This is a genomic window from Vibrio sp. 1S139, assembly GCF_041439475.1.
Taxonomy (GTDB): Bacteria; Pseudomonadota; Gammaproteobacteria; order Enterobacterales; family Vibrionaceae; genus Vibrio; species Vibrio crassostreae_C.
In genome coordinates this window covers 57,672-114,446 of record NZ_JBGOOD010000006.1, presented here as the reverse complement: position 1 = coordinate 114,446, position 56,775 = coordinate 57,672, and the positions used below count along the sequence as shown (strand labels likewise).

At 44.0% G+C, this 56,775-nt stretch carries 60 protein-coding genes (2 of these 60 running past the window's edge); 47 read left to right on the top strand and 13 right to left on the bottom strand.

What is annotated here, in order from left to right; genetic code table 11:
• The 3 genes from nirD to cobA form a co-directional block, all read left to right on the top strand.
• Positions 1 to 167, top strand: partial view of a nitrite reductase small subunit NirD gene (gene nirD, locus ACED46_RS04005; RefSeq protein ID WP_371720939.1) — the 3' portion only. It extends 157 nt beyond the left edge of the window; the window shows 167 of its 324 coding nt (coding positions 158-324); the start codon falls outside the window, past its left edge; the stop codon is at positions 165 to 167.
• A 123-nt stretch (positions 168 to 290) separates the two neighbouring features.
• A complete protein-coding gene (locus ACED46_RS04000) occupies positions 291 to 1,106 on the top strand; it encodes a formate/nitrite transporter family protein (RefSeq protein ID WP_371720938.1) in 816 nt (271 codons plus the stop codon).
• Between the two features lie 328 nt (positions 1,107 to 1,434).
• Complete coding sequence (gene cobA, locus ACED46_RS03995) at positions 1,435 to 2,211, top strand: uroporphyrinogen-III C-methyltransferase (RefSeq protein WP_017066845.1); 777 nt, start codon at positions 1,435 to 1,437, stop codon at positions 2,209 to 2,211.
• A gap of 51 nt (positions 2,212 to 2,262) precedes the next feature.
• On the opposite strand, the gene ACED46_RS03990 is transcribed toward cobA, so the two are convergent.
• Complete coding sequence (locus ACED46_RS03990; protein ID WP_050546503.1) at positions 2,263 to 2,760, bottom strand: DUF4174 domain-containing protein; 498 nt, start codon at positions 2,758 to 2,760, stop codon at positions 2,263 to 2,265.
• A 323-nt stretch (positions 2,761 to 3,083) separates the two neighbouring features.
• Here ACED46_RS03990 and ACED46_RS03985 point away from each other — a divergent pair, with 323 nt between their 5' ends.
• The 3 genes from ACED46_RS03985 to ACED46_RS03975 all read left to right on the top strand — a co-directional run bounded on the left by ACED46_RS03985 (position 3,084) and on the right by ACED46_RS03975 (position 5,685).
• Positions 3,084 to 3,557, top strand: coding sequence for an NYN domain-containing protein (locus ACED46_RS03985; protein WP_010429860.1), 474 nt, complete (start codon positions 3,084 to 3,086; stop codon positions 3,555 to 3,557).
• A gap of 80 nt (positions 3,558 to 3,637) precedes the next feature.
• Positions 3,638 to 4,303 (top strand): response regulator transcription factor, encoded by a 666-nt coding sequence (locus ACED46_RS03980; RefSeq protein WP_019822797.1) that lies wholly within the window; start codon positions 3,638 to 3,640, stop codon positions 4,301 to 4,303.
• The gene (locus tag ACED46_RS03975; protein ID WP_371720937.1) at positions 4,300 to 5,685 is read left to right on the top strand and encodes a histidine kinase sensor domain-containing protein; all 1,386 of its coding nucleotides are present in this window, start codon (positions 4,300 to 4,302) and stop codon (positions 5,683 to 5,685) included. The genes ACED46_RS03980 and ACED46_RS03975 overlap by 4 nt, the downstream gene beginning before the upstream one ends.
• A gap of 184 nt (positions 5,686 to 5,869) precedes the next feature.
• Here the strand turns inward: ACED46_RS03975 and ACED46_RS03970 are convergent, their stop codons facing one another.
• Positions 5,870 to 7,174, bottom strand: a complete 1,305-nt coding sequence (locus tag ACED46_RS03970; RefSeq protein WP_017062553.1) for a dicarboxylate/amino acid:cation symporter — start codon at positions 7,172 to 7,174, stop codon at positions 5,870 to 5,872.
• Between the two features lie 559 nt (positions 7,175 to 7,733).
• Between ACED46_RS03970 and ACED46_RS03965 the strand changes: the two genes are divergently transcribed.
• From ACED46_RS03965 to ACED46_RS03935, 7 genes are all read left to right on the top strand, one after another.
• On the top strand, positions 7,734 to 9,830 hold the full coding sequence (locus ACED46_RS03965) for a TonB-dependent siderophore receptor (protein ID WP_017064548.1): 2,097 nt from the start codon (positions 7,734 to 7,736) through the stop codon (positions 9,828 to 9,830).
• Positions 9,831 to 10,023: 193 nt separating this feature from the next.
• Entirely contained in the window at positions 10,024 to 10,791 is a 768-nt protein-coding gene (locus ACED46_RS03960) for a DUF3450 domain-containing protein (protein ID WP_371720936.1), read from the top strand.
• Positions 10,791 to 12,167: a MotA/TolQ/ExbB proton channel family protein gene (locus ACED46_RS03955; protein ID WP_371720935.1), complete on the top strand. Its 1,377-nt coding sequence runs from the start codon at positions 10,791 to 10,793 to the stop codon at positions 12,165 to 12,167. Before ACED46_RS03960 ends, ACED46_RS03955 begins: the two co-directional genes overlap by 1 nt.
• A complete protein-coding gene (locus ACED46_RS03950) occupies positions 12,167 to 12,727 on the top strand; it encodes a MotA/TolQ/ExbB proton channel family protein (protein ID WP_010429842.1) in 561 nt (186 codons plus the stop codon). The genes ACED46_RS03955 and ACED46_RS03950 overlap by 1 nt, the downstream gene beginning before the upstream one ends.
• Positions 12,724 to 13,128, top strand: coding sequence for an ExbD/TolR family protein (locus ACED46_RS03945; RefSeq protein ID WP_371720934.1), 405 nt, complete (start codon positions 12,724 to 12,726; stop codon positions 13,126 to 13,128). The genes ACED46_RS03950 and ACED46_RS03945 overlap by 4 nt, the downstream gene beginning before the upstream one ends.
• A gap of 19 nt (positions 13,129 to 13,147) precedes the next feature.
• Positions 13,148 to 13,768 carry an energy transducer TonB gene (locus ACED46_RS03940; RefSeq protein ID WP_371720933.1) on the top strand — a complete coding sequence of 207 codons (621 nt, stop codon included), beginning with the start codon at positions 13,148 to 13,150 and terminating at the stop codon, positions 13,766 to 13,768.
• Positions 13,765 to 14,943, top strand: coding sequence for a tetratricopeptide repeat protein (locus ACED46_RS03935; protein WP_371720932.1), 1,179 nt, complete (start codon positions 13,765 to 13,767; stop codon positions 14,941 to 14,943). Before ACED46_RS03940 ends, ACED46_RS03935 begins: the two co-directional genes overlap by 4 nt.
• A 129-nt stretch (positions 14,944 to 15,072) precedes the next feature.
• Here ACED46_RS03935 and ACED46_RS03930 read toward each other — a convergent pair whose 3' ends face one another.
• A complete protein-coding gene (locus ACED46_RS03930) occupies positions 15,073 to 15,393 on the bottom strand; it encodes a hypothetical protein (protein WP_371720931.1) in 321 nt (106 codons plus the stop codon).
• 343 nt (positions 15,394 to 15,736) lie between these two features.
• Here ACED46_RS03930 and ACED46_RS03925 point away from each other — a divergent pair, with 343 nt between their 5' ends.
• The 9 genes from ACED46_RS03925 to ACED46_RS03885 all read left to right on the top strand — a co-directional run bounded on the left by ACED46_RS03925 (position 15,737) and on the right by ACED46_RS03885 (position 22,456).
• Positions 15,737 to 16,366, top strand: a complete 630-nt coding sequence (locus tag ACED46_RS03925) for a PepSY-associated TM helix domain-containing protein (RefSeq protein ID WP_017062546.1) — start codon at positions 15,737 to 15,739, stop codon at positions 16,364 to 16,366.
• 62 nt (positions 16,367 to 16,428) lie between these two features.
• Positions 16,429 to 16,947 (top strand): DUF2271 domain-containing protein, encoded by a 519-nt coding sequence (locus ACED46_RS03920; protein WP_371720930.1) that lies wholly within the window; start codon positions 16,429 to 16,431, stop codon positions 16,945 to 16,947.
• A 158-nt stretch (positions 16,948 to 17,105) separates the two neighbouring features.
• Entirely contained in the window at positions 17,106 to 17,942 is an 837-nt protein-coding gene (locus tag ACED46_RS03915; protein WP_017062544.1) for a DUF4198 domain-containing protein, read from the top strand.
• Positions 17,943 to 18,058: 116 nt separating this feature from the next.
• Positions 18,059 to 18,394, top strand: coding sequence for a hypothetical protein (locus tag ACED46_RS03910; RefSeq protein ID WP_017062543.1), 336 nt, complete (start codon positions 18,059 to 18,061; stop codon positions 18,392 to 18,394).
• On the top strand, positions 18,391 to 18,969 hold the full coding sequence (locus ACED46_RS03905; RefSeq protein ID WP_029235381.1) for a DUF6162 family protein: 579 nt from the start codon (positions 18,391 to 18,393) through the stop codon (positions 18,967 to 18,969). Before ACED46_RS03910 ends, ACED46_RS03905 begins: the two co-directional genes overlap by 4 nt.
• 16 nt (positions 18,970 to 18,985) lie before the next feature.
• Positions 18,986 to 19,921, top strand: coding sequence for a metal ABC transporter solute-binding protein, Zn/Mn family (locus ACED46_RS03900; protein WP_104216034.1), 936 nt, complete (start codon positions 18,986 to 18,988; stop codon positions 19,919 to 19,921).
• On the top strand, positions 19,921 to 20,655 hold the full coding sequence (locus tag ACED46_RS03895; protein ID WP_371720929.1) for a metal ABC transporter ATP-binding protein: 735 nt from the start codon (positions 19,921 to 19,923) through the stop codon (positions 20,653 to 20,655). Before ACED46_RS03900 ends, ACED46_RS03895 begins: the two co-directional genes overlap by 1 nt.
• Positions 20,655 to 21,530, top strand: a complete 876-nt coding sequence (locus tag ACED46_RS03890; RefSeq protein ID WP_371720928.1) for a metal ABC transporter permease — start codon at positions 20,655 to 20,657, stop codon at positions 21,528 to 21,530. Before ACED46_RS03895 ends, ACED46_RS03890 begins: the two co-directional genes overlap by 1 nt.
• A 2-nt stretch (positions 21,531 to 21,532) precedes the next feature.
• On the top strand, positions 21,533 to 22,456 hold the full coding sequence (locus tag ACED46_RS03885; RefSeq protein WP_371720927.1) for an ABC transporter substrate-binding protein: 924 nt from the start codon (positions 21,533 to 21,535) through the stop codon (positions 22,454 to 22,456).
• Between the two features lie 139 nt (positions 22,457 to 22,595).
• Here the strand turns inward: ACED46_RS03885 and ACED46_RS03880 are convergent, their stop codons facing one another.
• Positions 22,596 to 22,805 (bottom strand): DUF2986 domain-containing protein, encoded by a 210-nt coding sequence (locus ACED46_RS03880; RefSeq protein WP_017060973.1) that lies wholly within the window; start codon positions 22,803 to 22,805, stop codon positions 22,596 to 22,598.
• Positions 22,806 to 22,902: 97 nt separating this feature from the next.
• Between ACED46_RS03880 and ACED46_RS03875 the strand changes: the two genes are divergently transcribed.
• Together ACED46_RS03875 and ACED46_RS03870 are read left to right on the top strand one after the other, a co-directional pair.
• Complete coding sequence (locus ACED46_RS03875; protein WP_017067858.1) at positions 22,903 to 23,418, top strand: GNAT family N-acetyltransferase; 516 nt, start codon at positions 22,903 to 22,905, stop codon at positions 23,416 to 23,418.
• Positions 23,419 to 23,421: 3 nt separating this feature from the next.
• Complete coding sequence (locus ACED46_RS03870) at positions 23,422 to 23,817, top strand: nitrous oxide-stimulated promoter family protein (protein WP_017064560.1); 396 nt, start codon at positions 23,422 to 23,424, stop codon at positions 23,815 to 23,817.
• Between the two features lie 103 nt (positions 23,818 to 23,920).
• On the opposite strand, the gene ACED46_RS03865 is transcribed toward ACED46_RS03870, so the two are convergent.
• Positions 23,921 to 25,318 carry an MATE family efflux transporter gene (locus tag ACED46_RS03865; RefSeq protein WP_017070971.1) on the bottom strand — a complete coding sequence of 466 codons (1,398 nt, stop codon included), beginning with the start codon at positions 25,316 to 25,318 and terminating at the stop codon, positions 23,921 to 23,923.
• 50 nt (positions 25,319 to 25,368) lie between these two features.
• Here ACED46_RS03865 and ACED46_RS03860 point away from each other — a divergent pair, with 50 nt between their 5' ends.
• A complete protein-coding gene (locus ACED46_RS03860; protein ID WP_017060977.1) occupies positions 25,369 to 26,262 on the top strand; it encodes an AraC family transcriptional regulator in 894 nt (297 codons plus the stop codon).
• A 134-nt stretch (positions 26,263 to 26,396) separates the two neighbouring features.
• Here the strand turns inward: ACED46_RS03860 and ACED46_RS03855 are convergent, their stop codons facing one another.
• Positions 26,397 to 27,548, bottom strand: coding sequence for an MFS transporter (locus tag ACED46_RS03855; RefSeq protein ID WP_029235229.1), 1,152 nt, complete (start codon positions 27,546 to 27,548; stop codon positions 26,397 to 26,399).
• Between ACED46_RS03855 and ACED46_RS03850 the strand changes: the two genes are divergently transcribed.
• Complete coding sequence (locus tag ACED46_RS03850; RefSeq protein ID WP_017060129.1) at positions 27,520 to 27,759, top strand: hypothetical protein; 240 nt, start codon at positions 27,520 to 27,522, stop codon at positions 27,757 to 27,759. The genes ACED46_RS03855 and ACED46_RS03850 overlap by 29 nt on opposite strands.
• Before the next feature lie 57 nt (positions 27,760 to 27,816).
• Here the strand turns inward: ACED46_RS03850 and ACED46_RS03845 are convergent, their stop codons facing one another.
• On the bottom strand, positions 27,817 to 28,842 hold the full coding sequence (locus ACED46_RS03845; protein ID WP_017069105.1) for an AraC family transcriptional regulator: 1,026 nt from the start codon (positions 28,840 to 28,842) through the stop codon (positions 27,817 to 27,819).
• A 369-nt stretch (positions 28,843 to 29,211) separates the two neighbouring features.
• Between ACED46_RS03845 and ACED46_RS03840 the strand changes: the two genes are divergently transcribed.
• Positions 29,212 to 30,816 (top strand): long-chain fatty acid--CoA ligase, encoded by a 1,605-nt coding sequence (locus ACED46_RS03840; RefSeq protein ID WP_017060127.1) that lies wholly within the window; start codon positions 29,212 to 29,214, stop codon positions 30,814 to 30,816.
• Complete coding sequence (locus tag ACED46_RS03835; protein WP_371720926.1) at positions 30,809 to 32,488, top strand: GMC family oxidoreductase; 1,680 nt, start codon at positions 30,809 to 30,811, stop codon at positions 32,486 to 32,488. The genes ACED46_RS03840 and ACED46_RS03835 overlap by 8 nt, the downstream gene beginning before the upstream one ends.
• A 102-nt stretch (positions 32,489 to 32,590) precedes the next feature.
• Here ACED46_RS03835 and trxC read toward each other — a convergent pair whose 3' ends face one another.
• The gene (gene trxC / locus ACED46_RS03830; protein WP_371720925.1) at positions 32,591 to 33,025 is read right to left on the bottom strand and encodes a thioredoxin TrxC; all 435 of its coding nucleotides are present in this window, start codon (positions 33,023 to 33,025) and stop codon (positions 32,591 to 32,593) included.
• Positions 33,026 to 33,147: 122 nt separating this feature from the next.
• Here trxC and ACED46_RS03825 point away from each other — a divergent pair, with 122 nt between their 5' ends.
• The 5 genes from ACED46_RS03825 (at position 33,148) to ACED46_RS03805 (ending at position 37,164) form a co-directional block, all read left to right on the top strand.
• Complete coding sequence (locus ACED46_RS03825) at positions 33,148 to 34,245, top strand: ketoacyl-ACP synthase III (RefSeq protein WP_102333615.1); 1,098 nt, start codon at positions 33,148 to 33,150, stop codon at positions 34,243 to 34,245.
• 22 nt (positions 34,246 to 34,267) lie between these two features.
• Entirely contained in the window at positions 34,268 to 34,732 is a 465-nt protein-coding gene (locus tag ACED46_RS03820; protein ID WP_371720940.1) for a GNAT family N-acetyltransferase, read from the top strand.
• A gap of 97 nt (positions 34,733 to 34,829) precedes the next feature.
• The gene (locus tag ACED46_RS03815; protein ID WP_371720924.1) at positions 34,830 to 36,062 is read left to right on the top strand and encodes a glycosyltransferase; all 1,233 of its coding nucleotides are present in this window, start codon (positions 34,830 to 34,832) and stop codon (positions 36,060 to 36,062) included.
• Between the two features lie 209 nt (positions 36,063 to 36,271).
• Positions 36,272 to 36,733 (top strand): YeeE/YedE family protein, encoded by a 462-nt coding sequence (locus tag ACED46_RS03810; RefSeq protein ID WP_010429747.1) that lies wholly within the window; start codon positions 36,272 to 36,274, stop codon positions 36,731 to 36,733.
• Entirely contained in the window at positions 36,733 to 37,164 is a 432-nt protein-coding gene (locus tag ACED46_RS03805) for a YeeE/YedE family protein (RefSeq protein WP_016787649.1), read from the top strand. Before ACED46_RS03810 ends, ACED46_RS03805 begins: the two co-directional genes overlap by 1 nt.
• A gap of 163 nt (positions 37,165 to 37,327) precedes the next feature.
• Here the strand turns inward: ACED46_RS03805 and ACED46_RS03800 are convergent, their stop codons facing one another.
• The gene (locus ACED46_RS03800; protein ID WP_017064569.1) at positions 37,328 to 38,203 is read right to left on the bottom strand and encodes an endonuclease/exonuclease/phosphatase family protein; all 876 of its coding nucleotides are present in this window, start codon (positions 38,201 to 38,203) and stop codon (positions 37,328 to 37,330) included.
• A 303-nt stretch (positions 38,204 to 38,506) separates the two neighbouring features.
• Here ACED46_RS03800 and nrdD point away from each other — a divergent pair, with 303 nt between their 5' ends.
• The 5 genes from nrdD to ACED46_RS03775 all read left to right on the top strand — a co-directional run bounded on the left by nrdD (position 38,507) and on the right by ACED46_RS03775 (position 45,329).
• Positions 38,507 to 40,627 (top strand): anaerobic ribonucleoside-triphosphate reductase, encoded by a 2,121-nt coding sequence (nrdD, locus tag ACED46_RS03795; RefSeq protein WP_102394372.1) that lies wholly within the window; start codon positions 38,507 to 38,509, stop codon positions 40,625 to 40,627.
• Positions 40,628 to 40,782: 155 nt separating this feature from the next.
• Complete coding sequence (nrdG, locus tag ACED46_RS03790; protein WP_102445858.1) at positions 40,783 to 41,250, top strand: anaerobic ribonucleoside-triphosphate reductase-activating protein; 468 nt, start codon at positions 40,783 to 40,785, stop codon at positions 41,248 to 41,250.
• A 265-nt stretch (positions 41,251 to 41,515) separates the two neighbouring features.
• Positions 41,516 to 42,700, top strand: coding sequence for an amino acid aminotransferase (locus tag ACED46_RS03785; RefSeq protein ID WP_371720923.1), 1,185 nt, complete (start codon positions 41,516 to 41,518; stop codon positions 42,698 to 42,700).
• 11 nt (positions 42,701 to 42,711) lie between these two features.
• Positions 42,712 to 43,398, top strand: a complete 687-nt coding sequence (locus ACED46_RS03780) for a RimK/LysX family protein (RefSeq protein ID WP_371720922.1) — start codon at positions 42,712 to 42,714, stop codon at positions 43,396 to 43,398.
• 323 nt (positions 43,399 to 43,721) lie between these two features.
• Entirely contained in the window at positions 43,722 to 45,329 is a 1,608-nt protein-coding gene (locus tag ACED46_RS03775; protein WP_080582218.1) for an ABC-F family ATPase, read from the top strand.
• 137 nt (positions 45,330 to 45,466) lie between these two features.
• On the opposite strand, the gene ACED46_RS03770 is transcribed toward ACED46_RS03775, so the two are convergent.
• Both ACED46_RS03770 and ACED46_RS03765 read right to left on the bottom strand, forming a co-directional pair.
• On the bottom strand, positions 45,467 to 45,991 hold the full coding sequence (locus ACED46_RS03770; RefSeq protein ID WP_017060115.1) for a hypothetical protein: 525 nt from the start codon (positions 45,989 to 45,991) through the stop codon (positions 45,467 to 45,469).
• Between the two features lie 98 nt (positions 45,992 to 46,089).
• Entirely contained in the window at positions 46,090 to 46,467 is a 378-nt protein-coding gene (locus ACED46_RS03765; RefSeq protein ID WP_371720921.1) for a YgiW/YdeI family stress tolerance OB fold protein, read from the bottom strand.
• Positions 46,468 to 46,753: 286 nt separating this feature from the next.
• Between ACED46_RS03765 and ACED46_RS03760 the strand changes: the two genes are divergently transcribed.
• The 4 genes from ACED46_RS03760 to modC are packed head-to-tail and all read left to right on the top strand — an operon-like array spanning position 46,754 to position 50,837.
• Entirely contained in the window at positions 46,754 to 48,220 is a 1,467-nt protein-coding gene (locus tag ACED46_RS03760; RefSeq protein ID WP_371720920.1) for a cobyric acid synthase, read from the top strand.
• Between the two features lie 56 nt (positions 48,221 to 48,276).
• Positions 48,277 to 49,035 (top strand): molybdate ABC transporter substrate-binding protein, encoded by a 759-nt coding sequence (gene modA / locus ACED46_RS03755; RefSeq protein ID WP_017060111.1) that lies wholly within the window; start codon positions 48,277 to 48,279, stop codon positions 49,033 to 49,035.
• Positions 49,036 to 49,734 carry a molybdate ABC transporter permease subunit gene (gene modB / locus ACED46_RS03750; RefSeq protein ID WP_017060110.1) on the top strand — a complete coding sequence of 233 codons (699 nt, stop codon included), beginning with the start codon at positions 49,036 to 49,038 and terminating at the stop codon, positions 49,732 to 49,734.
• The gene (modC, locus tag ACED46_RS03745) at positions 49,731 to 50,837 is read left to right on the top strand and encodes a molybdenum ABC transporter ATP-binding protein ModC (protein ID WP_017060109.1); all 1,107 of its coding nucleotides are present in this window, start codon (positions 49,731 to 49,733) and stop codon (positions 50,835 to 50,837) included. The genes modB and modC overlap by 4 nt, the downstream gene beginning before the upstream one ends.
• A 311-nt stretch (positions 50,838 to 51,148) precedes the next feature.
• Here the strand turns inward: modC and ACED46_RS03740 are convergent, their stop codons facing one another.
• A complete protein-coding gene (locus ACED46_RS03740; protein ID WP_017060108.1) occupies positions 51,149 to 51,586 on the bottom strand; it encodes a DUF3069 domain-containing protein in 438 nt (145 codons plus the stop codon).
• Positions 51,587 to 51,717: 131 nt separating this feature from the next.
• Here ACED46_RS03740 and ACED46_RS03735 point away from each other — a divergent pair, with 131 nt between their 5' ends.
• Positions 51,718 to 52,689, top strand: a complete 972-nt coding sequence (locus ACED46_RS03735) for a diguanylate cyclase (RefSeq protein WP_371720919.1) — start codon at positions 51,718 to 51,720, stop codon at positions 52,687 to 52,689.
• A gap of 78 nt (positions 52,690 to 52,767) precedes the next feature.
• Positions 52,768 to 53,778 carry a Solitary outer membrane autotransporter beta-barrel domain gene (locus tag ACED46_RS03730; protein WP_029235232.1) on the top strand — a complete coding sequence of 337 codons (1,011 nt, stop codon included), beginning with the start codon at positions 52,768 to 52,770 and terminating at the stop codon, positions 53,776 to 53,778.
• A 144-nt stretch (positions 53,779 to 53,922) separates the two neighbouring features.
• Here ACED46_RS03730 and ACED46_RS03725 read toward each other — a convergent pair whose 3' ends face one another.
• Positions 53,923 to 55,164: a GGDEF domain-containing protein gene (locus ACED46_RS03725; protein ID WP_371720918.1), complete on the bottom strand. Its 1,242-nt coding sequence runs from the start codon at positions 55,162 to 55,164 to the stop codon at positions 53,923 to 53,925.
• Between the two features lie 476 nt (positions 55,165 to 55,640).
• Here ACED46_RS03725 and ACED46_RS03720 point away from each other — a divergent pair, with 476 nt between their 5' ends.
• From ACED46_RS03720 to pntA, 3 genes are all read left to right on the top strand, one after another.
• Positions 55,641 to 56,009 carry a late competence development ComFB family protein gene (locus ACED46_RS03720; RefSeq protein ID WP_017060104.1) on the top strand — a complete coding sequence of 123 codons (369 nt, stop codon included), beginning with the start codon at positions 55,641 to 55,643 and terminating at the stop codon, positions 56,007 to 56,009.
• Between the two features lie 39 nt (positions 56,010 to 56,048).
• Complete coding sequence (locus ACED46_RS03715; protein WP_004731023.1) at positions 56,049 to 56,330, top strand: HlyU family transcriptional regulator; 282 nt, start codon at positions 56,049 to 56,051, stop codon at positions 56,328 to 56,330.
• Positions 56,331 to 56,630: 300 nt separating this feature from the next.
• On the top strand, positions 56,631 to 56,775 hold the start of the coding sequence (pntA, locus tag ACED46_RS03710; protein ID WP_371720917.1) for a Re/Si-specific NAD(P)(+) transhydrogenase subunit alpha. 1,403 nt of this gene lie beyond the right edge of the window; 145 of the gene's 1,548 nt are visible here — the first part of the coding sequence; its start codon is at positions 56,631 to 56,633; its stop codon lies beyond the right edge, outside the window.

Sequence of the window (56,775 nt, the reverse complement as noted above, 5' to 3'; positions counted from 1 at the left end):
TATCACGTGGCTTGATTGTTGAGCACAAAGAAGAGCTTTGGGTAGCAAGCCCACTTAAGAAGCAACGCTTTAACCTAGCAACAGGTGTGTGCATGGAAGACGAGAACTTCAACGTGAAAGCGTACAAAGCTCGTGTTGCCAAAGGCGCTGTAGAAATCTCTGCTTAATCTTCGGATGAGTAAGATTTGATAGTTCAAGGGTTCTAGTTCTCGATATTGCCTTAACTCGGCAACTAGAGCCTTTTCCTATCCAATTTTAACTTTTAATTTAAACTTTTTAAGGACAACCTTATGTCTCCTGATTACAAACCAGCTGAATTCGTTCAAACGATGATTGATGTGGGTGAAGCGAAAACGAAAACAAGTACTCGCGATCTTCTGATTCGAAGCACTATGGCTGGTATCATCCTTTCTCTAGCGGTTGTTGTTGCTATTACAGCAATGGTTCAAACCGGTATTGGCCTTGTTGGCGCACTTGTGTTCCCAGTTGGCTTCGTCATTCTAAGTGTAATGGGTTATGACCTAGTAACTGGCGTATTCGGCCTTGCACCTTTAGCGAAATTCGACAACCGCCCAGGTATTACTTGGGGTCGTATCCTACGTTGTTGGGGTATTGTTGGTCTTGGTAACCTTATCGGTTCTTTGATTGTTGCTTTCCTTGTTGCAGTATCACTAACGGGTAACTTCTCTTTAGAACCAAACGCTGTTGCTCAAAAGTTCATTGCTGTTTCTACAGGTCGTAGCCTAGGTTTTGAAAACATGGGTATGGACGGATGGATCACGTGTTTCGTACGCGGTATCTTCTGTAACCTTATGGTATGTCTAGGTGTGATTGGCAACATGACTGCACGCACAGTATCTGGCCGTGTAGCAATGATGTGGTTCCCAATCTTCATCTTCTTCGCACTCGTATTTGAGCACACAGTAGTAAACATGTTCCTATTCCCACTGGGTATGATTCTTGGCGCTGACTTCGGTATTGCGACATGGTTGAACTTCAACCTTATCCCAACAATCCTAGGTAACATCGTTGGTGGTCTATTAATGACGAGTGTTCCTCTATACCTAACTCATGCTAAAACAGCTCCTTCTCTAGGCGCTAAGTAATTAGATAGTTCTAGGTTAATGAGCAACTAATAATGTGTGTTAAGCCCCAAGCTGTTGATTTGGGGCTTTTTTGATCTTAACACTCTCTACTTTGATAACCGTGCACCTAAGGCGAGCAATGTGTGCTTGATGATGGTGCAAATGTCAGGGTTTTCCAACGTAATAGATTGTTTTGTTATATAAACTTCTATCTTGATTAGAATTAATCGTAAAGTTTTATGGCAACAACTGATAGTCTAAGAAGTAGGGATATTGGTGATTCATACAACGATGAATCGTCATACAGAATTAAGCTTGAAATATAACAAGCTAACTTTCGGAGCAAAGCATGTCAGAAGTATCGCCATCGAATGTTAAAACAGGAAACACAGGATTTGTTTCATTAGTAGGTGCAGGTCCGGGCGACCCAGACTTACTTACGTTAAAAGCGGCACGAGTGATTCAACAAGCAGACGTGTTGGTTTATGACCGTTTGGTATCAAAAGATATTTTGGCGATGGCTAATCCAGAAGCGGAAATGTTGTATGTGGGCAAAAAGCTCGATCATCACTGCGTACCGCAAGATCAGATCAACCAACTATTAGTGACCAAAGCTCAAGAGAACAAACACGTAGTGCGTCTAAAAGGTGGTGACTCGTTTATCTTTGGTCGTGGTGGTGAAGAGTGTGAAACGTTAGCTGAGAATGACGTGAGATTTGAAGTGATTCCGGGCATCACAGCTGCTGCCGGAGCAACGGCTTATGCGGGCATTCCGTTGACGCACCGTGATCATGCACAAAGCGTGCAGTTTATTACAGGTCACTTGAAGAAAGATGGCGAAGATATTGACTGGCAATCTCTTGCTCAGCACAACCATACCATCGTGTTTTACATGGGCTTGAAAGAGAGTCCGAACATTCAGAAGAATCTACTCGATAATGGTATGCGAGCTGACATGCCAGTTGCGATCATCGAAAACGGTACACGCCAAGAACAAAAGGTGTTTAGAGGTGGGTTACGTGATTTAGCTGACCTTGCGAGCGTCGCAAAGAGCCCAGCGCTGATTGTTGTAGGCAGCGTGGCTCAGCTCCATGAAAAACTTGCTTGGTTTAACAAACAAGCTTGATCGTTTGACCTTCTAATTGGATCTCTAAGCCACTACTGAGTCCATCAAGAATCAAATACTGCAGCGGCTGCCTTGTCGCTGCATTTCTTGTTGGCGCATCGGCATTTCGTCAATGATATTGGTGATCTGTTTCCAATCTGTTTTGCCACTCCATCGGTGCTTCTCTTTCCCGTCTTTACCAATCAAAACAGCGGTATGTGATCCTTTCGGGATCTCGTAAATACTGGTGACTGCTTCTAAGTTAAACTCTTCTTCTAACCAAGTTGGGACTGTGTAACCACTCTCAGCAATAACCATAATGACGACATCTCGTTCGTCCAATTGACAGTTATTGAGCAACACTTCATTCAGAAACTCTTTAACGATTGAATCTTCCTTTGGAGCGAAATAAATCACACTGCGGTGTGGCAAAGGCTTTGAGTGAGAATAAGCGGGGTAGGCGAGTACTGAATTGATGGTTAAGCTCATGATTATTACCGTGCTGATGGTCAGTAGTTTAAGCAAACTAAACCAGCTACCAGAGTTTGATGGTTGATTTAAAGTTTGCATCGCTTTGGTTGTGTCGATGCTTACGATCGAATTGTGTGTTTGTCGGTGCAGCATTGCCAACCTCCCTTTAAAAACTCTAAGCCTGAGTACGATTTGAACGCTACGTAAAGAAGAAGGTGAAGATCAGAACCACCTAAGAAACGCTCAAAACAAATCCACTTACAATAAGCATAGTTAGGATTACGTAAAGACACTTAGCTTTACGCTAAAGATATTAGATTTACGTTAACGATAGCTGGCAGGTTCATTTTTATTGAGTAAAGCGACTCGCATTTTACAATTGAATAGAATAGGGTATACGGAAAATCTAAAGGTATGAATTTATGGAAAACATAGCAATTTTGGTCGACGTTCAGAACGTTTACTACACGACGCGCGACAAATACCGTTCTAACTTCGACTATAACCAGTTTTGGTATGTTGCCACGGAAGGGCGTAACGTTATTGCAGCTAATGCTTACGCAATCTCAAGCCAAGATCCAAAGCAGCGTCAATTTCATCATATCCTTCGTGGTGTGGGTTTTAATGTGAAGTTAAAGCCGTTTATTCAGCGTCGAGATGGCAGTGCAAAAGGCGACTGGGATGTGGGTATTGCGCTAGACGCGATAGAACTTGCTGAGACGGTTGATACGATTGTTTTGGTATCAGGGGACGGTGATTTCGAAATCCTTGTAGAGCGAATCAAAGAGCGCTTTGGCAAACCTGTTGAAGTGTATGGTGTTCCGGGGTTAACTGCTCAAAATCTTATCGATTCTGCCTCAAAATTTGTACCGATTGAAAAAGATTTTCTTCTATAGAGGAAATCGGGCACTTTATAATTGAAATCAATAATAACGATAATTAGAATGCAAACAGTTCTTATTTATCGGTATGTGTAATGTCTCGCGTTTTAGTTGTTGATGATGATATTCAGTTGTGTGAATTACTGGGTGAAGTGTTAGAAAATGAGGGGTATCACGTTGATACTGTTCATTGCGGTGAATCCGCGCTTGAGTTTATTCAAACTCATCCTGTCGATTTGGTTCTACTCGATGTAATGCTTCCGAACCTAAGCGGCATTCAAGTAGCAAGACGTATTTGTCAGCGTTTTGCTACTCCTATTCTTATGCTAACCGCACTTAACGACGATGCCTCAATGCTCGATGGCTACCAAGCAGGCGCCGACCAGTACATCGCTAAACCTTTTAATGTTCCTGAACTCTTAACCCGTATTAAGGTGATCTTGCGCCGAGTGGGTTTTGAACGCCAAAGACAATCTTTAGCTTCGTCTAATCACGGCTTGTGTGAACAACTCTCTCGTTTGCCATTAACTGGCACTGAAAAAGACTTGCTTGATTATTTGGTCAAAAATGACGGTATTGTCGTCTCAAAATCTGATCTGCAAATCCATGTACTCAAGAAAGAACTGTGTCCTTTCGATCGTAATTTAGATATGCATATCAGCAATATACGTAGAAAGCTCGTTCAGGCCGGTTTGTCTAAACAACATATAAAAACCGTTCGTGGTAAAGGTTACAGTTACCTAGAGTCGGTCGGAGCATGAGTAAAAAACTGCTGCGATGCCCTTATTTTATTACTAAACGTAAAGACGGACTCACTTTCCAATTGTTCAGTTACCTGACCGTCATTTTGGTGAGTATTTTGATCCTGCAAGGTGTTGCTGAAAGAGCCTTGATGAAAGCGCTGCTTAAAGTGCCAGAATCGGTAAAAGCGGAAATGCTCGACCTTGCTTACCAAGCGAATGTGTTGATTGAAGAAGGGGACATGGATGAACTTGCGGACTGGGGTAATGCTCAGCAGTATTATCTGTTCGTCATCGATAAAGACAATCGCCCGATCACACATCGTCACATGCACCCGCATTTTGAATTTAAGCTCAAATACTTAAGAACGTTAGATCACCAACTTAGTGATCGTGTGAGTAAGCCGATCTTCGGTCTACCACTAGATAACGGTAAAACACTGGTTATCCAACTACCGCACCAGTTTCACCCCGCAAAATCTTTTGCGCCATACTCCTATATGCTTAAAGCGCTGATTGCATTGGTCGTATTGTCTCTGTTCTCGATTATCATGGCCAAAAGCCTGCAGCAGCCGTTGGATCGATTGAGAGAAGCGAGCCGCAGACTGGCTCAAGGTGACTTCACTGTTAGTGTGGTGTCGGAGCTAAATTCCACCACGCGGGAGTTCAACGAGCTTGCCCACGATTTTGATCATATGACCTTTGAAATTAAATCTCTGGCTGAAAAGCAACGTCGTTTGATTCGTGATGTGTCACACGAGTTAAGAACGCCATTAGCAAGGCAAAACCTCGCTCTGCACCTGCTGCGCAGCAAGGTTGATGATAAAAGCATTGGTTTGCTAGAACGAATGGAAAATGAAACAGAAGAGATGAATAAGCTGGTGGGTGAGATACTTGAATTTAGCCGCTTAGAAACCTCTCGCTATGACTCCAAGTTAAGCTTAATGCACCTTGAGCACTATTGTTCAATGTTGATCGCGCAGATGCAAAACGATTTAAAACCGAATCAAACTTTGATTGGCTCTCTAGAGACACCGACTTCAATGGTTAACGTTGATGAGAGGCTGCTGCTTCGAGTGATTGGTAACTTGGTCGGGAATGCCATTAAATACGCGGGTGAGAACGCTCATGTTGTCGTGACGACATACGAACAGGTCACAGATAAACGTTACAGTGTCATATGTGTAGAAGATGACGGTGATGGCATTCCTCATAACAAGATTGCAGGTATATTCGACCCGTTTACACGAATAGAATCAGCCCGAGACAAACAGTCTGGCGGTTACGGTCTAGGCCTTGCGATTGTTAAAGAAGCGATGGGTGTGATGAATGGACATGTAACTGCTGAGAATAGAGAAGCTGGGGGGCTGAGAGTGAACTTGATGTTCCCAATCGGTGATTAGCTTTCCCTATTGATAATTACCTTAAATTGATAACTGTCCCAACTCAGTAGTACTGACTTAAGCGATACCCAATAAAAACGCCACTGCATCTGCAGTGGCGTTTTTCTTTATGCGCTTTGGTATGGGCTAGGCGTAGCCATTAATTACGCCTGAGCTTGAAGACAAGAGCATAAGATAAGCGAGACTATGCCTGTTGGCGAGCTAGCTTAACTTCTTCTTCTTTCTCACCTGCTGCTGGGTCGTTGAAGCGAGACTCGTCTAGAGCGCCTTCAGACTTAGCAACGATGATAGATACGGCACTATCACCTGTGATGTTTACAGCGGTACGAATCATATCAAGAAGGCGGTCAACACCCATGATTAGAGCAATACCTTCAAGCGGCAGGCCAACTTGGTTCAATACCATCGCTAGCATAACAAGACCAACACCAGGGACACCTGCAGTACCAACAGACGCCAGTGTCGCCGTTAGGATAACCATTAGGTAATCACCCATTGAAAGGTCGATGTTGTACGCTTGCGCGATAAACGCCGTCGCAACACCTTGCATGATTGCAGTGCCGTCCATGTTCACAGTTGCACCTAGTGGTACTGTGAAAGAAGCGACTTTGTTGTCTACGCCCATACGGTTCTTAGCCGTTTCCATAGTTACTGGAATTGTTGCGTTCGAAGATGCTGTTGAGAATGCAAACATGATTGCATCTTCCATCTTACGTAGGAACGTAATCGGACTAAGACCTGTGAATCCTTTAAGCATCGCACTGTAAGTCACCAAGCCATGCAACAGCAGGGTACCAGCAAGCACTAAGAAGTATTCTGCTAGGTTCCAAATTGCACCTAAGCCAAGGCCAGAGAACAGTTTCGCCATCAAGAAGAATACGCCGTAAGGAGCAAGGTTCATTAGTAGCGCAACTAGCTTCATGATCACTTCGTTTAGATCAGAGAAAACTGCAGCGATACGTTCACCGGGTTTGCCCGCTGCACTGATTGCGATACCAAACAACACTGCAAATACGATAACTTGTAACGTTTTGCCCTCAGCCATCGCCTGAATAGGGTTGGTTGGGAACATGTCGATGATTACTTGGCCCAGAGAAGGGGCATCCGCTGATTTGAAAGAGCTCGCAGCAGTAAGATCCGCACCAGCTCCAGGTTGGAACAGGTTACCGATAGTTAATGCTAGAGTGATGGCAACGGCAGTAGTACCGATATAAAGTGCAAGCGTTTTGCCACCCATACGGCCAAGAGTTGATAAGTCTTTAAGAGAACTTGTACCGCACACTAGTGAAACGAAGACTAGAGGCACAACAAGCATTTTTAAACTGGCGACAAAGATTTGTCCGCCCACTTCAAAGAGTCCGTTAACGATGTAGTTGTTAACAAATCCGTTGTCTGCAAAAAGGGATTGAATGGCGAATCCCGTTAATATACCTACGACCATACCGAGGATTACTCGACCAGTCAGAGACATAGGTTTCTTGGTATTCATTTAGAACACTCCTTATTATTTATAACTTTGATACCTTTTCAAAGTGAGCAGGAGATTAGCAGTCGGATAATCAATTCGAAAAACAAAAAATGAGTTTGGAATTATAGATGTGATCAAAATCACTGATAATTGTGTAAATTAAACAAATAAAAACAAAATAATTCACTATTAATTTACATCTATCGAGGGTTTTATACATAAATTTGTCGTTTCAAAGGTAGTAAATAAGAAGAGATGATTTTCTTATCAATCTTCACGTCTTCAATTGACTGAACAAATACCGTTGTTTCAAAAAATTCGGTGAAGATAACCAGTCGATTTACGTCCATGAGCCTTAACTATTTGTATTGAATGGTTTTGTTGAACTCCTCAAATATGACTCACCGACAGGCCTTTACAAAACTTTACGAATGCAAAGAATGTAAATTCAATGCAAATGGTAATAGTTATCACTTATATTCACTCCCGAAATAATTCAGTGGTACCGGCAACGGTTCAGCGAACACATCGAATAAATAACAAAGTGTTCGTCTAAAAGAATAAAAGCGGAGTAAAGGACATGTTTTCAAAGAGCCCATTGGCTTTAGTGATCGGCGCAGTATTAGCTTCACCAGCAGTATTGGCAGAAACAGTAAAAACAGACGAGCATATGGTTGTTGAAGGTCGTGACTACGGTTATAAAGCCGACACGAACACAACAGCAATGCGCATGGAGGCGACTCAATTAGAGACTCCGGGACAAGTTTTAGTAATCGATGAGCAAATCATCGATGAACAGCGTGCAACAACGCTTGGTGACGTGCTTAAGAATGACGCGAGTGTAAGTGCTGGCGGTACAAGCCGTAACCGTGAACGTTTCTCTCTACGTGGTTTCTCGGTAGAAAGCTCTTCGGGCTTCCTTAAAAATGGCCAGCAACATTGGTCTCACTACCGTCAACCAATCGAACTGCTAGAGCGTGTTGAAGTACTAAAAGGACCTTCTGGTCTTCTTTACGGTATTTCTGCACCAGGTGGTTTGATCAACATGGTAAGCAAAAAGCCAACTTACGATACGCAAGTAAGTGTTAGCCAAGATATTGGTTCTAATGACCATTCTCGTACAACGGTAGACGTAAGTGGCGCTTTGAACGACGCTGAAACTCTACGTGGTCGCGCGATTCTATCTAAAGAAAGCTACGGCTCTTGGAGAACTTATGGTGACGGAACTGAACCACAAACAGAACGTTTTGTTGGTGGTGTATTCGTTGATTACGATGTAACTGAAGACGTGACAGTTTCTGTTCATTACGACAAAACTAACGACGAAGGTAGCGTAGATTCTGGCGCTTTATACACGCTAGACGGCAACCGAGTAGGTAGCGACAAGCACATCTGGGATGCACAGTGGTCACAGATCGAGAATGATGTTGAGAACGTTGGTTTTGATATTGCTGCTAACCTGACTGATACATGGTCATTAAAAACAGGTTTCAATTACCAAGATTTCGAACGTATTGATATGGAAAGCTACCCAAGCTTTTCAAATATGAATCCTGATGGTACGGGCACCGTGACTCAAGGCGGTAACTACCGTCATGATAAATGGCGTTTCAGAACGGCTTACGTTGATCTAACAACAACCGCTGATCTTGCGGGCACAGAGCACCAACTATTATTCGGTGCTAACTGGTTAGGCTACAGCTATTACCGTGGTATGGATCGCTTCAGCAGCGCTGAATACGCACCAGATGCAACAGTACCAGCGCCGTCAGTGGGTCCAACATCGCTAGGTAAGATGAGTACTTACGATACTTGGGGCTTCTACATCCAAGATTTGATTACTATTAATGATGAATGGCAAGTTCTTGCGGGTGCTCGTTTCGACCGTAAAGTAAGTGATGGCGTAGCAGAAGAAAATGTAGCGCCTAAGCTTGGCCTGATTTACCACCCAGCATCAAACGGTAGTATCTACGCTTCTTACTCTGAAAGTTTCGAACCACAAGGTGTTGTGTCTAGCGGAAGCCGCAACTACACCAACGATGGCGAACTTCTTGACGCAGCAACGGGCGTGTCTTACGAAGTCGGTACTAAGTGGGAACTGATGGACGAACGTCTATTCGTTTCTGGTGCGGTATTCGATATTACCCAAGAAAACATTTCAATGGATGTAGAAGACACTTCATCAGGCGATTGGACGAAGACACAAGGTGGCGAACAAGTTCACCGTGGTGCTGAGCTAGCCGCACAAGGCTTTATTTCAGAGCGCTTCTCAATGTCTGGTTCTGCAATGTACTTAGATGCTGAAATCACGAACCATGAAACATATGAAGGTAACCGTCCAGTTGACGTACCTGAGTTTGCAGCAAGCGTTTGGTCTACCTATGCAGCAACAAACGAAGTTGATGTGAACCTGGGTCTTATCTACGAAGGTTCTCGTTACGGCGATAGCGCGAACACATTCAAGAAAGACGGCTACGCACGTGTAGATATGGGTGCTGCATACACGCTTAAGTACGACGATTCTCTTGATTTCGTAGCGCGTCTAACAGTCGAGAACGTATTTGATAAAGAATACCTAGCGGGTGGCGGTTCAACATCTTCAAACCACCAATTTGCTGAAGACGTAGTAATCGGCGAAGGCCGTAACTACATGGCGACTTTACAGGTAAAATACTAATTTGTTAGTAGGGTACTATTGTTAGCCTAAATACTAAGGGGAAAGTTTCGGCTTTCTCCTTTCGTGATTCTGCTATTCAGTAAAATATCCCTAGTAATGCGAGTGACTTTTAATGATAATGAGAGTGCTTATCAATAATAGTATTTATCAATAAAATGTATCTGACCTTCTTCTATAGTAAATGACTACAATTATGAATCTTTTAAAAACTAGCCTAGCGCTTGCCATCAGTTTGGTTGCAACGTCTTCTATGGCAAACAGCTTGGATCAAGCTCAATCAATTCAAAACAAGACCAATAACGCGTCGGCTTCGAGCCAAAAGGTTATTGATAAAAGCTCACAAGCGACTTTAATGCTGCAAGCTGAGATTGAGCGTCTGCAAGAAGAAGTTAAAAACCTAGAAATCTATCACGATCACCTTGCTGCATTAGTTGAGAGCCAAAACCAAGAAGCTCAAAGCATTGAAGAGCAGAACGAAGAAATCAAATACACACGCCAAGGTGTTGTGCCATTGATGTATCAAATGATCGATGGTCTTGAACAGTTGGTAGAGAAAGACGTGCCGATTAAGAAAGAACAGCGTCTAGAAAGAGTAGAAAAGCTACAAGCAATGATGACTCGTGCTGATGTGAGTGATGCTGAGAAGTATCGTCGTATCCTGGAAGCTTACCAAATCGAGATGGACTACGGCATTAAGTTGGGTGTTTACCAAGGTCGTGTCGCATTGGCGAGTGATAAAACAATCGAGGCAGATGTTCTGCACTTAGGTCGTATCTCTTTAGTTGCTCGTAACCTAAATGGCAGCCAATACTGGGCTTGGAATCAAACAGAAGCTCAATGGCAAGAACTTGATTCTTCTATGAAGTCTGAGCTAGATAAAGCGTACGATATTGTTGGCCAACAAGCTGCCCCAAGCTTGATTACTTTACCTGTTTCTTTAATTGTTGCGGAGGTTAAGTAATGAACTTAAAATCATTAGCAGCATTGCTTTGCATTACATCACTTTCATTTTCTGCTTTCTCAGCTTCAGACTCAACGGCTCAGCTCGTTAACAAAGCAAAATCAGAAAACCGTACTCAAGCTTCTCACAACGTTGTTCGTGAAGCTGACTTCAAAAAGACTGAACAAGAGCTTAAAGCGATCAAAGCAGAGCTTGAAGCGAAACGTACATCGGTTCAAAACGCAACAGACGTTCTTACTCAAACCTTCAGCGATAACGAAAACAAACTTGCTCGTTTAGAAGAAAAACTGCGTTTAGAAACGGGTAGTCTTGGTGAGTTGTTCGGTGTCGTTCGTCAAAACGCGAAAGAACTAGGCGCAGAGCTTAGCTCAACAGTAAACAGCGTTGATCGCGCTGAGCACACAGCAACCGTTGAGCAAATTATCGATGCTAAATCCCTGCCATCAATGCCACAGCTTTCTGGTTTGTGGATGAGCATGGTTGAGCAGATTCAAGCGAGTTCTGAGCTTAGCAAATCTCAAATTGCATTCATTAATGGTGAAGGCAATACAAACAAGGTTGACGCTTACCGACTAGGTTCGATTGGTCTTGTGACAGAGCAAGGCTATGTTAACTGGAACACTCAGCGTGAAGATGCGATCGCTTACCTTAAGCAACCACAAAATGGTCCAACGTTAGCGTCACTTTCTTCGTTAGCGAATGGTGAAGTATCTAACGTGGTTGTCGATCCTTCTCGCGGGTTTATGCTAGAGCAATTAGCACTTACGCCAAGTTTAACTGACCGTCTACAAGCGGGTGGTGTGGTTGGTAAAGTGATTCTTGGCCTACTAGCTATTGGTCTAATCATCGCATTAGTTCGTGGTGTCTCTCTTGCTATCGCACGCCAGAAAATTCGCGCGCAACTTAAGAACCCTGAGCAAGCGGGTGATAATCCACTAGGTCGTGTTCTTGCGATGTACAACAAGGAACAAAACCAAACGGTTGAAGCGTTAGAGTTGCGACTTTTAGAAGCGGTAGTTGATGAGCAGACTCACCTAGAGAAAGGTCTATCGATGCTTAAGCTATTGGCGGCACTAGCACCAATGTTGGGCCTTTTAGGTACAGTAACCGGCATGATCGAAACATTCCAAGTGATCACTCAGTTTGGTAATGGCGACCCTAAAGTTATGGCGGGTGGTATCTCGATGGCGCTTGTAACTACGGTACTTGGTCTGGTTGCGGCAATGCCTCTTCTACTGGCACACAACATTCTTAGCACTCAAGCAGAAAACATTCGCAATATTCTTGAGAAGCAAGGTATTGGTCTTGTTGCTGAGCAGGCTGAAAAGACCGTTGAATCAAACGCTGTTGTTTCACCAGTTGGGACTGCTGCGTAATGGATATTTTGTCGGGTTCTCTATTACCAGCGAGTTGGTTAACGAGTGACTGGCTGCTGTCTTTATCAAGCTTTATGGAGCAGGGCGGTTTCGTCCTGTGGTGGCTAGCGGCTGTCGTCCTAGTGTATTGGGTGCTTGTGGTAGAACGTGTGCTTTATCTTGCGTTCTACTTTCCTAAGCAACGCCAAGCTTGGATAGCGAAATGGCATGAAAGAGAAGATCACTCTTCTTGGCATGCCAAAGCCATTCGTGAAGGTTGGTTAGGGCAAGCGAGTATCTTGCTTAACCAAAACTTGAATTTTATTAAGCTGTTAGTCGCTATTTGCCCGATGTTGGGCTTGCTAGGCACTGTAACCGGTATGATCTCTGTTTTTGATGTTATGGCGACACAAGGCAGCAGTGACCCTAAATTGATGGCTTCAGGTATCTCGTTAGCAACACTGCCAACCATGGCAGGCATGGTTGCAGCGTTAGCGGGCATGTTCGTTCACGCTCGCTTAGCGAAAGTATGTAACCGCTTAGAATTGAAATTAGAAAAATCTTTAAGGAGTCAACGATGAGACTCGGTCGACGTCATTCTAAAAACGAAGAGGCTCAAATAGACCTTACTTCGATGCTTGATATTGTCTTTATCATGCTTATTTTCTTTATTGTGACCAGTTCATTTGTTCGTGAGTCAGGGGTGGAAGTCAATCGCCCACAAGCTTCTAACGTAGTAAGCCAAAAGGATGCAGGCATCTTTGTTGCGATTACTTCTGCAAACGACATTTTCATCGACAAGCGTGTCGTAGATGTTGAACGTGTCCAAGCGACGTTAGAGCACTTTTTGCTAGAACAACCTGATGCTTCTTTGGTTATTCAAGCGGATGAACACGCTTACAACGGTACTGTTGTTAAAGTGATGGATGCCGCGAAAGGTGCAGGTGTTAAAAACATTGCGCTTGCTGCTGATAAGCGATGATCTTGGAGGATCTTCATAAATGATTCGCCTATTTCTTGCTTTACCGCTAGCGGGCGCGTTGGGCTTAGCGCTGTTTTCTTTCATGGCTTGGATGGTCGATAATGGCCACCAACGTTCACCAGACGATAGCGAGACGTTAAGTTTCAACATGGTAATGGTGGAACAAGAACAAGAAGTTCAAAGAAGACAACGCGCGGTCCCTGAAAAACCAGAAATGCCAGAGCCGCCACCGGAAGCGCAAACGTCTCAGTCACAAGCTGAAGTTACGCCTCTGAATTCGATGTCTTCTTTGCCTGCATTGGATTTGAACACATCCATTGATGGCTTAGCGATTAACGCACCGACATTCTCTGATTTTGGGTCAAACCAACAAGCAATGCCTTTGTATCGAGTAGAGCCTCGTTATCCAGCGAAAGCGCTTAAGCGTGGAGCTGAAGGCCATGTGATTATGTCTTTTACTATCGATGAAACGGGACGTCCAATTGACATTCAAGTCACTGACGCAAACCCACGTCGTATGTTTGAACGTGAAGCGATGAGAGCACTTAAAAAATGGAAATATCAACCGAAAGTCGTCGATGGAAAAGCGATAGCTCAGGTTGGTCAAACCGTGAAACTAGAGTTTAAGTTGGCAAAATGATGAAACATATATGGATATTAGTGGGCTTGTTGTTAATGCCCCTTACAACACAGGCACAAGAGCTAACCCAATATACTGCTATTCGTGTTCAAAAGGCGCATAAGCTTGCTCAAGATGAACAGGTTAAACAGGCCATTGACGTACTAGCAGGTTTAGAGCTTTCTAAGGGCTACGATAAAGCGTACGTAGCTCGTATGCTAGGTGTTTTTTACTGGCAAGATGGCAAAACCGATAAGGCGATTAAGCAGCTTACATACGCCGTCGATACCAATTTGCTGGTGGATGAACAAGCTTGGATAACGAAGCGTATGCTTGCGGATCTGTTATTAAACGATCAACAGTTCAAAAACGCGCTTCCACATTACTACGAGTTAGTAAAAACAGCGCCAGAGGCAGAAAAGAAAGACGTGCTTTGGATGCGAATTGCACAAGCGGAATACCAAATTGAAAACTGGTCGAAAGTCCTAGTGGCCATCGGTAATCGAGACAAATTCAATTCAAAAGCAGAGTTGTCGCCTCTATCGCTAAAATTGGGCGCACAGCTTCAGTTAAAACAGTGGAAGCAGTCTATTCCGACACTGGAAAGTCTCATTGAACTTCAACCAGAGAAAGATAACTGGTGGCGTCAACTTGTCGGTATTCAGCTAAGATTGGAACGTAATCGTGATGCATTGAACACGTTAGCACTGGCTGATTTACAAGGCGTTGAGCTTAAAAATTCGGATCGCCGTTTATTAGCACAGCTTTACGCGAAACGCGGCATTCCAGAACGAGCTGCTGAAGAAATAAGTAAGTTAGATGACGCGAACAGCGATGTTCAACTTCTGGCTGAGCAAGCAACCTACTGGCAGTTAGCGAAAGAGTGGGACAGTGCTATTGAAGTGTGGACGTTAGCGTCTAGAAAAGACACGCAATATCATTGGAATGTGGCTCAGTTACTGGTTCAGCAAGGTTACTACGATCGTGCTCTGGTTGTTTTGGATAAAGTGAAAGACAAGAACAAGCAAGCTGATGTTGCTTTAGCGAAAGTACGTTCATGGTACAAGCTAAAGAATCTTGATAATGCTCTTGCTCAAGCGAAACGTGCGAACAACATTGAGCCTTCTTCTGAGGCAAAAGGTTGGATTAAATATCTGACTCAGCTAAGAACAGTGAGTGATAACGGCAACGTCTAACTGCGAATAGCACAACAGAAGACAAGAGAAAGTAATATAGAGAAAAGGGTGTCATTTGATGGTTCAAATGACACCCTTTTTAATTTTGGCGGTTAAAGCTTTTTGAACTTTATCGTTCCAATGCGGCAGTTAAGGCTCGCACATCGTGCCGCTGGACGTAGCACTTTGAATCACGCCGCTGGTATCAGCAACACAATTAATGGTGCAGTCACGATAAGGGTTTTTGAATGCGTGTACTGTATAACCATTGTCTAACGGTTTCTTGGTTTCAATCCAAGCATAGTTTCGAGACGCCCAAAAACTGATAGGGCGTGACCGTTCGGTGAGATAACGTTCTTGTACATCGGTTATGTCTGAACCGATGTATTCTTGAATATGTTCTTCCGTGCTGATTATTTGGCTGGTGCACGCCGTCACTAGCGCAGCAAAAGCCAAAACAAAAATACGCATTTCAAATCCTTTTAAGCTTCATTAGCTATCATCAAACCAGTGATCAAATAGTCCCAACTTTCTATCCTTAAAGCTACGACTGTTACCTTAAACCCATCTCAATCAAGCATGTTGAGATTGAGCTTTTTTGAGCTTTGACCCTGTTATCAATAACCTCTAATAAAACGAATCAAATCCCTTTAGTACACGTTAGCAAGAATATGCATACAGTTCGATTACTTCCCATGTAATGTTATGTAAATTTCCTTACGCCACTCGGCAAACGTAAACAATGTAAATTGAATGCCAATACGAATGATTATCAACTAAATTGTCGCCATAAAATTTATAGGTATTGGTTTGTATGTCGTTAAAAAGTAGGGCGGTTCAGTCATGGGCTCGTCGACTTCATGTTTATATTTCTATGGCGCTTCTGTTCGTGGTTCTTTTTTTCTCAGTAACCGGTATCACCCTGAACCGACCTGAGTTATTTGAATCAAGCCAACCCAATATCCAACGCTCTACGCTAACGCTTCCTACAAGTTTATTTACGGTTCAAGACGGACGTTTAAAAGCTGACGAGACAGCCTTTGAAACGTTTCTGTTCGAAGAAGCCAACCTCTCCGGCGTTCCTTCTGGTTTGGACATCTATGCAGAGATTGAAGATGGTGAGTTGCTCATCGGTGAGGTATCTATGGACTTCAAAGGACCCGGCTACAACGCTTCCGTTTTTGTTGACGTTACGTCTGAGTTTGTAGAAGTCGAAACCACTAATTACGGCGTTATCGCATTGTTGAACGATCTGCATAAAGGTCGTAACAGCGGTGAAGTATGGAAATGGTTTATCGATATCACTGCGCTATTGATGATCTTCTTTGTGCTTACTGGCGTGTGCTTACTGTTACCTAAGAAAAAGACGCTTAATACTTCCATCAAATGGACGGTGTTTGGGTCTGCAATCTCATTGGTTATCTATTTTGTCGCCGTGCCTTAACGCTTGATTCGATTGATGAATCGGATTGAAGAGCGAACTTAAGGTTAAACGGATTTAAAAGGTTGTTAAAAATGAACTGGAGCAAGGCGCTTCTTGCTTTATCTCTTTTGCCAAGCCTAGGTATGGCACAAGCGATTCCTGATACGGCAAAACTGGATGTCAGCTTTGAGCTTCCAAAGATTGATACCTCTATGTATGCACGTCCTTATGTGGCGGTGTGGGTAGAGAATAGCGAACGAAAGTCAGTGAAAACCATCGAGCTTTGGGTCGGTAAAGACGAATGGCTTAAGGATCTGCGCAGCTGGTGGAGAAAGGTTGGCCGTTACGATCGTGAACTGGTTGATGCTGTGACGTCTGCAACACGTCCTGCTGGCCAGTACCGTTTCGTGTGGGATGGTAAGAGCGACAGCGGTGAAACGTTAGAACAAGGCGAGTACACGGTTCATATCGAAGTGGTTCGTGAACACGGTGGCCGTAATTACCTTCGCCAAAAAGTATCACTCGCAGATTCAAACATATCTTACGAATTAAAAGCAACGGAAGAGACGGGTGAAATCACCCTGAACTACATCGCTAAATAGTAAGTGCGAACAGTAACTAGTAAGTGCGAACAGTAACTAGTAAGTACGAACAGTAACTAGTAAGTACGAACTAAAACCAAGCTGAACAGAATAGACAGTGGTCATCGTAGGCTCAGATAGAGCGACACGGCTAACAATTATGAATAATGGAATTGAACATGATGAAACAGACAAAAATCAAAGCACTTGCTCTAGCGGGTGTGATGGCATTCGGCCTAGCAGCAACGACAACGGCACAAGCTCACCCACGTTGGATTTTGCCATCTCACTTTACTGTATCTAAAGAAGGTGGTGATTGGCTAACGTTCGATGTTACTGCGTCTCACGGTACGTTTGTTTTTGATAAGCCTGCTGGCAGCGAAAATGCTCATGTCATCATGCCAGATGGCCGCAGCGAGCGTCCTAACTTCGTTATTCGTGGCAAGCGTCGTTCAATCTTCGACTTCTATTTTGAAGAAGAAGGTACACACAAAGTGGCGATCAACAACCAGCCGTCTTACTACACGCAATACAAAGCGGGTCGCCGTGACACGGTGAAGTGGATTAAAGCAAACAAAGCTGAGCGTGACTCAGTTCTACCTGAAAAGTCACGTGACGTGGTAACGCAGATCAGCTTCACTCGTGCAGAAAGCTACATCACGGTAGGTAAGCCAACGGATTCAGTGTTCAAAATTGAAGGCAAGCTTCTAGAAATGAAGCCTGTGACACACCCTTCAGATATCGTTGAAGGCGAACCTGTGACATTCCAGTTCTTCTACAACGGTGAAATCCAGAAAGACGTGAAAGCGGAGATTACTCGTGAAGGTACGCTTTACCGCAACCACCAAGAGCAGATTGATGTGGTGAGTGATGAGAACGGTGAAATCACGTTTACTCCAGACGTAGCAGGTCGTTACGTAATGAAAGCGAACTACAAAGGTGAGTTGATTGACAACCCACTGGCAGACAAAGCAAGCGCGAACGTTCACCTAACGTTCGAAGCGCTGCTTCAATAGTCTGTGATATCGGGGCTAGATCCCTGATTAAGAATCAAAAAAACTTAAGGGCTCATTTGAGCCCTTTATCGCTCAGTTTACTTCTGAGAATTTGCACTGTGGCTAGGGTACGAACCATGACAATAAAAACAAAACTTAACGCTTTAATGACTCCTTGCTTAGCATTGGGACTTGGTTTCGCTGCATTACCTGCGCAAGCACACTTTCCACTGATGAGCTGCTGGTTTGAAGGTAAGACTGTTGCTTGTGAAGCGGGTTATTCGGATGGCAGCAAAGCGATTGATTACGCAGTTGAGATGTACGATTACGAAGACAACTTGATTGCAAAAGAGATGACAGATAAACGTTCTATCGTTGAATTCCCACATCCTGACACTGAGTTCTACCTTGTGTTCGATTCAGGTCATGAGTTTCCAGTTGAAGTTGATGTTGTAGAGATCAGTGAAAAATGATGATTCAAAGCGTACGTGCTGATACGGGCGGCAGAGAGGGCAAATGGGTAGGACTGATCATTGTGTTCATCCTTTGCTTTGCAACTGTCGCAATCCCATTTCATCAGGCTGAATCCCACGTTAAAGCAGTGCTTGATCATCAAATTCTAGTGACTGATGTTGAACAAGAAAACTTGGCGATGCTATCAGAGCTGCGTTTAGCGCATGAAGAAATCCGTGACCTGCGCATGGACTCAGATGGTGAATGGCCGAGTGTTGCATCACTTAAAGATGAATGGGTTGCCCCGTTTGTAGAAGATCAGAGTTGGAAGCGCAAAGGTTCTCATGCTTGGGTACTGGACGAGCGTGGTTATTACTTTTCTACTCCAAGTGAACAAGCTACGCCTACCGATCATGGTTTTGCGGATTCCTTTATTTTAAATGCGAACAGCGTTTCTCCTGAAATCTGGATCTTCTTGGGCGGTGTAGCGAAACAGCCCGCTACTTTTGACCAACACACGCTAGAGTCTACGGGTTGGAAAATGGTCGTGAACGAATCAGAAATTGAACAGCATCATGAAAGCGATGCTCACTAATAATAAGAGAATTACTATGCGAATTATGACTCTGTTCATGTCGTTATTAGCGGTGTTCATGGCACCCAATGCATTGGCAAAAGAATATAAGATCGACAGCAACAAGCTGACGATTGGTATCACGCTTCAACCTTACTACAGCTACGTAAAAGCAGTAGTAGGCGACAAAGTGAACATCCTTCCTTTGGTTGATGCCGGCTTTAATCCGCATAACTACTTGCCACAACCGAACGACTTGAAGAGATTGAGCCAGATGGACGCCATCGTGGTAAACGGTATTGGTCACGATGACTTCGCGCTTAAAGTGATTTCAGCCGCGCAACGTGATGACCTAGTCGTGATCGAAGCAAACAAAGAAGTGCCTCTACTTCCTGCTCTTGGTCAGTCTGTTGGTCAAGGTGCCGTTAACCCACATACCTTTGTTGGGCTTTCGACAACAATTCAAAAGGTTTACACCATCGCGAGTGAGGTCTCTAAGCTCGACCCTGACAACGCGGCTTTTTATCGTAAAAATGCACGTAAATACGCAAAGCAATTTCGCTTTATGAAGCGCGATGCGATGTTGTCATTAGGTGAGCTAGATACATCAGGTATGAAGGTAGCGACTACGCACAATGCGTATGGCTACATCCTTCAAGAGTTTGGGGTGGATGTTGCGGCGGTGATTGAGCCTGCACACGGTGTTGAACCAAGTGCGAGCCAGTTGCAAGAAACGATCGAAAAGATCCGCGCATCGGGCATTGACGTGTTGTTCTACGAGCTAAACATGCCAAACCGTTTTGTTGACACGATTGAAGCGGAAACGGGTGTTCAGCTTTACCGTTTCTCTCACATGACGCATGGCGAATATGAAGACGACAAAGTCGAAGTTGAGATGCAGAAGAATCTCGAGACATTAATCGAAGCAATGAAATTTGCGGCGGCGAACCAAGCTAAAAGCGGGAACGCATAATGTTAGGTCCATCAATCTCAATTAATAAACTCGGTCTGCAATACGATAACAACGTAATTCTTGATGATATCTCGCTCGAACTTAAAGCGGGTCAGTGCCATGTGATCATGGGGCCAAACGGCGGAGGCAAAACCTCTTTGCTGCGCTCTGTTCTTGGTTTGACGCCTTTCTCTGGGCAAATCAATATTCATTGGCCAGAAAAGCCAAGTATTGGTTATGTTCCTCAAAAAGCGACCTTCGAATCGAGCTTGCCTTTGACGGTCATGGATTTCGTGTTGCTTAACCAAACTCGAATTCCGCTATTTTGGCGTCGTAAGTCTAAGCAATTGGATCTTGCACTCGCGCAATTGGATCGAGTGGGTATGGCGACACGTAGCGATCGCCGTATGGGACAGTTGTCGGGTGGTGAGCAGCAACGTGTGTTGTTTGCTCAAGCGCTATTGGATAACCCAAGTCTATTGGTGTTGGATGAACCAACGACCGGTATGGACGAGCAGGGCGTTCGTTATCTTGAATCGCTGATTCGTGAATGTGTTGACGAGGGTCGCACGATCCTTGCGGTTCACCACGATGTAACCGCAGTACGTCGCCTTGAAGCCAATGTACATGTTGTGAATCGATTCTTGGTTGATAGTGGTCCACACGAACAGGTACTACATCCAAGTAAGATTGAAAGCTTATTCCAGCATTACAGCAGTGGTGCTGCGATGAACAAACCGAAGGAGGTTGCGTAATGGATTGGCTACGACAACTTGCCGTAAGTGGTGTTGAAGCGGGTTGGTTATCTGACAGCTTCATGTATGCGTTCATGGTCAATGCACTGGTTGCTGCATTGTTACTGGGCCCGTTACTAGGTGGCCTGGGTACTTTGGTGATTGCTAAGCGTTTGGCTTTCTTCTCTGAAGCGGTAGGCCACGCGGCATTAACCGGTATCGCTATAGGTGTGTTGCTTGGCGAGCCACCAGAAAACCCAATTATTGGTCTGTTTAGCTTCTGTATGATCTTCGCGCTGCTTCTTCATTTTGTAAGAAACAGAACCAATGTGCCATACGATACTTTAGTTGGCGTTTTCCTTGCTTTAGCACTGGCAGTGGGTGCGGCATTGCTGATGTACGTGGCGCGTAAGATCAACATCCACATGCTTGAGAACGTACTATTTGGTCCGATTTTGACGGTAACAGACCAAGACTTAGCGATTCTCGCAGGCAGCTGCGCGATCATTATTTTGCTCTTGATACCGACGTTCAACCGTATTCTTCTAACCTGTATCAGCCCTGATATTGCCAAGGTTCGTGGTTATAACACCAGTTTCTACGACTACTTGTTTGTCATGATGATCACCTTAGTGACGATTGCAGCGGTGAAGATCGTAGGTGCTGTTCTGGTTGGTGCATTATTGCTGATCCCAGGTGCGACAGCTCGCTTGCTAACTAAACGCATGGGCAACTTTGTATTGCTGTCGGCATTACTGGCAACAGTCGCGTGTTTAGTTGGAACCGTCTTACCTATGGAATTGAAACTACCAGTACCTTCGGGCGCTTCGATCATCATCGTTTCAGCGACATTTTTCCTAGCGGCAACGCTATACCGGATTATAAGAAAGGCATAATCATGACCTCTTTAATTAATCGTATCTCAAGAACAGTGAAGGCTATTACTAAAGTTGGTGCCGTTAGCAGCCTATGGTTGGCCGGCTCAATGGTGTCTATCAGTGCTAATGCCGAGGATATCCTTACCAGTACGCCTGTGACTTATGCTTTGGCGACAGAGCTAACCAAAGGCACAGACATTACCACCGAATATCTGCCACCAAAGCGCTACGGCATTGATCGTCTGCCAAACTGGTTTGGTACTAAAGGCGCAAGCAAAGTCCTTCAATCCGGCGAAAAGGCGACCGTAGCATTAACGCTGTCATCTATTTGGCAAGCTGATCCTACATTTGTATACGCAAGACAGGGCAATATCCGTTTGGTTGAAGTGGATGCGGCTCAAGCGATTACACCGCGCGCGCAAGGTGTAGCTGCGCTGACGTTATCAAATGGTGAAGTGTCTAAATACGCGTGGTTAAACCCAACCAATCTAACGCGTATGGCGGCAATTGTGGCTGATGACTTTAAGTTGTTGTGGCCGGCGCAAGCTGAGAACATTGATAGCAACCTACAACGCGTGATGCTTGATGTTCGTGAACTGATTAACAAGCAACAAGCGGTGTTATTGGATAACGACGTAGATTCAGTATTGTTGCTTTCAGAAAGTTTGGAAGATTTCGCCTCTGGCAGCCAACTGTTTGTTGAAGAACGCATGTTCAAAGCTGAACTGGAATGGACAGTTCAAGACAAAGCCAAACTCAAAGCGATGTTTTCAGAAGACGATGCACTATGGTTAGTCACAGCGAAAAAGCCAAGCAACTTGATTAAATCATTGGTACCGAATGAGCGTATCTTAGTGGTTGATTCAGTTGACCGCTGGGGACGAGCGGGGATTAATGCTCAAGCACCGTTTGCACGCTGGGAAGTTCAGCCTTTCAAAGGCTAAGTGGCTAAAATAAGTTAGCTAATAAACCACGTAATGAAAAAAGTACGATCAAAAAAGCAGCCCAATTATAGGCTGCTTTTTTTGTTCTTGTCTGTTGGCTCTGAAAAGAGTGTCAGACAAGAGGACTGCGAGTATAAACTTACTCTGCAGCTTTTGTCTCTTCAGCTTCAACCGTTGCTTCTACTGAACCTTCAGCTTGCTCTTGAGCTGCTTTCGCTTGTTCTTCAGCTTCCATTTTTGCACGGTCAGCTTTAGAGATGTAGCGAGGCTTGTTGCTACTATGCAGTTTAGAATTCGCCTGTTTCTGCTTCTTTTTTAGAATTTGATTGATTTTTTTCTTACGGTTCATTGCTGCATAGCCTTGTATTTAGTTTAGGCGGTGGAGGATAATCATTTTAGCTCTAGAACTCAATATTTACATGGTATTCAGCAAGGAAAATATCACTATGCAGTCAGTCGAGACCGAACGTTTAAGATTAAGAATGATCACACCTCAAGATGCGGCGTTTATTCAACGACTATACAGCTCAGAAGATTTCCTGCGTTACATTGGTGATAAGGAAATCAACGACACTGAAAAGGCTGTCGAGTACATTGAAAACAACATTCTTAAGATGCATGAAGAGAAGGGTGTCTGTTTGTTGATGGTTGAAATCAAAGAAACTTCAACGCCAATTGGTATCTGCGGATTAATAAAAAGAGACACCTTAGCGTCGCATGATATTGGCTACGGGTTTGCTCCTGAGTTTTATGGTCAAGGCTTTGCCCAAGAAGCCGCGGAGGCGATAATTGAACAAGCTAAGCAGAATGCTGATATCGATCATTTAGTTGCCATCACTACCTCTGATAACATTCGAAGTATCACACTACTGACTAAGTTAGGCTTTGTGTTCGAGCGAGTTGAAGATGTGATAAGCGAAAGCGTTAATCTCAACCTGTACGGTTTCTCATTAGGTAATTAAAACATGTTCCAACATAACAATATTCTACAAGGTGAGCTCGCAACGGAGTACAAAACCGTTATTGCGATGGTGCACATCTATTGCAAAGATCACCACGGTGAAGTTCGTCAGAATAACGCGTTATGTGAGGAGTGTGAGCAACTGTTGCGTTACGCCGAAACACGACTGGATAGATGCCCTTATGGTGAAGCCAAACCGACCTGTAATAAGTGTCCGATTCATTGCTATAAGCCCGATCCGAAAGAGCAGATGCGTTTAGTCATGCGCTATGCTGGGCCAAGAATGTTACTCAAGCATCCGATTTTAGCGATCAGACATTTGATACATGAAAAGCGAAAAGTGTCTGAGAAGCCACTGTCGAATGTGTCGAACCGCCATATCCGAATGAATAAGAAGTAACTGGCGTTTAAAAGTGGTTGCTGAAGAAACGAAAAAGGTCTGATTGCGCAGACCTTTTTGATGTAGATACACTTCCATCTCAGCTTGAATCTAGCCAAGTAGCCTATGCCGCTTGAGGCTCTTCGTAGGTCACCGTTAGGTTGTTGATCCAGCGTCGGCTTAGGTAACGATGAGAACAAATTGCCAGTTTCACCACTTCTTCCACCAACATCAAACCATAGATGTATTTGAAATCCCATCCAGCGACAAACGCGCCGTAAACACATACTGGAATGCCGACCATCCACATTGCGATGAAGTCCATACGAAGGCAGAACGTATTATCACCACCAGCGCGAATGATACCGTTGATGATCACCATGTTCAGCATACGAATCACCACAGCAAAACACATAATGGTCATTGCAGGTGAAGCGAGCGGGTAGAGCGCATCTGTAGAAAGGTTCAGCCATGTTAGAACATGCTCTTTGCCCATAAACAGTAGCAATCCAACAACCGCGCCAAATCCAACGACGGCTTTAATGAATGTCAGCCCCATACTCATAGCGTCATCAAACTCATCACGACCGAGTGAGTGACCAAGCAACACGGAACACGCTACAGAAATACCAAAGAATATCGAGTAACACAGCGACTCAAAAGGCGCGAGCATAGAGAACACAGCAAGTTCCGTTGTGCCCATGTGACCGAAGATCATTTGGTATGCCATAGTACCCATTGCCCATAACACGGCATTCATCGTTAGTGGCAAAGCAATACGACGGTAAGACAACCATAATGACGGACGATGTGGTGAGCTAGGCGTGGTTAACAACCAGTGTTTACGCATGCGCATATAGCCATACATCAAACCCACTTGAATCAAGCGCGCTAAAGTGGTTGCCAATGCCGCACCTGCAACGCCCATCGCTGGAATACCGAAGGCACCTTTAATGAGTACGAAGTTAAGTGCGATGTTGAGGGCAATCGTGACCGCACCAAGCAATAGTGGTGTTACGGTGTCACCTGATGAGCGCATGCTTGCTTCTACCACGACCACAATGTGAGTCAGCAGAAGGACAGGGAATCCATACCACAGGTAAGTCGCGCCAAGTTCAATCACGGTTTGATCGCTGGTCTGCAACATCATTAAAAACTGAGAACCAAGAGTGATGATTGCAGTAACAGGCAGCAGAACTTTTAAGCCAAACACCATTGCGATAGATGATACCGTTCGCGCGCTTTTTCGGTCGTTCTTTCCCCAGTATTGAGCGACTAATGTTCCGTTTGCTGAGGCCAACCCTGCCATAATCATAATAGCAACGAAGTGCCATTTTGATGCAATTCCCACAGCCGCAGCTGCTTCCATACCATAATCACTGACCATTAATACGTCAGCAAGGGCAAGAATAGCGACAAGCGCACTTTGTAAAGCAACAGGTAAACCCAGTTTAACGATACGAGGTAAGATGCTCTCTGGCTTGTTATTCATAGATGAGTTAGGGTTGATGTTAGTTGTCATAAGCTCTCCGATTTATGGCAGAACTATAGTGATTTGAGCGAAGTAACAACATGTTTAAAAAACAACAAAACCTGTGCGAATCCGTCATTGATTCAATGAGACCAAAATCAACTTGGCATGATGATGTTTTTCTCGCTGAACAGTGCAAAGAACGTTTTTTGACCGTTGAAGATATTCCAGAGATGAAAAGCTTTGGTGTCTATATGGGCGGCATGGCGAAGTTATATGATGGCTACTGGGTTGAGCGCGAATCCGTTAATGTTCATACGTTGATTTTCACTATGGAAGGTGGCGGCATTCTAACAACCGCAACATCGGTCCAAGCGATTACACCTTATACACTCGTGGTGCTTCCTGCTGAAACCCCATTTCGTTTTGAACTCGATCCTCAATATAATTATTGGAAAATGGCGTGGATGCTGACGCCTGACACCAAGCAATGGCAGCACATAGCAAGTTTAGGACAGGGGATTGTGCCTTTTGGAGAGTGTGAGCAGATCTGGTCATTAATGAACTTGGTTTACTTTGAGATAGGCGGTAGAGCCAGTTACCGTAAGTTACTCTTGAGTGAAATTATCCGAACATTGACGGGGTTTGAGCCTAAGTCGACCAGCACCACTGCACGTGTTCAAGCGCTCTATAACGAAATTGAAAGTAGTCTGCATCAGCCATGGACAGTGGCAGGGATGGCTGAAAGAGTGTTTATCAGTGAAGAGCAGCTCAATCGAGTCACCAAGACGCTATTTAACCTGTCGCCACGCAGTAAATTGATTCAATTACGCATGGATAAAGCCACCAGCCTGTTGAAATATCAAGATTGGTCAGTTTCTATGATTGCTAATCGCTTGGGCTACAAAGATCCTTATAACTTTTCGCATCGCTTCAAAAAGCATTTCGGTTTATCACCCAGTCAATATCGAAAGAGCCATCGACTTCTTGGTTAGCCTTGCACGATGAAATGAGAAGTGTGGGAGAAGAAGGTTACATATAGGCATGAGTTGAAAAGGGCCCTTCGCTTAGACATAAAGTCTGAACTCGGAGCCCTAATGACACGCATCTAGTGTCTGTCTATTTAAGCTTACTCGCCTGCAATCTGTAGGTGAGAGCGCTTTAGGCTAGCAATCAACATGTAGATCGTTGTAGCAAGTAGAGACGCGAACAGGTAAGTGAACAATCCTGCTTGTGAATCCATAAAGCTGTCTGCAACGATTGGTCCCGCAACAGAACCGATGCTGTAGCAAAGTAGCATGATTTGAGTCACTGACACCAAGTAGCTTGGGTCAAGGTTACGGCAACCTAAGTTAATCGCGATTGGGTATAGCGCAAATGTGGCCATGCCTAATACGAACAAGCTCATGCCTAGTACGTAGAAATCGTGATTGATAGTCAGCACACCAATGCTTGCAACCCCTAGCAGGCAGAACAGAGCCATTAATAACACTTGTCCTACGTGGTGAGATAACCAAGTCACCATCGGCTGTACAGCCATACCACCCATGATAACCAAAGCCATCAAACCACCAATGTCTTCGTGTGCAATGTTACGTTGAGCAAGTTCAACTGGCATCAAGCCGTAAATCGCACCTAGCGTTAATCCGGAAACAATGCAGCCAATTAGCGCGCTGTGGCTTAATTTGCTGATCTGCTTTAAAGACAAAGATTGCGCATCGTGGATCTGTGGTGGAGTTGCTTGTCCGTACATCAGCACAATGATCGCACCAAACAGAAGGGTGAACATTGCGATGAAAGGTACGCCACCAGTAATACCTAGGTAACCGATACCAAGCTGACCAACTGCAGAACCGCCGTACAGTGAACACATGTAGATAGCGAGACGTTTTGCGCGTTGTGACTCGTCGCCGCTCATTAGCCAAGACTCTACAATCACGAAGATACCTGCAACCGCCACACCAGCCACAAAGCGAGCTAGTAGCCATACTGCTTGGTGTGGGATCAATGGCAATACAAGGATCGTTGCGATGAACACACTCAATGCGATGACGAACGCATCTTTGTGGCCAACACGCGCAATGGCACGTTCAATCAATAATGTACCAGCCAGTAGACCTGCATAGAATGCACTCGCCAACCAACTCGATAGATCTTTGTCTAAGCCATACTCAGACAGCATTAATGGTAATGAACTCATTAAGTAGCCTGAAGCGATCGCGTAAAAAGACAATGCAATAACAGGAACAGTTATGCGAGTTGTTGGTTGGATGTTGTCCAATGCAGGAGCCTCTGATAGTAAAAGAAACGATGAATTTTCCGCGACTATGGGGGAGAAACTGAATTGGGTAAAACAAATAAAAATGGTCGTTAAGATAAAAGAAATTTATCGACCAACTAAACTAAAATACGGTTGCGATATTTGGTGGTTTGGCGAGATTTTATGCGGGCAAAAAGTCGTTAAGCCGTTGTTCATTGGTGGTTTAATTTAGAAAAAGATTGCAGCGTGATTGTCTTTTTATGATTTGGATTGAGTGGGATTTTAAGTGTTAGACCGTTTCTTTACGGTATTGACGTGGCGAGTTACCACTCCACTTACGAAAGGCATGACGAAAGTTAGCGCTATCAGAAAAGCCAACTCGTTCAGATATCTCTTCAATACTCATTCGAGTTGAAGAAAGGTAGTGCCGGGAAAGGTGAAAGCGAACATGGTCCAGTATCTTCTGATAGCTTGTATCCGCTGCTTTCAGGTGACGACGCAGAGTTCGAGAAGACATGCCCAGTTCTGAAGAAATGGATTCTATAGAAGGGTAACATCCTGGCCTTTCAATCAGCATCTGAGAGACTTTCTCTTTGAGGCTACTGGGTGCACTGACTTTTGCCAACATGTCATCACACGATTTTAAGCACATCTGTAAAGTGATGGGGTTGGCGGTAGGAAGAGATGAATACAATGTGGTTGCGTCGAACTCCCATTCAAGCCGGTCACTATTGAATTCAACCGGGCAGCGGAAAATCTCTGTGTATAGATCGCCGTATTCAGGTTTTGGATAGGGGAAGCGGATCACTTGAGAAGGAAAGGGCTGCTGTAAGACCTCTTCGCACAAACTGTGTATCGCTGCGAACCAGTATTCACAACAAAAGGGCAGTAAAGAATCGAGTTCGATAAGTTGCTCTGCGCGAAAGTAACCAATGTTGTCTTCTACAGACATGGTTTTCCTGAGGACAGGGCCAGCAAGTTGCAGATACTTAAACCCGATTAAAAAGGCATCGAGTAGTGTTTCGCTGCTAAACACCGCATAACCGAGCACGCCGAAATCGCTGAACCTCGCTTGTTGGCCAACTTTAAGCCCCAATCCGTCTTCGTTGGAATTCGCTAACGCATTACTGAACACAGCAAGCTTTTGCGCCAAAGTGATGTGTGTATCGGGTGTGTTGAGTTGGAGAGCATCGATGTTACTGCCTTCGAGCAACTCTTCGATACTGAGAACAGGCGACAGGTAACGATGCAGCAACTGAAGATCCAGAATGCCGAATGCTTGCATGTCGGGTTCGTAAACTGCGGTGTATTCCATAAGCTGCCTCTTGTTGAATATCGATATCTTAACCGAACTTTTAACATTTACGCCTGTTGCTTGTTCTCACTTTCGCAAGCTTGTTCCAAATTTTGGTTTATGTGTGCAAGGTTTTATTGGGCTAGCGCAGGCTGTGTCCGAATATCACCGGTTTTTGTCTTTTTGAAACCTGTTCGAAATGTTATCGAAATGTTGTAATTTATTGGGCTGCACATTGGAGCGTCTCAAACATTTTGCTCAATAACGACTCTTATCTACATGACACACCAATGTGCAGGCTCGTGATGACAAGAAAGAGACTTATTACAACGATTAGAACGTCTACGGTGACCGTCACAAACAGGTCTAAGCCGCACAAGGAGATCATGGATGCACAATCTTGCTGTTAATTTGGAGCGTAGCGCTTCGCTTTTTCCAACTAAAGCCGCTCTGCGTATGGGATCGGATGAAATCAGTTTTTCTCAGTTAGAACAACTTTCTGGAAACGTGGCTGCTAACTTAAAAAGACTTGGGTTGCAGAACGGAGATAAGGTAGCGTTGTCATGCCCGAACGTGACTTACTTTCCGATAGCCTATTACGGGATTCTAAAAGCGGGTTGTGTAGTCGTGCCTTTGAACGTGCTATTCAAGGCCAGAGAGATCGCTTATCACCTTAATGACTCTAACGCGAAGGCCTATTTATGTTTTGACGGCAGTGAAGAGCTTCCCATTGGTCGCTATGGTTTACAAGGTTTTGAGCAGGCAAACCACTGTGAACACTTTGTCGAGATGCCTATCCCAACAAACACAGACACTACTTTAGAAAGTAATGAGGAGCATGAATCAATCGCTGATTGGTTGGCACAACCTTTTACTCCTTTTGAGTCTGTGGCTTGTCATGGCGATGATACCGCTGTGATCCTTTATACCTCTGGCACGACGGGTCAACCAAAAGGGGCTGAGCTTTCCCACACCAACATGCAAACCAATGCGATGTCGTCACAGTATCTAATGAGATTGGAGTACAGCGACACCACAATGGCTACACTGCCTTTATTCCATAGCTTCGGTCAGACGGTGATGATGAACGCGAGTGTGCTAACAGGGTCCACCATGGTGTTGATTCCTCGTTTTGAACCGTCATTGGTTATTGAACAGATCATTAGCCATAAAGTCAGCGTGTTTGCGGGTGTTCCTACTATGTATATCGCGCTATTAAAGGCGGGAGAAGAGTCTTCTGATAGTTTAGAAAACACAAGCAAACGCTCTGAACAGGTTAAACACAGCTTGAGGTTAGGTGTTTCTGGCGGTGCTTCTATGCCGCTTGAGGTTATACGACAGTTTGAATCTCGTTTTGAATTACCAGTCTTAGAAGGTTATGGGCTCTCGGAAACGGCGCCGGTTGCGACCTTTAATCATATTGATGGCGATCGTTTATCGGGTAGTGTCGGTCAGCCTTTATGTGGCCACCTCATCAAGATTACTGATATACAAGGCAACTCTGTCGCTATGGGTGAACTCGGCGAAGTCTGCATTAAAAGCCCAAGTGTGATGAAAGGCTATTATCAAAGGCCAGAGGCGACAGCTGAATCTATTCGTGATGGTTGGTTCTTAACGGGAGATATCGGTCGCGTCGATGAGCATGGCAATTTGTTCATTGTTGACCGTGTTAAAGACATGATTATTCGTGGTGGGTACAACGTTTATCCACGTGAAGTCGAAGAAGTGTTGATGTGTCACCCCGATGTCGAAATGGTCGCGGTGGTAGGCGAGCATCATGAACATTTAGGCGAGGAGATCCACGCGCATGTGGTTCTTCACGAACATACGCAATGTGATAGTGCCGCCTTGATAGCATGGTGTCGTGAGCAACTCGCCGACTACAAATACCCGCGTAAGGTATTCATTCGTAAAGCCTTACCCATGACAGCAACCGGAAAAATCTTGAAGCGTGAGTTACACCCACTAGAAATAGCGGAGATGGCAAATGGATAGTTATGATTTTATTATTGTTGGCGGTGGTTCAGCTGGGTGTGTGATGGCTTCTCGGCTGTCGGAAGATCCTGATGTGACGGTTTGCTTGTTAGAAGCGGGTGGTAAAGACACCAGCCCATTCATTCACACACCCGTTGGCGTGGTGGCGATGATGCCAACCAAACTCAATAATTGGGCATTCGAAACGGTTGAACAGCCGGGTTTGAACGGTCGTAAAGGCTATCAGCCTAGAGGTAAGACACTTGGCGGTTCTAGCTCTATCAATGCCATGATGTACGCTCGTGGACATCGCTATGACTACGATAGATGGGAAAGCTTGGGCAATGCTGGCTGGAACTATGAATCCTGTTTGCCTTACTTTAAGAAAGCAGAAAACAACGAAGTCCACCAAGATGAGTTCCATGGCCAAGGTGGTCCTCTTAATGTGGCCAATCTTAGATCGCCAAGCCCTATGTTGGAACGTTATTTAACGGCGTGTGAATCTATAGGTGTACCTCGCAATGAGGATATTAACGGCGCTGCTCAGTTTGGGGCGATGCCGACGCAGGTAACACAGCTGAATGGTGAACGATGCAGTGCTGCCAAGGCTTACTTAACGCCAAACCTTTCACGATCGAATCTCACGGTCGTGACTAAAGCCACCACACATAAGGTTTTGTTTGAATGCAAGAAGGCGATTGGTGTTGAATATGGTTCTAGCGGAAAGCGTTATCAGATACGATGCAACAAAGAAGTGATTCTTTCCGCTGGCGCGTTTGGTTCTCCCCAATTGCTGTTACTGTCTGGTGTCGGTGCTCAAACTGAACTAGAGACACATGGAATCGAACAGGTTCATGAATTACCTGGAGTGGGCAAGAACCTTCAAGATCATATCGACTTAGTACATTCGTATAAATGCAGTGAAAAGCGTGAAACTTTTGGTATCTCGCTGCAAATGGCCTCTGAAATGACCAAAGCCTTACCACTATGGCACAAAGAACGCCGCGGTAAAATGAGCAGTAATTTTGCAGAGGGAATAGGCTTTCTCTGTTCCGAAGATCATATCGCTGTACCGGATTTAGAGTTTGTATTTGTGGTCGCTGTTGTAGATGACCATGCTAGAAAAATTCATACCAGTCATGGCTTTACCTCTCATGTCACCTTATTGCGACCGAAGAGCTACGGCACCGTAACGCTCAATAGTAATGATCCCTATGATCCGCCTAAGATCGATCCTGCGTTTTTCAGTCATCCTGAAGACATGGAGATCATGATTAAGGGCTGGAAGAAGCAGTATCAAATGTTAGAGAGTTCCGCGTTTGATGATATCCGAGGCAATGCTTTCTACCCTGTGGACGCCAGTGATGACAAGGCTATCGAGCAAGATATTCGCAATCGTGCAGACACTCAGAATCACCCGATCGGGACCTGTAAAATGGGACCTAGTAGCGATTCTTTAGCTGTGGTAGATAAAGATCTCAAAGTTTATGGATTGGATAATTTGAGAGTCATTGATGCTTCTGTGATGCCGACACTGATTGGGGCAAACACCAATGCACCAACCATTATGATTGCTGAGAAAGTCGCAGATCAAATCAAACAGCAATACGGGTTTGGCAAGCAAGAATCTAATATTCAAGCGAAAGGCGAAGCTGTAGTTTTATTCAAGAAGTTAAGTGATAACCATAAATAAAACAGTAGGTTAGATAGTCTTGATTTGGTAAGACTCTCTAACCTATTTTTGTGTGCTTACTTAGAATTAAGTAATGCTAAATCAATAGCTTAACCAATAGTATTACTTAGTTAGTGCTTGATTAAGCCACTGATCAAATTGACCTTTTGGCAGTGCACCGTTAATCGTATCAACACGTTGACCGTTCTTGAACACCATCACCGTTGGGATGCTTCTGATTTGATACATAGCCGCCAGTTGCTGTTGAGCTTCGGTATCAATTTTAACAAATCGAATATCGCCAGCGCGCTCTTTAGCGACATCGCTGAACACAGGTGCGAAACCTACACATGGGTTGCACCATGTCGCCCAAAAATCGACAACGACAGGCTGTGAACTGTTCAAAATTGATTGGAAATTCAGTGACGTACCTTCGATTGGTGCACCGTCTAGAAGTGCGTTTTTGCACTTACCACAAGTAGGGCTTTCTGAAATTCTTTCTGAAGGAACTCGGTTTACGCCACCGCAAGAAGGGCAACGTGTGTTGAATGTAGACATAACTTTCTCTTTTTATTGCGTCTCCGTGCCTAACGCGATTTACGAATCATGTACGGAACGCTTATACTGTTTAAAACAAGAATAAGATACTCAAATAAAAACAAACAATAAACAGGTAAATGATGACAAAATTTTACGCTGAAATTACGGGCTGGGGAAAGTGTCTGCCACCAGCCGTGCTATCCAATGATGATTTAAGCACTTTCATTGATACGTCTGACGAGTGGATTCGTACTCGAACTGGTATCGAAAATCGTCGTATCAGTCATGTAAATACCTCTGAGCTAGCGACCGTTGCTGCTCAACATGCAATGGCGTGTGCTGGTTTAACAGCCGAAGATATCGATCTTGTGATCGTAGCGACGTGCAGTCCAGACTCTCTTATTCCAAATACCGCGTCTAAAGTTCAACAGAACTTAGGCATCAAGAGCGCAGCAGCTTTTGACCTTAATGCAGCGTGTACAGGCTTTATCTACGGTGTTGAAACAGCAACTCGATTGATTCAAGCGGGCAACTACCGCAATGCGATCGTTGTGGGTGCAGAGCGTCTTTCATTCTTCATCGATTGGACCAAGCGTGATACTGCGGTTCTATTCGGTGATGGCGCTGGCGCTGTGGTTTTATCGCGTACTGAAGAACAAGTGGGTTTACAAGAAGCTCAAATCGGTTGTGACGCAGAGGGCCGTGACATTCTAGCAGTACCAAAATTCGGTACGTCTATGGACCGCTTTGCTGCTGATAACGGTTACTGGGATTTTGATTTCGTTGGTAAAGAGATCTTCAAGCGTGCAGTGAAAGGAATGGGCGCTGCAGCACATACAGTATTGAGTCGCACTGGCATCTCAACTGAAAACATCGATGTTGTGATTCCGCACCAAGCGAACATCCGAATTATTCAAACTCTGTGTGATATGGCGGGCATTGAACGTGAGAAAGCGTTTGTGAACATTCAAAACTACGGCAACACATCGGCTGCGACTGTGCCGATTGCATTGTGTGAATCGTTAGAGCAAGGCTTTGTTAAACCTAACTCAAACATTCTTGTGGCGGCATTCGGTGCCGGTTTAACTTGGGGGGCAGGCCATATTAAGTGGGGTAGCCGTGTTGAGCCGTTAGGTCAATCGGACGCTAAGCTTCCAGAAGCAGATAGCTCGGCATTAGAACTTCTAGAGAGAGCCATTTTACACTGTAAAACGCGTCCTAATTCTGAGAATGAGTAGCAGCATGGCCCAAGTTCGTTTTATGACAGAAGCCGACCTCGATGGAGCGGCTTTAGTTCACCAAGCTACTTTTGTTCGACAGCAAAACTCAAAAAATTGGTTACAATGTAACTTAAATGCTGCGCCACGCTTTCTTAACTTTGTTGCTGAAAGCGATGGCGAGATTGTCGGCTACATTATTTGGGTTCAAAAGAGTGGGTTTAGGCCTGAAGCTGTTTTGGAGCTAGAACAACTTGCTGTGTTACCGAGTGCTCAGGAGCAAGGATTGGGCAAAAAGTTGATTCTAGACTCTTTGCCTCAAGTGAAGCAGAAGCTATCAGAGCAGGGCTCGACACTAAAACATGTATTAGTGACCACCAGAGCAGATAACTTTGCACAAAAGCTCTATCAGTCGACATTGGGCGCTCAAGTCGAAACCACGATTTCAAACTTTTACTCAGCCGATGAAGTGCTTATGATAGCTCGCAATGTAGGTGAACGAATCTGATCGCTGAGTTCTTAGAACCATTATTATCAGCGGCATAACTCGATTAACGTTTTATTAGGGGCTTCTGTGGCCCTTTTGTTATTTCTTAGGAAGTATTTTGAAGAAAGTTTTAGCAATTGGCTACGTTTGGCCAGAACCGAATTCATCGGCGGCTGGCAGCCATATGATGTCTCTTTTACGTCTATTTAAGAGACAAGGTTGGTCAGTTGAATTTGCAACACCCGCTCAAGAAACCGAGCACATGATTGATCTCTCTGAAGAGGGCATCACAAGCCAATCTATACAGTTAAATTGCGATAGCTTTGACGATTACATTGAAGAGCTGCAGCCCGATGTTGTGATGTTTGACCGTTTTATGATGGAAGAACAGTTTGGTTGGCGTGTCGAGAAAGTATGCCCGAATGCCTTTAAGTTACTGGATACGGAAGACTTACAGTTTCTGCGTAATGCTCGACACGAAGCGGTTAAGAAAGAAACAGATCTGACCAAAGCACATTTGTACAGTGACTTGGCTAAACGTGAAATTGCCGCGATTTTGCGCTGTGATCTTTCGTTGATCATTTCAAGTTACGAGATGGAACTGCTTCAATCTGAGTTCAATATCGATCCCAAACTGCTTCATCATCTGCCGTTCATGGTTGATCTTAATACGCTTCCTGAAAGCACGAAAAGCTTTGAAGAACGTAAGCATTTCATGACGATAGGCAACTTTAGACACGCACCGAACTGGGATGCCGTACTTCAGCTACAGAAGATTTGGCCGAAGATTCGTAAACAGTTACCTGACACTGAACTTCATATTTATGGATCGTATCCGCCGCCAAAAGCAACCGCTTTGCATAACCCTAAAACTGGCTTCCATATCAAAGGTTGGGCGAAAGACGCTCAAGAAGTGATGGAGCAGGCTCGTGTGTGTGTTGCACCTTTACGATTTGGCGCAGGCATTAAAGGCAAGTTACTTGATGCGATGAAGCTACAGACTCCGAATGTAACCAGCGAGATCGGCAGTGAAGGCATGCTACCGCAAGGTGAACTGCAATGGCCGGGCGCAGTGTCAGATGATATTGATGAGTTTGTTGAACAAGCTGTCGCTCTTTATAAAGATGAAAAGAAATGGCTTAAAGCTCAAAGCCAATGTCATTCAATTCTTGAAGCGCACTATGAACAGAATCAACTGGGCGACAAATTGATCGAGCGACTGACTGCGTTAGAGTCGGATCTTGAATCTCATCGACTGGATAACTTCTTTGGTTCGATGCTCAAACACCACAGCATGGCGAGCACGAAGTATATGTCCCAGTGGATAGCTGAAAAGAACAAGACTAAGTAGCTTACATAATACAACCAATACAACCGAATTAAATCATAAGCCCTTAGGTTAACGCCTAGGGGCTTTTTTCATGCAGGGCGCTTGTTAATTCCAGACTTACAAAACGACACATACTCGCAGTACATTAGCATTGACTAATCTATATTTATTAGTAAACTCTAATTTATAGGTTGTTATGAGTTTATGATGTTTGTGGATAGGAGAGGTTTGTGCTTAGTTTGATTCCTTGGGATGCTTTTTTCGGCGGCATGTTGTTAGGCGTGTCGGCCATTGTTTTAATGTTGGGGATTGGTCGAGTTGCTGGCATTAGTGGCATTGTCAGCCGATTATTGCCAACTGGCACCAGCAACAAAGAACGTAAAGATGCGGATACAGCAAACACCGAAAAACACTGGCGTATCGCCTTTGTTGTGGGAATGGTCGCAAGTGGTTGGCTATTAATTCCGACGGGCTACCAACTTCCGCAGTTAGAAGAGATGAATCTCGCTTTAGTGATTATTGCTGGCCTTCTGGTGGGCTTTGGTACTAAAACAGCGAACGGTTGTACTAGCGGGCATGGCATTGTCGGAATGGCGCGTTTATCTAAACGTTCTATTGTTGCGACCTGTGTATTTATGGGTGTGGCAATCGTAACCGTGTTTATCAAGAATCTGACTGGCTTGGGGGCATAATGAAAAACGCTTCATTTACTATCGTTATCGGTTTGGTCGCAGGTATTCTTTTTGGCTCTGGCATGATCATCTCAGGGATGGTTGATCCTGAGAAGGTACTCGGCTTCTTAGACATTACCGGTAACTGGGACATTAGTTTGGCATTCGTCATGGGTGGCGCGCTATTGGTCTTTGCACCGTTTTATCATCTGGTCATTAAAAAGCGCGCTAAAGCCATCAATGGCGAGCCGTTAGATAGCCGTAACAATCCGTTGATAGACAGAAAGCTGATTCTTGGATCTACAGCGTTTGGCTTAGGCTGGGGGATTGCAGGCTTTTGCCCAGGCCCTGCGGTAACCAGCCTAAGTGGCGGCAACCCGACGGTGTGGGTGTTTATGATAAGCATGCTGGTGGGAATGTGGCTGGCGGATCGTATGAACAAAACGTGTTAGTAGCAAGCTTATAGCTGATTACATTGGCTTTGACGTTATCCGTTCTGAGCTGACCAAGCATAGAGGTTGACTCGCTTTCAGCACGAAAGTCAGTCAGCCTCTTTCTATATTTACTGTTTCTATTATTTTCAGTTATCTACAATCTGCTGTTATCTAAAATCTACTATTTAATAGTCGTTGAAACTGGGCAGTGGTCACTGAGTTTGTAGTCCAGAACATCTTGTGTTTCAAATACCTTCTGCTTTGCAGGAGAAGCATTTAGCGACTCACTCACCACAATATGATCAATAACAGAGCGGAACTGATGTGTGCGATAATTGTTGCGGTTAGAGCGTACCTTACAATCTGCACGGGTCTTTCGTGTCGCTAACTGCGCATCAGTATATTGTGATAACTCTTTCCACATCCAATCTCGTGAGTAAGCGAGGTTATGGTTAAAGTCGCCAAGAATGGCGTAGTCTTCGTTATTGCGCTCTCTTTGCTTTATCCACTTGTTCAGTTGCTGAGCTTGCTCTTTTAAACGAGAGCAATCGCGGTTGGACTTATACGCTCCGCTACAACCTGCCTTTAAATGCACAGACAACATGTGAATGGGTTTAAAGTTTGTTTCTACAACGATATAGCTGGCAAACCTAAGTTTACTGTTGGATGTGGTTTCAAGCGGAAAGTCAGCGTAGTCGGTGAGGGCTACTCCTTTACGAACTGCAAATCCCGTGTATTGGTTCACTTCTTTAAATTGGCGGTTGCTGTTCTTAGATAGCGCCCGGTCAGACATCAATATCTTGTATTGATCACCAGCCACACGCTGAATGGCATTTACGTTATCGACTTCTTGAAACGCAACCACGTCTGCGTCTAAGGATTGAAAATAAGTTGCGAGTTTGTCGAAATCAGCTTGATCACGTTTGTCAGAAAACTTATTCACAGCCTCGTTGGTTGATAACCATTCGATATTCCAACTGGATATGGTCAAAGGTTCAGCAAATGTCTGGCTACTGAGTAAGCAGCCTAACATTATCCAGTTTTGAAGTCGTTTCATGCCAAATATCCCTAATTTTGTCTGCCAATATTGATGAGCCGTTATCCTACAACACTTACCAAAAATTCAACTCTTTTTAGGAGTTTTTTTATTGTTACATTGTTTCTTTTCGACTTGAGAACTAGCGTAATAATATTGAATTGATCTTAGTCAGCGTTCTCTTTTTATTGATCCAAATCAATACTCAAAGTTGGTGGTTCTCGTTAAATACGCCACAATATCTAGTGTTAGTTAAACGATAAATCGCTCTATATAGTGTGTTTGTGGATAAGTCTGTGAATACCTCAAGAGTAAGGAGAAGTGGTGAAATCAATCGTAATCAAGCGTGATGGCTCAAGAGCTCCATTCAGTAGAGATCGCATCCAAGCTGCAGTGGAAGCAGCATCAGACAAAGCCGATAAGGAAATTGCTATTTATGCACTGAATGTGGCATTAGCAGTTGAGTTGAAGCTCGAAGACTACGATGAAGTTCATATCTCTGAAATTCAAACCATGGTCGAGAACGAGCTAATGCAGGGACCATACAAGTCTCTGGCTCGTGCCTACATTGAATATCGTCATGACCGCGACATCGCCCGTGAGAAGCAAAGCGCTTTAACTCGTGAGATCGAAGGTTTGATCGAAGAAAGCAACGTTGATCTAATCAATGAAAACGCGAACAAAGATGGCAAAGTAATCCCAACTCAGCGTGACCTGCTGGCGGGTATCGTGGCTAAACACTATGCGAAAACTCACATTTTGCCACGTGATATCGTACATGCTCACGAATGTGGTGATATTCACTACCACGATCTAGACTACGCACCGTTCTTCCCAATGTTTAACTGCATGCTTATCGATCTGAAAGGCATGTTAACGCATGGCTTCAAGATGGGTAACGCGGAAATCGACACACCTAAGTCTATTTCTACGGCGACAGCGGTAACCGCGCAGATCATCGCGCAAGTGGCGAGTCACATCTACGGCGGCACAACGATTAACCGCATCGATGAGGTTCTTGAACCTTACGTTATGGCGAGCTACGAGAAGCACTTATCGCTAGCGAAAGAGTGGGACATTCATAGCCCAGAAGCTTTTGCTATCTCTCGCACAGAGAAAGAGTGTTACGACGCGTTCCAATCTCTGGAGTACGAAGTAAACACGCTGCACACCGCTAATGGTCAAACACCATTCGTGACGTTTGGTTTTGGTTTAGGTGAAAGCTGGGGCTCGAAATTGATTCAGCAATCAATCTTGAAAAACCGCATTGCAGGTTTGGGTAAGAACCGTAAAACAGCCGTGTTCCCTAAACTGGTATTTGCGATCAAAGATGGTTTGAACCACCAGAAGCAAGATCCAAACTACGACATCAAGCAATTAGCGCTAGAGTGTGCGTCTAAGCGTATGTACCCAGACATTCTTAACTACGACAAAGTAGTAGAAGTGACAGGGTCATTTAAAACTCCTATGGGTTGTCGTAGCTTCTTGAATACTTATGAAGAAAATGGTGAGTTGATTCACGAAGGCCGTAACAACTTAGGTGTTGTTAGCTTGAACTTGCCACGTATTGCGATTAACGCAAAACAAGATATGGCTAAGTTCTACGAACTGCTTGATGATAAACTCAAGCTGGCTCGTCGTGCATTAGAAACTCGTATTTCTCGTCTAGAAAACGTGAAAGCACGTGTTGCTCCAATCCTATACATGGAAGGTGCATGTGGCGTTCGCTTGAAAGCAGACGACTCTATTGCCGATATCTTCAAGAACGGCCGCGCGTCTGTTTCTCTTGGTTACATTGGTATCCACGAAGCGATGACAGCACTTTACGGTACTGACGTTCACCTGTATGACGATGGCGAAATGCGTGCTAAAGCGCTTGAGCTGGTGGAGTACATGAAGCGTGAAGTGGAATCTTGGACGAAAGAGACAGGTTACGCATTCAGCCTATACGGCACACCAAGTGAAAACCTATGTAGCCGTTTCTGCAGCATCGACACCAAAGAATTTGGTGTGATTGATGGTGTGACAGACCGTGGTTACTACACCAACAGCTTCCACTTAGATGTGCAGAAGACAGTGAACCCATACGACAAGATCGATTTCGAGATGCCTTATCCTGAAATTTCTAGCGGTGGTTTTATCTGTTACGGCGAATTCCCGAACATGCAGAAGAACATCGAAGCACTAGAAAACGTATGGGATTACAGCTACACACGTGTTCCTTACTACGGCACTAACACACCGATTGATGAGTGTTACGAATGTGGTTACAACGGTGAGTTCGACTGTACAAGTAAGGGCTTTACGTGTCCTAAATGTGGCAACCATGACTCAACCAAAGTATCGGTGACGCGCCGTGTTTGTGGTTACCTTGGTAGCCCAGATGCACGACCATTTAACTTCGGTAAGCAAGAAGAAGTTAAACGCCGCGTGAAGCATCTTTAGTAAGCTCTAAGATTATTAGCTAGCTTACTTAGAAGAGCTACGTTTCAAGAAATATGTTTGGTATCGGCGCTATGTCGATACCAATTCATTTGTTTCAACTCTCGCTACTTTTCGAGTTAAACCATTAAGCCATCACGAGTTTTCAATACTGCCTTATGAATTATCACCAATATCACCCAATCGACGTTGTAAATGGCCCTGGAACACGCTGCACTTTGTTTGTGTCGGGTTGTGTACACCAGTGTCGCGGGTGTTATAACCAATCAACGCAACGATTGGACTCTGGGCATTTGTTTACTCAAGAACTGCAAGACCAAATTATCGCTGATCTCAATGATCCGCGAATCAAGCGTCGTGGCTTATCGCTTTCTGGTGGCGATCCTCTGCATCCTGCAAACGTGTCTGAAGTGCTTAAGCTTGTTCAGCGTGTAAAAGCAGAATGTGAAGGTAAAGACATCTGGATGTGGACTGGCTATGAGCTCGATGAGCTGGATGATAAACAGAAGCAAGTATTGGAATACGTTGATACCCTGATTGACGGTCGTTTCGAACAAGATAAAGCGGATCCAATGTTAGATTGGCGTGGTAGCTCAAACCAAATCATCCATCGGTTCCAGCTTTAGTGGACTAACGTAAATTTACGACATACTACACTAGTACAAATAGTTAGCCTCAGCCCTCTGCTGAGGCTTTTTTATTTTATGACGTAGTTAAATTTGTAAATTGATGGAATATTGAACTATCTGGAGTAGGGATTGCTAGGATGTACTGGATTCAACTAGAGTTATCTCCTAAAAATCAAAACTTTGATGAATTTCTGTTTCTTAAATTGTAAATAAAATGATAACTTGGAGGTCATTACTTGAATTTCAAAGGGTTGTGACTTTCATGTTTTCACATCTACCAAAACCAACTTTAGATCCAATTCTATCTCTTTCTGTTGCTTACCGCGGCGATACTCGTACTGATAAAGTCGACTTAGGCATTGGCGTTTACAAAAACGATCAAGGCGAAACTCCGATCATGAAAGCCGTTTCTATGGCTCAAGATATCGTTGTTGAGACTCAGAAAACCAAAGCTTACGTTGGCCTAGCAGGCTGTGAAGAGTTTAACCAGAGCATGGTTGATCTGCTGCTTAAAGGGACTTCTGCAATGGATCGCGTAGCTGCGATTCAAACACCGGGTGCAAGTGGTGCACTTCGCATGTTGGGTGACTTAATGAAAGTTTCTCAACCAGACACCACGGTTTGGATTTCAAACCCAAGCTACGTTAACCACAAACCTGTGATGGAAGCGGCAGGCTTAAAAGTTCGATATTACAATTACTTCAGTCCTGAAACGAAGCAAGTTGATACTGCAAGAATGTTGGATGATCTTTCAAAAGCGGGTCCATCAGACGTGGTACTACTGCACGGTTGCTGTCATAACCCAACGGGTGCGGATATCAACTTTGAAGCGTGGCAGGAAATCACCAAATTATCTCAGAAGAATGGTTTCTTACCGTTCGTTGATATTGCCTACCAAGGCTTTGGTGATGGCTTAGAAGAAGACGCAAAAGGTCTTCAACACATGGCTAACAACGTCGAAGAGATGTTGATTACGACATCTTGCTCGAAGAACTTCGGTTTATACCGTGAAAGAACGGGTGCCGCTATCGTGATTGGCAAAAACAGCGAACACGTTGGCAATGCTAAAGGTAAGCTTCTAACGCTTGCTCGTTCAACTTACACAATGCCGCCAGATCATGGTGCAGCTTTGGTGAAAACAATTCTTCAGAATCAAGAGCTAACCTCGATTTGGGAGCAAGAATTGAGTGAAATGCAGCAACGTTTGTTAAATCTGCGCCAAAGTTTATGTGATGAATTGCGAAATACTTATAACACGTCACAATTTGACTTCATTGAAAGCCATAAAGGCATGTTTAGTGTACTAGGCTTTAAAGAAACTCAAATGAATCAATTACGTGAAGAATATGGAGTCTATGGTGTTGGTGATGGACGCATCAATATCGCAGGCCTTTCCGAATCTCATATTCCTTATGTAGCAAAAGCGATAGCAAACGTTTCAAAATAGAAGGTGACTGAATGTATAATTGGAAAGCGATTGTAGTTTTAATGCTAAGTGGTGGCCTGTTTGCTTGTTCGGCTACAACTCAAGCTCCTGTTGAGCCAGAGCAAAAGCCTCAAATCGAACAACCTGTTGTGGATGACTCTTCAAAAACTGACGCAACAGAAGGCGAGAAAGTAACGGAACCTACTGAGAAGCCTGAAGAAGTAAAACCAACTGAGCCGGAAGTAAAACCTGCACCTGTTGAAAAACCAGTAGAGAAGGTTAGAAAAACAAGTGACGGCAAACTGATTCTTGGTGAAGAAGAGTGGGTGTTTGTTCCTGGTTTAAAAGAAGCGTTTAAAGCACGTGTCGATACCGGTGCAACAACCTCTTCAATCAGTGCAGTTGATATTGTTGATTTTGAACGTGACGGCAAAGACTGGGTTAAGTTCAAGATTGAACACGACGGAATTACAACTGAAGAGATCAGCTTACCAGTAGAACGCTGGGTTAAGATCAAGCAATCAAGTGCAGAAGGCACACAACGACGCGCTGTGGTTGTAGTTTCGATTCAAATTGGCGATCTAAAAGACAAAACTGAATTTACGCTAGCCGACCGAACGCATCTTTCTTTCCCACTTCTGTTGGGTAGAAGCTTCTTTAGAGATGTTGCGGTTGTCGACGTGAGCAAAAAATACGTTCAGAAGAAAATTACTAAATAACAAGTTCTGCTCGTCATCAAAGCTTTTCGTTTGAAGAGCTATAGTTTCAAAGGTGACGAGCTTAAAAGACTTTTAGTGTTGATAAATGAAATCCCTACCAGTTCTGCTGGTGGGGATTTTTTTATTTACACCCCATAACGTATGAAAAGCATCTAAATGGTCTATGTTTACTATTCGTTTACTGTTTAGCCTCGACAACGTGATCGAGATCTCTATATAATCCGCGCTTCGATTTTTGTTTAATCCATACTTTCGTACTTCTTATTTAGGTTCTTGAAATAGCCTAATAATTATCTGTCAGTACACGCTTAGGAATTAGTTCTTTGATATCTACCGCGAACATCACAATGCAATTTGGCGCAGAGCCGCTGTTTGAAAACATCTCTGCTAAATTTGGTAACGGCAACCGTTATGGTTTGATCGGCGCTAATGGTTGCGGCAAATCAACGTTCATGAAAATCCTAAGTGGCGCATTAACGCCAAGCTCGGGCAACGTTTCTATCACTCCAGGAGAAAAGCTGGGTGTGCTAAGCCAAGATCAGTTCGCTTTCGAACAGTACAGCGTTATCGACGTTGTGATCATGGGTGACAGAAAGCTGTGGGAAGTAAAACAAGAACGTGACCGCATTTACTCTTTGCCAGAAATGAGCGAAGACGATGGCATGAAAGTCGCTGAGCTTGAAAGCGAATTCGCGGAAATGGATGGCTACACAGCAGAAAGCCGTGCTGGCGACATCCTAATTCAAGCGGGTATTGAAGAAGAGTTCCATTTCGGCTTGATGCAGCAAGTAGCTCCAGGTTGGAAACTGCGTGTGCTATTGGCACAAGCTCTGTTTGCAAACCCAGATATCCTGCTTCTTGATGAACCAACCAACAACTTGGACATTCACACGATCAACTGGCTTGCTGAAGAGCTAAACCAGCGTAAATGTACAATGATCATCATTTCGCACGATAGACACTTCCTGAACTCTGTGTGTACACACATGGCAGACATCGACTACGGTGAGCTACGTGTTTACCCTGGTAACTACGAGTACTTCCTAGAAGCATCTGGCTTGATTCGTGAACAGCTTCTAGCAAGCAACGCTAAGAAAGCGGCTGAAATCAGCGAGCTTCAAGATTTCGTAAACCGTTTTGGTGCTAACGCATCTAAAGCAAAACAAGCAAGCTCTCGCGCTAAGAAAATGGATAAGATCACGCTTGATGAAGTGAAATCATCGAGCCGTATGAGCCCATCTATTGATTTTGGCGAAGGTAAGAAACTACACCGTCAAGCGCTTGAACTTCAAGACCTTGGTCACGGCTTCGATGGCGAAACATTGTTTGCCGGTGGTAACTTGCTGCTTGAAGCGGGTACTCGTCTTGCGGTTATCGGTGAGAACGGTGTAGGTAAAACCACGCTGCTACGTTGCCTAGTTCAAGAGCTAGAGCAAAACGAAGGTATCGTAAAATGGTCTGAAAACGCATCTGTAGGCTACTGCCCACAAGATAGTACGTCTGACTTTGATAACGACCTGAGCATCTTCGATTGGATCTCACAATGGCGCACAGTGAAGCACGATGACCTTATGGTACGTGGCATTCTAGGTCGCCTATTGTTTACTGCTGACGATGCGAACAAAAAAGCGCGTAACTGTTCTGGTGGTGAGAAGAACCGTCTGTTATTCGGCAAGCTAATGATGCAAGACATCAACGTGCTTGTAATGGACGAACCAACCAACCACATGGACATGGAAGCAATCCAAGCCCTGAACGACGCGTTGAAGGTTTACACTGGCACGCTTATCTTCGTAAGCCATGACCGAGAGTTCGTTTCTTCATTAGCAACACACATCATCGATGTAAAAGATCAACAGCTAGTGAGCTTCCAAGGTACTTATGAAGAGTACTTAGATCACCAGAAAAAGATGCTGATGGTTAGCTTATAAAGCAAGTCGCTGGCTCAGGTCGTGAACGACTAAAAGCCAGCGAAACTAACAAACAAAAAAGCCCCGAACATTAATATGTTCGGGGCTTTTCTATGTAATACGTTTAGCTATTTATTACTCAGTAATTGAAATCTAGATTAGAATCCGAATCGAGCCGACATTAAGATTTGGTGGCCATATGTGCCGTTATTGCGCATATCAAGACCAACAGACAGTTGATCAGTTGAATGGAAACGAGCACCGATACCCAAAATTGAACGAGTGTCATCGTTGTCGATCAGTTGACCAAGGCGTGCGTTAACTTCAACGTTTGCCATTAACCAAGCTCTCAAGCCAAGGTTAATTTCTGTTTTGATGTGGTTATCGTCATTCCGTTCAATGTTGTGCAGTAACATTTGGCCAGTAACGTCAGCAAATTGACTGATTGGGCCGTTGAATCCCATACCTACCGCTGCATCCCAATCACTTTCAAATTCTGAATCGATACGAGCAACAAAATGAGAGTTCTGAGTGAACATTGTTGTGACTTCACCACCGAAAGTACTTGGGCTAGTACCCATGCGCAGCTCGAATGTGTTGTAGTTAAAGTTGTTTGCAGACGCAGAGAATGAACACAGTGCAGCGAGTCCTAAAAGGACAGTCTTATTCGTGCAACCTAGCATGGTGACTCCATATAAATTGTATTTTGCGGCAGTATAATACAAAAAAGCCCGCAATATGCAGGCCAATTATTTGAAGTCGGTATTTTTATATTAATCGCTTATAGAACCTGGATGTGGTCCACTTCGATTTCAGGTGTCTTACCACCTTCATATTCACCGAAGATACGAACTTTTGTATCAGCGGTCAGTGGTTGTGCTAGGCGGATATCATCATCAAGTTCGATTTGAATTTCACTCTGGCCATCAGAGAAGACAAACGTGTCATTCTTAAGTTGACGAACGATCTTGCCATCCACAATTGCTTCTTGCTCTGCGAACATGCTTGTGTCGGCAAGTAGTGTCGCAACAGAAACGGTTTCAATTGGGCCAGTATAAGCAATAGCGCTTTCGTGCTTGTTGCTGTTGTGGTCACTAGCCATTGCGAAAGTAGGAACAAGGATAATAGTAGATGCGATAGCTAATACAGTTTTTTTCATGGTGAATCCCTTAATGTTGTTTTTAGTAGAAACGTTTTTCTGAATTTGAAACGTTTCTTTTCGTTAGTACGTTTTTTGTTGAAGCGCCTGTTATCGTTCACAAGCTTCGTTTCGATGGAGCTATTAAACAACACTGGGGTTGAATCCAGAGTGAGTAACACATTCATTTTCCATTCATTTTATTGAGCATCTACTCGGCAATGACGTTAAGATGGTCGCAGAGAAATATTGCCCACTGCTATAAATTGAAAATTAAGAAATTAAGAAATTAAGGATTTAAGTACAAATGCGAGCACCATTAAGTGCCCTTATGGTTCAAGGGACAACGTCAGATGCCGGAAAAAGTGTTTTGGTGGCAGGTTTATGCCGTGTTTTGGCAAGGAAAGGAATCAAAGTGGCACCTTTTAAGCCACAAAACATGGCGTTGAACAGTGCTGTGACAAAAGATGGTGGCGAAATTGGTCGCGCTCAAGCGGTTCAGGCGCAAGCTTGCAATATAGAGCCAACCGTTCACATGAACCCTGTATTGTTAAAGCCTAATTCAGATACCGGCGCGCAAGTGATTCTGCAAGGCCGAGCGCTGAGCAACATGGAAGCGACGGGTTATCATGATTACAAGAAAGTGGCGATGGATACAGTTATCGATTCGTTTGACCGACTTTCTGAAGAATATGAAAGCGTGATGATTGAAGGTGCGGGGAGCCCAGCCGAAATCAATCTTCGTGAAAATGATATCGCTAACATGGGATTTGCTGAGAAAGCGGACATCCCTGTGATCATCGTTGCTGATATTGACCGTGGTGGCGTTTTTGCGCATCTCTACGGGACATTAGCTCTATTGTCTGAATCTGAACAAGCTCGTGTAAAAGGCTTTGTGATAAATCGTTTTAGAGGCGATATCGCACTGCTTCAATCTGGCCTAGATTGGCTAGAGGAAAAAACCGGCAAGCCTGTGATTGGTGTGTTGCCATATCTGCATGGTTTTAACTTAGAAGCGGAAGATGCCATTACCTCTGCTCAAGAGTCTTACGGAGAAGCTAAGCTTAAGGTGGCGGTGCCAGTGCTAACCCGAATCAGCAACCATACAGACTTTGACGCGTTAAGATTGAATCCTTCGATTGATTTACGTTATGTCGGTAAAGGCGAACGTGTAAACAATGCTGATTTAATTATCTTGCCGGGTACAAAGTCGGTAAGAGCAGATTTGGATTACCTAAGAGAACAAGGCTGGGATAAAGATATTCAACGCCACCTGCGCTTAGGCGGCAAAGTGATGGGTATCTGCGGTGGCTACCAAATGTTAGGTAACATCATCCACGATCCTGATGGCGTTGAAGGGGAACCCGGCAGCAGCGAAGGGTTAGGGTATCTGGATACTGAAACGACCCTTACACAGCAGAAAACCTTAACCAACGTACGCGGCACCATGACGCTGGATGGCAAAACAGCACAAGTAAAAGGGTATAAAATCCACGTAGGTAGGACTGATGTCAAAGAAACAGCCTTACCGGTTCAGTTAGAATCTGGCAGCCTAGATGGCGCTGTGAATCAAGATAACTCGATTTTTGGTACTTACTTGCATGGCGTATTCGACAACAGTGATGCGTTGTCGCTTATTTGCGAATGGGCAGGAGCCAACGATGTGACCGCGATTGACCACGAACAGCTTAAAGAGCTGGGTATTAATCGAATCGCTGATGCCATCGAAGAGTACTTAAATCTTGATCTGCTTTGGTCAGAGTTAACAGCTTAAGCCGCCATTTAGAAGTTAGCTAAAGAACTTAAACGAACAATAGATAAGTGATAACAATGAAAAAGCGAGTCTTCCTTTTAACCATGGCTTTAACTTCGGCATTGAGTTCTAGTCATCTTTTTGCTGCGGAAAAGCTACGAGTTTACGCTGCATCGTCGATGACCAATGCGGTTAATCTGTTGGTTGAAGAGTTTGAGAAAGACCATTCTGTCGATGTGATTCCTGTGTACGCGAGTACGTCGTCTTTGGTGCGACAAATCGAAAGAGGAGCACCAGCAGACATTTTTATCTCGGCAAATGAGAAATGGATGACGCATTTAGTCGATCGTAAATTGGTTTATAGTGACAATGTCACAAACCTATGTGAAAACGAACTGGTGCTGATTGCTCCTAAAGAGACATCGGTAACGTTAGACCTATCAAAAGGTGAACAATGGGCTAAACTGCTTACTAATGAAAGGCTTGCAGTGGGTAACACCATGTCGGTTCCTGCTGGTATCTATGCAAAAGAAGCGTTAGAAACGTTAGGTGTATGGGACGATGTGAAAACTCGATTGGCACCAAGTAACAATGTTCGTATGGCCTTAGCCTTAGTCGAGCGCAGTGAAGCTAAGCTTGGCATTGTCTACAAAACGGATGCGTTGCTTTCTAAAGAAGTAAACCTAGTGTCGACCTTCCCATCAGATCTGCACACACCAATACGTTACCCTGTAGCGAAGTTGAGTGATAAAGTTGTGGCAGAAGAGTTCTATACTTTCCTAAAGAGCGAAAAAGCGAAAGACACCTTGAACAGTTTTGGATTTGAAGTGCGTTAAATGATGTATTTATCGGAATACGAATACCAAGCCTTAATGCTGAGCTTAAAAGTCGCTGGGTTTGCAATCTTATGGCTTATCCCTATCGGTATTGGCTTAGCATGGCTACTTGCTAAGAAACAATTTGTAGGTAAGAGCATTGTTGAGAGTATTGTCCATTTACCTTTGGTACTTCCACCTGTAGTTATTGGCTATTTACTGCTAGTGATGATGGGCAGGCAAGGTATCATAGGTTCGTGGCTCAATGACGTGTTTGGTATTGTATTCAGCTTTAGCTGGAAGGGCGCGGCACTCGCTTGTGTGGTTGTGGCGTTGCCGCTGATGGTTCGCTCTATTAGATTGAGCCTAGAAACCGTAGACAGTAAGCTTGAAGAGGCGGCTGCTACATTAGGCGCTTCACCTCTTCGTGTGTTTTTCACGATCACTTTACCCTTGATGATCCCAGGGGTCATTACCGGCACCATGCTTTCATTCGCAAGAAGCCTAGGGGAGTTTGGCGCGACCATCAGCTTCGTTTCAAATATTCCCGGTGAAACTCAAACCATTCCTTTGGCTATGTATACCTTTATTGAAACCCCTGGCGCTGAAATGGAAGCCGCGCGTTTGTGTGTCATTTCTATTGTGATAGCGCTGGGTTCATTGATGCTATCTGAGTGGCTCAACAAAAAGTCAGCACAACGCTTGGGAGGCAATGCATGAGTGCTTTGATCCTCCAATATCAACAACAACTTGGTGAAACGTTCTTTGATATCGACTTGGAATTACCAAGTAGCGGCATTACGGCAATTTTTGGTCGTTCTGGCGCGGGTAAAACCTCACTTATCAATGCAATCAGTGGCCTTAAACAGCCCGATAAAGGTCTGATCAGCGTATCTGGAACCACACTGTTCGATAGTGAAAATGGCATTAATTTGCCGACTCACAAACGCAACGTCGGTTATGTGTTCCAAGAGTCGCGATTGTTTCCACATATGAAGGTGGCAGCGAACCTTAAATACGGTATGAAAAGCGTCGATCAAGCGCACTTTGAGCAAATAGTCTCGCTGTTGTCTTTGGGTTCATTGCTTGACCGATACCCAGCTCGTTTGTCTGGCGGTGAGAAGCAACGTGTGGCGATTGGCCGCGCTTTGTTATCAAAGCCGAGCATTTTGTTGATGGATGAGCCTTTAGCGTCTCTCGACTTGCCTCGTAAGCGCGAAGTGATGCCATTTCTGGAAAACTTATCCGAAACCGTCCAAATACCGATCATCTATGTCACTCATAGCCTCAATGAAATTTTACGCTTGGCAAATCACCTTGTGATTATTGACCAAGGCAAAGTGATTTCGTCGGGTGTGACGGAAGAGGTTTGGGCATCGAGAGCCATGCAACCTTGGCAATCTTTCTCAGAGCAAAGCTCGTTGTTTGAAGCGACATTAGCGGAACACAATGACGATTATGCGCTGTCTCGCCTGATGCTAGGAAAGTCGACGTCGTTATGGGTTCAGAAAGTATCGAGTGAGCTTGGTACGACAGTGAGGCTGCAAGTTAGGGCAAATGATGTCTCTATCACGCTAGAACGGCCGAAAGGGACTTCTATACGTAACATCCTTCCTGTCACCATTAAAAGCGTAGAGACGCACCAACAAGGCACAAATAAGCAGAGTGTCGAGGTCGAGCTAGAGTTAGAGTCTGGGTGCTACCTATGGGCAACCATTACATTGTGGGCGCTGGATGAGTTAAATCTAGAAATCGGGCAGCGTGTTTACGCTCAAATTAAAGGTGTGAGTGTCGCTCAAAGAGATATCGCGGTAACGCATTAAACCTGACAAGGTCAGTTTTTCGATATTGCCGCGATACTGCCTGTTATAGGTTCTGAAAATTCGGTCTTGATTCCATGAATGGATACATGCGTCATTTTTATACGGTATAACTGCCAGTTTTGCGCCACACTATATGAGTGTTAAAGCATATGGTTTGTCGAATCATATGAACATTAGCAACAAGAACATACAGACGTAACGATCGACGAACAGAAAATAGCGGATATAAAAAAGCCGCGTGTTTAAAGAAACATGCGGCTTAATTCTAAGTAGTACTGTTAGCGCTTAGCCTAGTTTAGGCGACTAGCGACTTACTTAGTAAAAACTTCTTTGAAATCACGCTTCAAGATTGCATCACGACGAGCTTTCTTGATTTGTTTAACCATGTCTTTTACACAGTTGTGTAGAACTTGGTCTAGCAGTTGAGCACGGTACTCTTCTTTTTCTTCGTCAGACATGTCTTCTGGAAGTTTAAGAGTAGGGAACTCTTCCATCACGTTAACACCAGCGAAAGCTTGGCTAACTGAGATTAGAGCGTGGAACTGCTCGAAGTTGTCTAAAACATTTTGTGCGCTTGCTGGAAGACTATCCCAAGCTTCGCGTACTGCTTCTTCAGACACTTCGTGAATAGAAGTAACCATAAAGTGCATCTCTTTTGGTACGCCATCAAATTCGATAACTTGACGAAGTTCTGGTGAGATGGTGGTTAAATCGATTTCTTGTTGTTCGTTGTTTGTAGCGTCTGACATAGTATTTCTCTTTAAAAAGAAACAATGCTAAAAAGATCTGTAAAAAAGTCAATATAATATAGAGATTAGGGCATGATTTAAGCCCAAATTTGAGCTACTTTGAATATTCAACACTAGATAAAGGTGATGTGATGATAGAAAAGGGATCTTCAATGCGCATATTGCTGGTTGATGACGTTCAACTAGACAGGATGCAACTTGCTATCCGACTCAAGCAACTGGGTCATATTGTAGAAGCTGTCGGTAGCGGAAAAGAAGCCCTGAGTGTTTATTCTGATTTTGATCCTGAACTCGTGTTACTTGATATCAGCATGCCTGATATGGATGGTTTTGAAGTGGCGAATGAGGTTCGAAGCCGATTCCCAGAATGGGTTCCCATCATCTTTCTTAGTGGTCACGAAGAACCTGAGATGATCGCAAAAGCGATTGACGCTGGTGGCGATGATTACCTGATCAAGCCAGTAAACAAGGTTGTTTTGAATTCTAAGCTGATTGCGATGCAACGTATCGCGCACATGAGACGAGAGCTAAAACAAAGCACAGCCAAACTCGAAGAACTGAACATCCTTCTGCAGCAACAAGCCAACGAAGATGGCCTGACCAAATTGTATAACCGTCGATATATGGATACTAAGCTTGAAGAGAGCATAGCGTGGCACGGAAGACGTAATATATCCATGACAGTCATACTTCTAGATGTAGACTTCTTTAAGCCTTACAACGATAATTATGGTCATATTCAAGGGGATAAGTGCTTACAAGGGCTTGCTAATACCTTGAAACAGCTGTTTGTTCGTGCGGGAGAATTTGTAGGTCGTTATGGCGGTGAAGAGTTTGTTCTGATTCTTAGCGATACAGACAGTGAAGGCGCTAAGGTACACGCGACTCGAGTTAAAGAGGCATTGCATGAGATGAACTACACTCATGAACACTCAACGGTATCGGATAGAGTGACAGCGTCACAAGGTGTGTTGTCATTTGTGCCAGAAGGTGGCGAATCTATTGCGTCTATTTACGAAAAGGTCGATCAAGCGCTTTATCAAGCGAAGCAAAGTGGTAGAAATACCTTTGTGCAACGTAACATTTTGGAGCTTGCGCGTTAGTTGGCGAGCTCTTTTAGATATTTGAATTTATACTTCTAATAGCGTTTGAGCTAGGAAGTGCTTTAAGTGATAAAAGAAATGCCACATTCGAAGTCATTTTCTATGACCAACACATCTTGGACGCTTGCGGTTCCTCTATTTTTTACCGCTTTGGCGACCACTGTTAATGCCAATACGCTATCTGATCTTTTTCGAAAGGATCTAGAGCAGAGCTTTGCCACCAGTGTATTGCTCAACGACACCGATGTTTTCACTTTTGGTATCAATAACTTTGACCCCAATAAAGTGTTTAGTTTGGACAATGAAGACATCGGTTCGAATGATTCGGTAAGTCGTCGCCAAAACATCACCTCCCTGAGTTTGCCTTACACATTTGAATTACCAAGTTACATCGAAGACAACCATCAAGAGGTGACGCTACGCTTGTCTGCATTGCGAATCGAGAACGATGTCGAGTACGCGGCAGCAAACAGAAACGATTTTCAAAAAGAGTCGGTAGTGTCTGGCTACGTCGAATTCGCGAATGTGTCCCAGCTAGACGAATATTGGAGCTTCAGCTCTGCAATCGGTAACCACATCTCTTACTACCGCAATGATTATGAATATCGCGCTTCGTTGCTAAAGCCTATTCAAGACCAACTGGATGGCGTATATCTCAATACTGATGCTTGGGCTTACATCATCGAGCCTAAAATCAAGCTGATGTACGAAGATAAGAATGACTGGGGAAAGTATAAATTGAGCACCAGTTGGCATTACTTTAATGGCATCGGCTGGGGCGAGGCGAATAATGGCAATGTCGGTCATCCTGAAGGGTGGTATATCGCCAATGAAGCCAAGGTTTTCTATGATCTCGTGCGTTGGGATAAGAACATCACTTCGATGTACTCGAGTATAAGACGAATTGATATTGGTGGTGACACCGTGGCATCTATGGGCACCACATCTTACTACGAGGGCAGTGTTGGTTGGTTGCTTAACCCAAACCTGTTTAATGAGTGGGTCGATAACGTGGGAATAGGTTTTACGATTAACTACGGAAGTAGCTTAAAAGGTGGCAGCTTGGTTATCTTCTTCAACCAAGATTAAGCTCTCTTTTTCCAGTTGAGCTATACGGCCTCAAATCAATGAGGCTTGTTGTACTTGAAAGAGATATTTATTGGAGCAGAGTGCTATTAACGTCTTAAGTTATTTAGATCTCTAGCACTCAATATCTTTCGCTATCAACCATTGTTAACGGTCAATACATAGTTTGTTTCGACCGGTTTCTTTCGCTTTATACAGCGCTTGGTCAGCAAGCTTCAACACCTCTTCAGGATGTCTGGTGGTTGTACTATCAGACAATCCAATACTCACCGTCACATTCACCACTTCCGATGGTTTACCGTTCTTGCCACGCTTTTTCATACCCACTTCATGATCGTCGGGGCGCTCATGGCTATTCCGAATCGTCATGTCGTAGTTTTGAACTTCGGAAATCAGAGCTTGAAGGTGCTCTTTAACTTGTTCCGAATGTTTGCCTTTGAAGATAATCGTGAACTCTTCTCCACCATAGCGATAAGCTTTAGCGCCGCCTGTGGTTTCCCTCAGAATGCGTGCCACCAGTTTTAACACATCGTCGCCAATGTCATGTCCGTAGGTATCGTTGAATTGTTTAAAGTGATCAATATCGACCATCGCCATCGAATACTTACGCCCCAAGTGCTTCATATCGACTTCTAAGGCGTGTCGACCGGGAATGTTAGTCAGTTGGTCATTAAAGGCCATATCATGACTAGCGGACATGACATAGACGATGATCAACGTGCCTGACAACGAGAACATGGTGCTCGAGATGTACTGAACGTCGAAGAAGATGAACGTGCAAGAAGAAAGCAGGATAGCGCTATAAACCACAACATCGATAGAGCGGTTATACACCAACACGAGAATGGCAGTAAGGCCAAGTAAGCAAAGGCTATACAACACCAAAACAAAAGGCAGTTTGGAGAAGTCTCTGACAATAAATAGAAGACCATCACTCCATGATTCAAAACCGCCGGCATGGAAGTGAGAGACGATCAATTGTGCCCACACCATAAACAGAACAAGAACGATGGCGTAGAGCAGCATCGACTTTGAGTTTACGCCGTTATCAGGGAAGGCATAAACAAGTAAGCAAGTGACAGGTACTAATGCCGCAAGTAACGAGAGCTCTAATAGCGTTGTGCCAGTATTGAGAGGCGTTTGTAAGCGAACTTGGATGATCAGATAAGCGACAAGCATGGTCACCGATACCATCGCCATTCGACCTTGTCTGAACGTATGGCATAGCAGAACCGCAACGCTCAATAAAATGTAAGGGAGGTTGCTAGCAAACCCTAAATTTGAGTCCGTCACGAGGATGACGTTGTCCATACCAACGAGCAAAATTGTTAACAGGACTAAAGGGAAGCAAAATCGAAATATGCTCGACGTTACAAAAGATGATGCCATTTATGTGGTGAGCCTAACTATATTGATGATCTTATTATTTAATACTTTGCGTAGGATACGGTTAAACAAGCGATTGCCAAGCTTTTTGCCTAAATTAGAGCAAAAACATAGTCATAGGTCGCTATTGGTGCAATCATTTTTATATGTATTTTGAGTTGCTATTAACCTTAGAACGAACTACACAGTATATATGAGAAATTAATTAGTCGTTATAGATACTTAACAAAATCTGCTCTGCTGCTCTTACGTTGGCGCTGTCACTTAAAGGGCTTGATGATCAGTTATCATTGAGTGACCTTTTCATTAAGCGACGAAGATCTGTAATGAAGTCAGAGTAAGATTAAATAATGCCTAAGTTTCAACTATGGACAGTAAAACCTATAACTGAGTTATAGAAAGCTATTAGGAATTGCATGGTTTCAAGTGACTTTAGAAACGACTGCGACTAGAAAAACCGCTACAAATGGAGGTGTGGTATGCAAATTAGTGTTGATGTACATAACTATATGGAAACTCTGGTAGGTCATGTATTGGCTACCGAGGAATATGTGTCTAGTTATACCAACGAACAGTTGGCCGATCTCGCGTGCTTGGCTTTGGGTCAGCTAAAACCTATCTATATTCGTTTTGATATCGATTTTCTGTCAGCATTGCCAGAAGACAAATTGGTGCTCTATAAACGCAATAGTGAGATCGCGGTCAAAAATGCAGAAAGTATGATTATTGACGATCGAAGACGTGAACGTGATGACAATGTGCCTGTTATATTTAGTCAACACAATTTTGACGATGACGTAGAATTGCAATGGTATGAAAAGCCGTTGTTGAACCGTAAACAGTCATGATAGTTTAGGGTGAATACGGTCATTTAAGGAGTAAAAAACGTGGGATTCTTTTCTAGATTATTTGGTGGCAAAGAAAAAACCGAACAAAAAGTAGAGATTGAGCCAGTCGAATATAAGGGTTTCAATATCTATCAAGATGCCATTGCAGAGTCTGGTCAATACCGTGTTGCTGGGCGAATCGAGAAAGAATTCGATGGTGAAATCAAAACTCACCGTTTTATTCGTTCAGATGTTGTTTCAAACAAACAAGATGCCGACGAATTGATGCTCAAAAAATCGCAGATGTTCATCGACCAAATGGGCGACAATATATTTAGCTAGCCAATTAGGGTTAGAATTGATGTTGGTCATAATTTAGAGAGCTTTCAGTGTATATGCTGAAAGCTCTTTTTAGTTTTAGGGACAAAGAACAGCTAGTAGGTTGTTATTAAAAGGATTATTTGCAAGTGGTTTGACCTCTTCGTTCGAGACGGTCGTCATTTATCCAAATGAAGCGCTCAAACTCCATCCAAATCGTTATAAGTAATAACTTTTCCTGTTCTTTGAACAAAACGCTTGAAGTATTAGTTGTCGTTAGATACAAACGAATAAGTCATTCGTGCCAATAGTCAAGGAATAGCTATGCAAATTGGTGTACCAAGAGAAACGCTCGCTGGTGAAACGCGAGTCGCTGCTTCGCCGAAATCGGTAGAACAGCTTCTAAAATTAGGATTTGAAGTTTGTGTTGAATCACAAGCAGGTGCGTTAGCAAGTTTTGAAGATGCAG

Bases quoted from the DNA above. Each gene is read 5' to 3' on its own strand.
- ACED46_RS03870 (WP_017064560.1), top strand. From the start codon at position 23,422: ATGTTCCAACATAACAATATTCTACAAGGTGAGCTCGCAACGGAGTAC.
- ACED46_RS03725 (WP_371720918.1), bottom strand. From the start codon at position 55,164: ATGGCATCATCTTTTGTAACGTCGAGCATATTTCGATTTTGCTTCCCT.
- ACED46_RS03760 (WP_371720920.1), top strand. From the start codon at position 46,754: ATGCGAGCACCATTAAGTGCCCTTATGGTTCAAGGGACAACGTCAGAT.
- ACED46_RS03915 (WP_017062544.1), top strand. From the start codon at position 17,106: ATGATGAAACAGACAAAAATCAAAGCACTTGCTCTAGCGGGTGTGATG.
- ACED46_RS03910 (WP_017062543.1), top strand. From the start codon at position 18,059: ATGACAATAAAAACAAAACTTAACGCTTTAATGACTCCTTGCTTAGCA.
- ACED46_RS03960 (WP_371720936.1), top strand. From the start codon at position 10,024: ATGAATCTTTTAAAAACTAGCCTAGCGCTTGCCATCAGTTTGGTTGCA.
- ACED46_RS03905 (WP_029235381.1), top strand. From the start codon at position 18,391: ATGATGATTCAAAGCGTACGTGCTGATACGGGCGGCAGAGAGGGCAAA.
- ACED46_RS03965 (WP_017064548.1), top strand. From the start codon at position 7,734: ATGTTTTCAAAGAGCCCATTGGCTTTAGTGATCGGCGCAGTATTAGCT.
- ACED46_RS03925 (WP_017062546.1), top strand. From the start codon at position 15,737: ATGTCGTTAAAAAGTAGGGCGGTTCAGTCATGGGCTCGTCGACTTCAT.
- ACED46_RS03955 (WP_371720935.1), top strand. From the start codon at position 10,791: ATGAACTTAAAATCATTAGCAGCATTGCTTTGCATTACATCACTTTCA.
- ACED46_RS03785 (WP_371720923.1), top strand. From the start codon at position 41,516: ATGTTTTCACATCTACCAAAACCAACTTTAGATCCAATTCTATCTCTT.
- ACED46_RS03970 (WP_017062553.1), bottom strand. From the start codon at position 7,174: ATGAATACCAAGAAACCTATGTCTCTGACTGGTCGAGTAATCCTCGGT.
- ACED46_RS03850 (WP_017060129.1), top strand. From the start codon at position 27,520: ATGCGAGTTGTTGGTTGGATGTTGTCCAATGCAGGAGCCTCTGATAGT.
- ACED46_RS03990 (WP_050546503.1), bottom strand. From the start codon at position 2,760: ATGCAAACTTTAAATCAACCATCAAACTCTGGTAGCTGGTTTAGTTTG.
- ACED46_RS03985 (WP_010429860.1), top strand. From the start codon at position 3,084: ATGGAAAACATAGCAATTTTGGTCGACGTTCAGAACGTTTACTACACG.
- ACED46_RS03865 (WP_017070971.1), bottom strand. From the start codon at position 25,318: ATGACAACTAACATCAACCCTAACTCATCTATGAATAACAAGCCAGAG.
- ACED46_RS03975 (WP_371720937.1), top strand. From the start codon at position 4,300: ATGAGTAAAAAACTGCTGCGATGCCCTTATTTTATTACTAAACGTAAA.
- ACED46_RS03900 (WP_104216034.1), top strand. From the start codon at position 18,986: ATGCGAATTATGACTCTGTTCATGTCGTTATTAGCGGTGTTCATGGCA.
- ACED46_RS03765 (WP_371720921.1), bottom strand. From the start codon at position 46,467: ATGAAAAAAACTGTATTAGCTATCGCATCTACTATTATCCTTGTTCCT.
- ACED46_RS03800 (WP_017064569.1), bottom strand. From the start codon at position 38,203: ATGAAACGACTTCAAAACTGGATAATGTTAGGCTGCTTACTCAGTAGC.
- ACED46_RS03885 (WP_371720927.1), top strand. From the start codon at position 21,533: ATGACCTCTTTAATTAATCGTATCTCAAGAACAGTGAAGGCTATTACT.
- ACED46_RS03780 (WP_371720922.1), top strand. From the start codon at position 42,712: ATGTATAATTGGAAAGCGATTGTAGTTTTAATGCTAAGTGGTGGCCTG.
- ACED46_RS03890 (WP_371720928.1), top strand. From the start codon at position 20,655: ATGGATTGGCTACGACAACTTGCCGTAAGTGGTGTTGAAGCGGGTTGG.
- ACED46_RS03840 (WP_017060127.1), top strand. From the start codon at position 29,212: ATGCACAATCTTGCTGTTAATTTGGAGCGTAGCGCTTCGCTTTTTCCA.
- ACED46_RS03940 (WP_371720933.1), top strand. From the start codon at position 13,148: ATGATTCGCCTATTTCTTGCTTTACCGCTAGCGGGCGCGTTGGGCTTA.
- ACED46_RS03935 (WP_371720932.1), top strand. From the start codon at position 13,765: ATGATGAAACATATATGGATATTAGTGGGCTTGTTGTTAATGCCCCTT.
- ACED46_RS03825 (WP_102333615.1), top strand. From the start codon at position 33,148: ATGACAAAATTTTACGCTGAAATTACGGGCTGGGGAAAGTGTCTGCCA.
- ACED46_RS03820 (WP_371720940.1), top strand. From the start codon at position 34,268: ATGACAGAAGCCGACCTCGATGGAGCGGCTTTAGTTCACCAAGCTACT.
- ACED46_RS03835 (WP_371720926.1), top strand. From the start codon at position 30,809: ATGGATAGTTATGATTTTATTATTGTTGGCGGTGGTTCAGCTGGGTGT.
- ACED46_RS03950 (WP_010429842.1), top strand. From the start codon at position 12,167: ATGGATATTTTGTCGGGTTCTCTATTACCAGCGAGTTGGTTAACGAGT.
- ACED46_RS03720 (WP_017060104.1), top strand. From the start codon at position 55,641: ATGCAAATTAGTGTTGATGTACATAACTATATGGAAACTCTGGTAGGT.
- ACED46_RS03735 (WP_371720919.1), top strand. From the start codon at position 51,718: ATGATAGAAAAGGGATCTTCAATGCGCATATTGCTGGTTGATGACGTT.
- ACED46_RS03845 (WP_017069105.1), bottom strand. From the start codon at position 28,842: ATGGAATACACCGCAGTTTACGAACCCGACATGCAAGCATTCGGCATT.
- ACED46_RS03740 (WP_017060108.1), bottom strand. From the start codon at position 51,586: ATGTCAGACGCTACAAACAACGAACAACAAGAAATCGATTTAACCACC.
- ACED46_RS03945 (WP_371720934.1), top strand. From the start codon at position 12,724: ATGAGACTCGGTCGACGTCATTCTAAAAACGAAGAGGCTCAAATAGAC.
- ACED46_RS03980 (WP_019822797.1), top strand. From the start codon at position 3,638: ATGTCTCGCGTTTTAGTTGTTGATGATGATATTCAGTTGTGTGAATTA.
- ACED46_RS03770 (WP_017060115.1), bottom strand. From the start codon at position 45,991: ATGCTAGGTTGCACGAATAAGACTGTCCTTTTAGGACTCGCTGCACTG.
- ACED46_RS03875 (WP_017067858.1), top strand. From the start codon at position 22,903: ATGCAGTCAGTCGAGACCGAACGTTTAAGATTAAGAATGATCACACCT.
- modA (WP_017060111.1), top strand. From the start codon at position 48,277: ATGAAAAAGCGAGTCTTCCTTTTAACCATGGCTTTAACTTCGGCATTG.
- ACED46_RS03805 (WP_016787649.1), top strand. From the start codon at position 36,733: ATGAAAAACGCTTCATTTACTATCGTTATCGGTTTGGTCGCAGGTATT.
- ACED46_RS03730 (WP_029235232.1), top strand. From the start codon at position 52,768: ATGCCACATTCGAAGTCATTTTCTATGACCAACACATCTTGGACGCTT.
- ACED46_RS03860 (WP_017060977.1), top strand. From the start codon at position 25,369: ATGTTTAAAAAACAACAAAACCTGTGCGAATCCGTCATTGATTCAATG.
- ACED46_RS03880 (WP_017060973.1), bottom strand. From the start codon at position 22,805: ATGAACCGTAAGAAAAAAATCAATCAAATTCTAAAAAAGAAGCAGAAA.
- nrdG (WP_102445858.1), top strand. From the start codon at position 40,783: ATGAATTATCACCAATATCACCCAATCGACGTTGTAAATGGCCCTGGA.
- trxC (WP_371720925.1), bottom strand. From the start codon at position 33,025: ATGTCTACATTCAACACACGTTGCCCTTCTTGCGGTGGCGTAAACCGA.
- cobA (WP_017066845.1), top strand. From the start codon at position 1,435: ATGTCAGAAGTATCGCCATCGAATGTTAAAACAGGAAACACAGGATTT.
- ACED46_RS03895 (WP_371720929.1), top strand. From the start codon at position 19,921: ATGTTAGGTCCATCAATCTCAATTAATAAACTCGGTCTGCAATACGAT.
- ACED46_RS04000 (WP_371720938.1), top strand. From the start codon at position 291: ATGTCTCCTGATTACAAACCAGCTGAATTCGTTCAAACGATGATTGAT.
- ACED46_RS03930 (WP_371720931.1), bottom strand. From the start codon at position 15,393: ATGCGTATTTTTGTTTTGGCTTTTGCTGCGCTAGTGACGGCGTGCACC.
- modC (WP_017060109.1), top strand. From the start codon at position 49,731: ATGAGTGCTTTGATCCTCCAATATCAACAACAACTTGGTGAAACGTTC.
- modB (WP_017060110.1), top strand. From the start codon at position 49,036: ATGATGTATTTATCGGAATACGAATACCAAGCCTTAATGCTGAGCTTA.